This is a genomic window from Abiotrophia sp. (assembly GCF_057275535.1).
The window spans coordinates 1-57671 of record NZ_DBHIRJ010000010.1; the positions used below are offsets into that span (position 1 = coordinate 1).

Annotated in this window: 49 protein-coding genes and 1 tRNA gene (1 of these 50 running past the window's edge); 3 read left to right on the top strand and 47 right to left on the bottom strand. The window is 47.9% G+C overall.

Annotated features, from left to right (window positions below; all coding sequences use genetic code 11):
- The 12 genes from ACO53F_RS08120 to ACO53F_RS08175 form a co-directional block, all read right to left on the bottom strand.
- The coding region (locus ACO53F_RS08120; RefSeq protein ID WP_485138029.1) for a CshA/CshB family fibrillar adhesin-related protein at positions 1–8692 on the bottom strand (8692 nt) is incomplete at its 3' end.
- A 346-nt stretch (positions 8693–9038) separates the two neighbouring features.
- Positions 9039–11462: a glycogen/starch/alpha-glucan phosphorylase gene (locus ACO53F_RS08125; RefSeq protein ID WP_485138030.1), complete on the bottom strand. Its 2424-nt coding sequence runs from the start codon at positions 11460–11462 to the stop codon at positions 9039–9041.
- A gap of 79 nt (positions 11463–11541) precedes the next feature.
- Positions 11542–12975, bottom strand: a complete 1434-nt coding sequence (gene glgA, locus ACO53F_RS08130) for a glycogen synthase GlgA (protein ID WP_485138031.1) — start codon at positions 12973–12975, stop codon at positions 11542–11544.
- A gap of 10 nt (positions 12976–12985) precedes the next feature.
- Positions 12986–14137 (bottom strand): glucose-1-phosphate adenylyltransferase subunit GlgD, encoded by a 1152-nt coding sequence (gene glgD / locus ACO53F_RS08135; RefSeq protein ID WP_485138032.1) that lies wholly within the window; start codon positions 14135–14137, stop codon positions 12986–12988.
- Positions 14121–15272, bottom strand: a complete 1152-nt coding sequence (locus ACO53F_RS08140; RefSeq protein ID WP_485138033.1) for a glucose-1-phosphate adenylyltransferase — start codon at positions 15270–15272, stop codon at positions 14121–14123. The genes glgD and ACO53F_RS08140 overlap by 17 nt, the downstream gene beginning before the upstream one ends.
- A gap of 71 nt (positions 15273–15343) precedes the next feature.
- Entirely contained in the window at positions 15344–17245 is a 1902-nt protein-coding gene (gene glgB / locus ACO53F_RS08145; protein ID WP_485138034.1) for a 1,4-alpha-glucan branching protein GlgB, read from the bottom strand.
- 90 nt (positions 17246–17335) lie between these two features.
- Positions 17336–18625, bottom strand: a complete 1290-nt coding sequence (locus ACO53F_RS08150; RefSeq protein WP_485138035.1) for an alkaline phosphatase family protein — start codon at positions 18623–18625, stop codon at positions 17336–17338.
- 298 nt (positions 18626–18923) lie between these two features.
- The gene (locus ACO53F_RS08155) at positions 18924–19661 is read right to left on the bottom strand and encodes an SIS domain-containing protein (RefSeq protein WP_485138036.1); all 738 of its coding nucleotides are present in this window, start codon (positions 19659–19661) and stop codon (positions 18924–18926) included.
- 3 nt (positions 19662–19664) lie between these two features.
- Positions 19665–20915 carry a PTS ascorbate transporter subunit IIC gene (gene ulaA, locus ACO53F_RS08160; protein WP_298076824.1) on the bottom strand — a complete coding sequence of 417 codons (1251 nt, stop codon included), beginning with the start codon at positions 20913–20915 and terminating at the stop codon, positions 19665–19667.
- 2 nt (positions 20916–20917) lie between these two features.
- On the bottom strand, positions 20918–21199 hold the full coding sequence (locus ACO53F_RS08165; RefSeq protein ID WP_485138037.1) for a PTS sugar transporter subunit IIB: 282 nt from the start codon (positions 21197–21199) through the stop codon (positions 20918–20920).
- On the bottom strand, positions 21196–21633 hold the full coding sequence (locus ACO53F_RS08170; RefSeq protein WP_291431850.1) for a PTS sugar transporter subunit IIA: 438 nt from the start codon (positions 21631–21633) through the stop codon (positions 21196–21198). Before ACO53F_RS08170 ends, ACO53F_RS08165 begins: the two co-directional genes overlap by 4 nt.
- Positions 21617–23203 carry a BglG family transcription antiterminator gene (locus tag ACO53F_RS08175; RefSeq protein ID WP_485138038.1) on the bottom strand — a complete coding sequence of 529 codons (1587 nt, stop codon included), beginning with the start codon at positions 23201–23203 and terminating at the stop codon, positions 21617–21619. Before ACO53F_RS08175 ends, ACO53F_RS08170 begins: the two co-directional genes overlap by 17 nt.
- A 282-nt stretch (positions 23204–23485) precedes the next feature.
- Here ACO53F_RS08175 and ACO53F_RS08180 point away from each other — a divergent pair, with 282 nt between their 5' ends.
- Both ACO53F_RS08180 and gloA read left to right on the top strand, forming a co-directional pair.
- On the top strand, positions 23486–23893 hold the full coding sequence (locus ACO53F_RS08180) for a cytidine deaminase (protein ID WP_023391879.1): 408 nt from the start codon (positions 23486–23488) through the stop codon (positions 23891–23893).
- Positions 23894–23923: 30 nt separating this feature from the next.
- Complete coding sequence (gloA, locus tag ACO53F_RS08185) at positions 23924–24304, top strand: lactoylglutathione lyase (protein WP_023391878.1); 381 nt, start codon at positions 23924–23926, stop codon at positions 24302–24304.
- Between the two features lie 269 nt (positions 24305–24573).
- Here the strand turns inward: gloA and ACO53F_RS08190 are convergent, their stop codons facing one another.
- From ACO53F_RS08190 to ulaG, 22 genes are all read right to left on the bottom strand, one after another.
- Complete coding sequence (locus ACO53F_RS08190) at positions 24574–25356, bottom strand: hypothetical protein (protein WP_485138039.1); 783 nt, start codon at positions 25354–25356, stop codon at positions 24574–24576.
- Positions 25295–25741: a competence type IV pilus minor pilin ComGF gene (gene comGF, locus ACO53F_RS08195; RefSeq protein WP_485138040.1), complete on the bottom strand. Its 447-nt coding sequence runs from the start codon at positions 25739–25741 to the stop codon at positions 25295–25297. Before comGF ends, ACO53F_RS08190 begins: the two co-directional genes overlap by 62 nt.
- Positions 25722–26054, bottom strand: coding sequence for a hypothetical protein (locus tag ACO53F_RS08200; RefSeq protein WP_485138041.1), 333 nt, complete (start codon positions 26052–26054; stop codon positions 25722–25724). The genes comGF and ACO53F_RS08200 overlap by 20 nt, the downstream gene beginning before the upstream one ends.
- Complete coding sequence (comGD, locus tag ACO53F_RS08205) at positions 26041–26487, bottom strand: competence type IV pilus minor pilin ComGD (RefSeq protein WP_485138042.1); 447 nt, start codon at positions 26485–26487, stop codon at positions 26041–26043. Before comGD ends, ACO53F_RS08200 begins: the two co-directional genes overlap by 14 nt.
- Positions 26484–26822 (bottom strand): competence type IV pilus major pilin ComGC, encoded by a 339-nt coding sequence (gene comGC / locus ACO53F_RS08210; RefSeq protein WP_023391873.1) that lies wholly within the window; start codon positions 26820–26822, stop codon positions 26484–26486. Before comGC ends, comGD begins: the two co-directional genes overlap by 4 nt.
- Before the next feature lie 30 nt (positions 26823–26852).
- On the bottom strand, positions 26853–27899 hold the full coding sequence (comGB, locus tag ACO53F_RS08215) for a competence type IV pilus assembly protein ComGB (protein WP_485138043.1): 1047 nt from the start codon (positions 27897–27899) through the stop codon (positions 26853–26855).
- Positions 27886–28944 (bottom strand): competence type IV pilus ATPase ComGA, encoded by a 1059-nt coding sequence (gene comGA / locus ACO53F_RS08220; RefSeq protein WP_485138044.1) that lies wholly within the window; start codon positions 28942–28944, stop codon positions 27886–27888. The genes comGB and comGA overlap by 14 nt, the downstream gene beginning before the upstream one ends.
- Positions 28945–29491: 547 nt before the next feature.
- On the bottom strand, positions 29492–30037 hold the full coding sequence (locus ACO53F_RS08225; protein ID WP_485138045.1) for a Gx transporter family protein: 546 nt from the start codon (positions 30035–30037) through the stop codon (positions 29492–29494).
- Between the two features lie 82 nt (positions 30038–30119).
- A complete protein-coding gene (locus ACO53F_RS08230; protein WP_485138046.1) occupies positions 30120–31097 on the bottom strand; it encodes a peptidylprolyl isomerase in 978 nt (325 codons plus the stop codon).
- Positions 31098–31197: 100 nt separating this feature from the next.
- Complete coding sequence (locus tag ACO53F_RS08235; RefSeq protein ID WP_314050268.1) at positions 31198–31548, bottom strand: YtxH domain-containing protein; 351 nt, start codon at positions 31546–31548, stop codon at positions 31198–31200.
- On the bottom strand, positions 31548–31991 hold the full coding sequence (locus ACO53F_RS08240; protein WP_314330447.1) for an HIT family protein: 444 nt from the start codon (positions 31989–31991) through the stop codon (positions 31548–31550). Before ACO53F_RS08240 ends, ACO53F_RS08235 begins: the two co-directional genes overlap by 1 nt.
- Positions 31992–32139: 148 nt before the next feature.
- Positions 32140–33669 carry an ATP-binding cassette domain-containing protein gene (locus ACO53F_RS08245; RefSeq protein WP_485138047.1) on the bottom strand — a complete coding sequence of 510 codons (1530 nt, stop codon included), beginning with the start codon at positions 33667–33669 and terminating at the stop codon, positions 32140–32142.
- Between the two features lie 223 nt (positions 33670–33892).
- A tRNA-Arg gene (locus ACO53F_RS08250) sits at positions 33893–33964 on the bottom strand.
- 110 nt (positions 33965–34074) lie between these two features.
- The gene (locus ACO53F_RS08255; protein ID WP_485138048.1) at positions 34075–34737 is read right to left on the bottom strand and encodes a hypothetical protein; all 663 of its coding nucleotides are present in this window, start codon (positions 34735–34737) and stop codon (positions 34075–34077) included.
- A 126-nt stretch (positions 34738–34863) separates the two neighbouring features.
- Positions 34864–35523: a hypothetical protein gene (locus ACO53F_RS08260; protein ID WP_485138049.1), complete on the bottom strand. Its 660-nt coding sequence runs from the start codon at positions 35521–35523 to the stop codon at positions 34864–34866.
- Positions 35524–35632: 109 nt separating this feature from the next.
- The gene (locus ACO53F_RS08265; RefSeq protein ID WP_485138050.1) at positions 35633–36346 is read right to left on the bottom strand and encodes an L-ribulose-5-phosphate 4-epimerase; all 714 of its coding nucleotides are present in this window, start codon (positions 36344–36346) and stop codon (positions 35633–35635) included.
- Positions 36346–37197 (bottom strand): L-ribulose-5-phosphate 3-epimerase, encoded by an 852-nt coding sequence (locus tag ACO53F_RS08270; protein WP_485138051.1) that lies wholly within the window; start codon positions 37195–37197, stop codon positions 36346–36348. Before ACO53F_RS08270 ends, ACO53F_RS08265 begins: the two co-directional genes overlap by 1 nt.
- A gap of 3 nt (positions 37198–37200) precedes the next feature.
- Positions 37201–37839: a 3-keto-L-gulonate-6-phosphate decarboxylase UlaD gene (locus ACO53F_RS08275; RefSeq protein WP_485138052.1), complete on the bottom strand. Its 639-nt coding sequence runs from the start codon at positions 37837–37839 to the stop codon at positions 37201–37203.
- 11 nt (positions 37840–37850) lie between these two features.
- The gene (locus ACO53F_RS08280; RefSeq protein ID WP_023391861.1) at positions 37851–38138 is read right to left on the bottom strand and encodes a PTS sugar transporter subunit IIB; all 288 of its coding nucleotides are present in this window, start codon (positions 38136–38138) and stop codon (positions 37851–37853) included.
- A gap of 89 nt (positions 38139–38227) precedes the next feature.
- On the bottom strand, positions 38228–39712 hold the full coding sequence (gene ulaA / locus ACO53F_RS08285) for a PTS ascorbate transporter subunit IIC (RefSeq protein ID WP_298076803.1): 1485 nt from the start codon (positions 39710–39712) through the stop codon (positions 38228–38230).
- A 1-nt stretch (position 39713) separates the two neighbouring features.
- Positions 39714–40163 carry a PTS sugar transporter subunit IIA gene (locus ACO53F_RS08290; RefSeq protein ID WP_314943443.1) on the bottom strand — a complete coding sequence of 150 codons (450 nt, stop codon included), beginning with the start codon at positions 40161–40163 and terminating at the stop codon, positions 39714–39716.
- Positions 40164–40187: 24 nt separating this feature from the next.
- Complete coding sequence (gene ulaG / locus ACO53F_RS08295; RefSeq protein ID WP_485138053.1) at positions 40188–41255, bottom strand: L-ascorbate 6-phosphate lactonase; 1068 nt, start codon at positions 41253–41255, stop codon at positions 40188–40190.
- A 187-nt stretch (positions 41256–41442) separates the two neighbouring features.
- Between ulaG and ACO53F_RS08300 the strand changes: the two genes are divergently transcribed.
- Positions 41443–42228: a DeoR/GlpR family DNA-binding transcription regulator gene (locus ACO53F_RS08300; protein ID WP_485138054.1), complete on the top strand. Its 786-nt coding sequence runs from the start codon at positions 41443–41445 to the stop codon at positions 42226–42228.
- Between the two features lie 69 nt (positions 42229–42297).
- Here the strand turns inward: ACO53F_RS08300 and ACO53F_RS08305 are convergent, their stop codons facing one another.
- The 13 genes from ACO53F_RS08305 to ACO53F_RS08365 all read right to left on the bottom strand — a co-directional run.
- Positions 42298–42771 (bottom strand): YaiI/YqxD family protein, encoded by a 474-nt coding sequence (locus ACO53F_RS08305; protein ID WP_485138055.1) that lies wholly within the window; start codon positions 42769–42771, stop codon positions 42298–42300.
- Entirely contained in the window at positions 42772–43635 is an 864-nt protein-coding gene (locus ACO53F_RS08310) for a hypothetical protein (RefSeq protein WP_485138056.1), read from the bottom strand. It lies immediately after the preceding gene.
- A 146-nt stretch (positions 43636–43781) separates the two neighbouring features.
- Positions 43782–44633, bottom strand: coding sequence for a sugar ABC transporter permease (locus ACO53F_RS08315; protein WP_298076798.1), 852 nt, complete (start codon positions 44631–44633; stop codon positions 43782–43784).
- Positions 44634–44635: 2 nt separating this feature from the next.
- Positions 44636–45943 (bottom strand): sugar ABC transporter permease, encoded by a 1308-nt coding sequence (locus tag ACO53F_RS08320; protein WP_485138057.1) that lies wholly within the window; start codon positions 45941–45943, stop codon positions 44636–44638.
- A gap of 104 nt (positions 45944–46047) precedes the next feature.
- Positions 46048–47298, bottom strand: a complete 1251-nt coding sequence (locus tag ACO53F_RS08325) for an extracellular solute-binding protein (RefSeq protein WP_291429436.1) — start codon at positions 47296–47298, stop codon at positions 46048–46050.
- Between the two features lie 234 nt (positions 47299–47532).
- The gene (locus tag ACO53F_RS08330; RefSeq protein ID WP_485138058.1) at positions 47533–48828 is read right to left on the bottom strand and encodes an alpha-amylase family glycosyl hydrolase; all 1296 of its coding nucleotides are present in this window, start codon (positions 48826–48828) and stop codon (positions 47533–47535) included.
- Positions 48828–50564: a glycoside hydrolase family 13 protein gene (locus ACO53F_RS08335; RefSeq protein ID WP_485138059.1), complete on the bottom strand. Its 1737-nt coding sequence runs from the start codon at positions 50562–50564 to the stop codon at positions 48828–48830. The genes ACO53F_RS08330 and ACO53F_RS08335 overlap by 1 nt, the downstream gene beginning before the upstream one ends.
- A 211-nt stretch (positions 50565–50775) precedes the next feature.
- Positions 50776–51090, bottom strand: coding sequence for a type II toxin-antitoxin system RelE/ParE family toxin (locus tag ACO53F_RS08340; RefSeq protein WP_485138060.1), 315 nt, complete (start codon positions 51088–51090; stop codon positions 50776–50778).
- Positions 51080–51343, bottom strand: coding sequence for a type II toxin-antitoxin system Phd/YefM family antitoxin (locus ACO53F_RS08345; RefSeq protein ID WP_485138061.1), 264 nt, complete (start codon positions 51341–51343; stop codon positions 51080–51082). Before ACO53F_RS08345 ends, ACO53F_RS08340 begins: the two co-directional genes overlap by 11 nt.
- Positions 51344–51460: 117 nt before the next feature.
- Complete coding sequence (locus ACO53F_RS08350) at positions 51461–52096, bottom strand: PepSY domain-containing protein (RefSeq protein ID WP_485138062.1); 636 nt, start codon at positions 52094–52096, stop codon at positions 51461–51463.
- 71 nt (positions 52097–52167) lie between these two features.
- Entirely contained in the window at positions 52168–52833 is a 666-nt protein-coding gene (locus tag ACO53F_RS08355) for a CpXC domain-containing protein (RefSeq protein WP_485138063.1), read from the bottom strand.
- A gap of 76 nt (positions 52834–52909) precedes the next feature.
- Entirely contained in the window at positions 52910–53545 is a 636-nt protein-coding gene (locus ACO53F_RS08360) for a hypothetical protein (RefSeq protein ID WP_485138064.1), read from the bottom strand.
- A 194-nt stretch (positions 53546–53739) separates the two neighbouring features.
- On the bottom strand, positions 53740–57671 hold the final stretch of the coding sequence (locus ACO53F_RS08365; RefSeq protein ID WP_485138065.1) for a DUF1542 domain-containing protein. Its footprint extends 12229 nt past the window's final position; only the last 3932 of its 16161 coding nucleotides appear in the window; the start codon falls outside the window, past its right edge; the stop codon is at positions 53740–53742.

Consider the following 57671-nt stretch of genomic DNA (forward strand, 5'->3'; position numbering starts at 1 on the left):
GCACAAACTCGATGGAACCATCTGCTTGGATGGTGTAGACCCCTTCGCCGATGACGGTCTTAGTGGTGGTGCCGTCTTCGAAGGTCATTGGCACCGTATCATCCATTGGCACAGCAGAAGCACCTGGCGTGAAGACTGGCTTACCAGATTGTTTGTAACCTTGCGCACCAGTTGAAGTGGCTGGCGTGCTAGTTGGCGTTACCTTGGTCACAGTTGGGGTGTAAGTCGCGGTGACTGGCGTACCGTTCTTATCGACACGTTTAACTGTCACTGGATCTGGACTGCCCACGAATTGTTTGTCTGGCGTGAAGGTGATAGAGCCATCTGGGTTGATAGAGTAGTCACCTACACCTGGCACTGACTTAGTCGTAGAACCATCTTCGAAGGTCATTGGCACGGTGTCATCCATTGGCACTTCAGGGTTACCAGGCGTGAAGACTGGACTGCCTGATTGTGGTTGACCTTGCAGACCAGTTGAAGTCGCTGGCGTGCTGGTTGGCGTTACCTTGGTCACAGTTGGCGTGTAAGTTGCGGTGACTGGCGTACCGTTCTTGTCGACACGTTTCACTGTTACTGGGTCTGGCGTCCCAACGAATTGTTTTTCAGGAGTGAAGGTAATAGAACCATCTGGGTTGATAGAGTATTCACCTACGCCTGGGACTGATTTAGTGCTTGAGCCATCTTCAAAGGTCATTGGCACTGTGTCATCCATTGGAACTGCTGGATCACCTGGGGTGAAGACTGGGCTGCCTGATTGAGGTAAGCCTTGAGCGCCTGTTGAAGTCGCTGGCGTGCTGGTTGGGGTTACCTTAGTCACAGTTGGCGTGTAAGTTGCGGTGACTGGCGTACCATTCTTATCTACACGTTTCACTGTTACTGGGTCTGGTGTCCCTACGTATTGTTTGTCTGGCGTGAAGGTGATAGAGCCATCTGGGTTGATAGAGTAGTCACCCACACCTGGGACTGACTTAGTCGTAGAACCATCTTCGAAGGTCATTGGAACGGTGTCATCCATTGGGACTTCTGGCGCCCCTTCTTTGAAGACTGGACTGCCAGTTTGTGGTTGACCTTGTAGACCGGTCGAAGTAGCTGGCGTGCTGGTTGGGGTGACGCGCGTCACTTCTACTTGGTAGTCAGCGGTCACTGGGGTGCCGTTCTTATCAACACGTTTGACTCTTACAGGATCTGGTTTGCCTACAAATTGTTTGTCTGGTGTGAAAGTGATGGAACCATCTGGGTTGATGGTGTAAACACCCACACCCGAAACTGACTTAGTACTTGAACCATCTTCGAAGGTCATTGGCACCGTGTCATCCATTGGCACTTCAGGGTTACCTGGGGTGAAAGTTGGCGTACCGGTTTGTGGTTGACCTTGAAGGCCAGTTGAGCTGACATCCTCAGAAGTTGGCGTTACCTTGGTCACCGTCGGCGTATAAGTTGCGGTCACTTCCGTACCATTTTTATCGACACGTTTGACGACTACTGCCGCAGGAGTTCCGACATATTGTTTATCTGGCGTGAAGGTAATGGTGCCATCTGAGTTGATAGCATATTCACCTACGCCTGGGACGGACTTCGTGGTCTTACCATCTTCAAAAGTCATTGGACTATCCAGATCAATCGGCACAGCCGGATCCCCTGGGGTAAAGACTGGGTTGCCGGTTTGGGCCAGACCTTGCGGACCAGTTGAAGTAGCCGGGCTGCTGGTTGGCGTTACCTTAGTCACCGTCGGTGTGTATGTTGCGGTGACTTCCGTACCGTTCTTATCGACACGTTTAAGGGTGACTGGGGCTGGTGTCCCAACATACTGCTTGTCTGGGGTAAAGGTAATGGAACCATCTGGGTTGATGGTGTAGACACCAACGTTTGGTACAGTCTTGGTGCTTGAGCCATCCTCAAAGGTCATTGGCTTAGCATCATCAAGTGGTACTAATGGATCACCTTCGGTGAAAGTTGGTGTGCCCTTTTGTGGTTGGCCTTGAACGCCGTTCGATGTAGCGTCAGTACTTGTTGGCGTCACCTTGGTCACAGTTGGCGTATATTGAGCCGTCACTTCCGTTCCGTTCTTGTCAACACGCTTAACAGTGACTGGAGCTGGTGTCCCGACATATTGCTTGTCTGGGGTAAAGGTGACAGAGCCATCTGGGTTAATGGAGTATTCACCTACACCAGGTACAGTCTTAGTAGGTTGACCGTCTTCGAAGGTCATTGGGCTATCCAAGTCGATTGGTACTGCTGGATCGCCAGGTGTAAAGACTGGGGTACCGGTTTGAGGAATGCCCTGAACGCCGTTTGATGTAGCGTCAGTGCTTGTTGGCGTTACCTTGGTCACAGTTGGCGTATATTGAGCCGTCACTTCCGTACCGTTCTTGTCAACACGTTTAACAGTAACTGGGGCCGGTGTTCCGACATATTGCTTGTCTGGTGTGAAAGTAATCGAACCATCTGGGTTGATGGTATAGACACCAACACCTGGCACTGTCTTGGTTGGCTGACCATCGTCAAAAGTCATTGGGCTATCCAAGTCGATTGGCACGGCTGAGTCACCTGGCGTGAAGACTGGGGTCCCTGTTTGTGGAACACCCTGAACACCGTTCGATGTGGCGTCAGTGCTTGTTGGAGTCACTTTCGTTACCGTTGGCGTGTACTTAGCGGTCACTTCCGTCCCGTTCTTATCCACACGTTTTACGACTACAGGATCTGGTGTTCCCACATATTGTTTCTCTGGTGTGAAGGTAATAGAGCCATCTGACTCAATGACATAGGTCCCGACATTTGGCACTTTCTTGGTACTTGAGCCATCCTCAAAGGTCATTGGCTTGGTATCATCAAGCGGCACTAATGGATCACCCTCGGTGAAAGTTGGCGTGCCCTTTTGTGGTTGGCCTTGAACACCGTTCGATGTGGCGTCAGTGCTTGTTGGCGTCACTTTGGTCACAGTTGGCGTGTACTTCGCGGTCACTTCCGTACCGTTCTTGTCCACACGTTTTACGACTACAGGAGCTGGCGTCCCAACATATTGCTTGTCCGGTGTGAAAGTGATGGAACCATCTGGGTTGATGGAGTAAACACCGACACCTGGCACCGTCTTGGTTGGCTGTCCGTCTTCAAAGGTCATTGGGCTGTCCAAATCAATTGGCACGGCTGAGTCACCTGGCGTGAAGACTGGGGTCCCTGTTTGTGGAACACCCTGAACACCGTTCGATGTGGCATCAGTACTTGTTGGTGTGACCTTGGTCACAGTTGGCGTGTACTTCGCGGTCACTTCAGTACCGTTCTTGTCAACGCGTTTGACTACAACTGGGTCTGGTGTTCCAACATATTGTTTCTCTGGCGTGAAGGTAATCGTACCATCTGATTCAATGACATAGGTCCCAACATTTGGCACCTTCTTGGTGCTTGAGCCATCCTCGAAGGTCATTGGCTTAGCGTCATCAAGTGGTACCAACGGATCACCTTCGGTGAATGTTGGCTTGCCCTTTTGTGGCTGGCCTTGAACTCCAGTTGACTCTGCGTTGGTACTTGTTGGCGTCACTTTGGTCACAGTTGGCGTGTATTGAGCGGTCACTTCAGTCCCGTTCTTGTCCACACGTTTGACCACAACTGGATCTGGCGTCCCAACATATTGTTTCTCTGGTGTGAAGGTGATGGAACCATCTGGGTTGATGGAGTAAACACCGACACCCGGCACCGTCTTAGTTGCTTGGCCATCTTCAAAAGTCATTGGACTATCTAAATCGATTGGCACGGCTGAGTCACCTGGTGTGAAGACTGGGGTCCCTGTTTGTGGAACACCCTGAACGCCGTTTGATGTGGCATCAGTGCTGGTTGGCGTCACTTTTGTTACGGTTGGCGTGTACTTAGCGGTAACTTCAGTACCGTTCTTGTCCACACGTTTTACGACTACTGGATCTGGCGTCCCAACATATTGTTTCTCTGGTGTGAAGGTAATAGATCCATCAGACTCAATGACATAGGTCCCGACATTCGGTACCTTCTTAGTGCTTGAACCATCTTCGAAGGTCATTGGTTTGGTGTCATCAAGTGGCACCAATGGATCACCCTCGGTGAAAGTTGGTGTGCCCTTTTGTGGCTGACCTTGAACACCGTTCGAAGTGGCATCAGTGCTTGTTGGGGTTACTTTAGTTACAGTTGGCGTGTACTTCGCATTCACTTCAGTCCCATTCTTGTCAACACGTTTTACAACTACAGGATCTGGTGTTCCAACGTATTGCTTGTCTGGCGTGAAGGTAATCGTCCCATCTGATTCAATGACGTAGGTCCCAACATTTGGAACTTTCTTGGTGCTTGAACCGTCTTCGAAAGTCATCGGTTTAGTATCGTCCAGCGGCACCAACGGATCACCTTCGGTGAATGTTGGCTTGCCCTTTTGTGGCTGGCCTTGAACGCCAGTCGACTCTGCGTTGGTGCTTGTTGGAGTCACTTTCGTTACCGTTGGCGTGTATTGAGCGGTCACTTCCGTCCCATTCTTGTCCACACGTTTTACGACTACAGGAGCTGGGGTCCCAACATATTGCTTGTCCGGTGTGAAAGTGATGGTACCATCTGGGTTGATGGAGTAAACACCGACACCAGGCACAGTCTTAGTTGGCTGCCCATCTTCAAAGGTCATTGGACTATCCAAGTCGATTGGTACAGCATCGTCACCTGGTGTGAAGACTGGCGTCCCTGTTTGTGGTTGGCCTTGAACACCGTTCGATGTGGCATCAGTGCTAGTTGGCGTCACTTTCGTTACGGTTGGCGTGTACTTCGCAGTCACTTCAGTCCCATTCTTGTCAACACGTTTTACAACTACTGGATCTGGCGTCCCAACATATTGTTTCTCTGGTGTGAAGGTGATGGTACCATCTGGGTTAATGGTGTAGACACCAACACCTTGCACGGTCTTAGTTGGCTGTCCGTCTTCAAAGGTCATTGGGCTGTCCAAATCAATCGGCACTGCTGAGTCACCTGGCGTGAAAACAGGGGTCCCTGTTTGTGGAACGCCTTGAACACCGTTCGAAGTGGCATCAGTGCTTGTTGGGGTTACTTTAGTTACAGTTGGCGTGTACTTAGCAGTCACTTCCGTCCCGTTCTTATCGACGCGTTTAACAGTGACTGGCGCTGGTGTCCCAACATATTGTTTGTCTGGTGTAAAGGTGACAGAACCATCTGGGTTGATGGTATAGACCCCGACACCTGGCACCGTCTTAGTTGGCTGGCCATCTTCAAAAGTCATTGGACTATCCAAGTCGATTGGCACAGCATCATCACCTGGTGTGAAGACTGGTGTCCCTGTTTGTGGTTGGCCTTGAACACCGTTCGATGTGGCATCAGTACTAGTTGGCGTTACCTTAGTTACGGTTGGTGTGTACTTCGCAGTCACTTCAGTCCCATTCTTGTCAACACGTTTTACAACTACAGGATCTGGGGTCCCAACATACTGTTTCTCTGGTGTGAAGGTAATCGTCCCATCTGATTCAATGACGTAGGTCCCAACATTTGGAACTTTCTTAGTACTTGTGCCATCCTCGAAGGTCATTGGCTTGGCATCATCAAGCGGCACTAATGGATCACCCTCGGTGAATGTTGGCTTGCCCTTTTGCGGCTGACCTTGTAGGCCTTCCGAGGTCGCATTGGTGCTTGTTGGGGTTACTTTGGTCACCGTTGGCGTATAAGTAGCCGTCACTTCGGTCCCGTTCACATCCACACGTTTGACGGTTACTGGAGCTGGGGTCCCGACATATTGTTTCTCAGGCGTGAAAGTAATGGAGCCATCTGAGTTGATGGTGTAGACCCCGACACCTTGCACGGTCTTAGTTGGCTGACCGTCTTCGAAGGTCATTGGCTTGCTATCATCAAGCGGAACCGCAGGATCTCCCGCTGTAAAGGTTGGCTTGCCAGACTGTGCTTGACCTTGCAGACCAGTTGAGCTGTCGTTGGTGCTAGTTGGCGTTACCTTAGTCACCGTTGGCTGGTAACGTGCTCGGTGGGCTTTGCCATCCGCGTCCATGACTTGAACGACCACTGGATCAGGTGTCCCAAAAAAGCTCTTGTTAGGCTTGAAGGTCACTTGACCAGTGTTTGGATCCAATTCATAGGTCCCCACTTGCTGACCATTGGCCATGGCAGGCACCGAATTGCCTACTAGAGGCTGACCACTAGCATCTACAAAGCTAGCAGGACGAGTCGCATCTGGTGTGACGACTGCCGCATTCGCATCATCATCGTTAAAGACTAGGGTTTTATTTTGTTCCAAGCCTTGGAGGCCATTTGACTCATAGTTTGGAATTTTCCGAACGGTTGGCACATAACGGCCGTCCATATTGTTGAGAATGTCATTCTTATTTGGATCTGCTGCATCACTAGACTGCCAATTAGTCGAGCTACCGTTGCTATCCTTCCAACGAATATTAATACCATCGGCTGTTCCTGAAAAATCAGCAGTCGGCGTAAAGGTCACTTGGACATCACTGCCATTGTGGGTGACCACGTAAGTCCCTTCAGGTCGCACATAAGTATTGCCATTAGTTGGAGTCAGCACATTGCCTTGATTATCCAAGACTTGAGGTGCTTGCGTACTCATGACCGTCTTAATTGTGTCGTCTGAGCGGTCTGTCCCCTTAGGGGTAAAGTGGAGGCTGGCTGTCTGAGTTTGGCCGGTAAAACCATCCGAGCTTTGCTTTTCACCTTGAGGTGGATAGATACGGTGCAGGAGCATGTCTTCGACTTCCCCACTGAAGGCAAAGCCCGTTGGTTTATCAATATCACCTGCATTGGTTGCAATCCGAAGCCGCATCCCTAACTGGTTAACGGTCCCCCCTGATAAACCTGGGATAGCATTAAAGCTCAAGGTATGGTCGCCAGCTGCTGTAATGGTCTTGATGACACTACCTTCATTGTCTTCAAAAATCCCATTCTGGTTGAAGTCAATCCAGGCCTTAACATGTGCCTGTGGATTCCCATTAGGACTGGCCTTAATCTTGAGTTTGTAGGTCCCATTTTGAGCCTTGCTTAGATCAAGTAGGTCATTAGAGTTAGCCAATTGCTCATCCGTCAATAACTGGCTAGCCCCCTCGTCCGCTAATTCCTTACGATCGTCAAAGGTCCAATCATTGGCCGTATCAACGTCAATATCGGCAGGCGTTGTTCCCAAGTATGGTTGGTTAATGGTGGCATTGGTCAAAGAATCCCGTGATGAAACCGTATGGAAGGCTTCGCCATAACTGTCTGGAGCATCACTACCATCGACTACTAAGAAGCCCATCATCATGGCTTGTTGGCCGGAAGAGGCCACATAGAAACCAACTTCTGAAGCCCCACGCGTCATCACGACTGGTACCGTACGTTGGTTGGAGAGGTTAGGCCCAAAGACTTGGGTGCCTAAACCACCTGTCACTGTATCTGGACTTAGGTATTTATCCCAGTCTACGCTCTTATCGCGTAGAATTAAGAGGTTTCGGCGCTTATTATCATCCTCTACCATTTTCTTGGTGATGACAGTATAAGGCTCTTTGGCAGCTGTTCCATTTTTCCATTCACCTAGGTATTCCCAGCCAGCCCCGTTGGTCGTGAAGATCGCAAATTCACCAGGGTTAGCATCTTCCCCATCGGCCATAACAACCGATGGCTTAACCTGTTTGCCACGGTAGGTCGCTTCAATATTGAACTTTACTCCCCAGTTGGTGGAGTTTTCTGGTAAGACAATCTGAGTCTTGCGTCCCTGGGTATTAAAGCCTTGGCCCTGGATGGTTGTCCATTGGTTTTGAATAGCCCCCTTGACAGAAGGTGCTACGCGTCCATATTGTGGCGCTGATTTTAGGAAATCGTTCTTGGCATCTGGATTGTAGGTCCCGGCAGAGGCCGTCCCTTCCACCCGTTTCTTATAGATTTCGGTAGAGTTAAAGGGCTTTAGCTCGGTGACGGTCAAGGTCACTTCATAACCAGGTGAGATTTCTTTCTTATAGATGGTCCCTACTTGAAGGCCGCCACTAGCGTCCAAATTCTTCCAACTAGCATTGTCGGAGAAATCAAGCCAGGTAATTTGCTTGGCTAATTGAACGCTCTTCTTGCGCTCGGACTCTTCCCAGGTTGGTTTGGCTACGCGTGGCACAGAGGTCGCGTCATCCGCCCCTGCAGGACCAGTCCCAGGGGTAATACCCGTTGCCCCGCTATCACGGAAACCTGTCCCTTGAGGGATGGGTTGACCTTGGTTAGTAGCTCGTGGCATAGAAGCTGTACTTGGCTTAGGCACTGGCTTGACCGCATAACCCGGAGTCCGTCTGGCTGGTTTGTTAGCCTCAGCTGGACTTTCGGCATTTGCAGTTGGGTCAGCTACTTCTTCTGCCTTCTTATCTACTTCTTGACTAGCTTGGCTTTCTTTTTCTTCTTGGCTAGTTGCTGACTCAACTTCTGAGCTTTGACTAGCGCTCGACTCAGCTACCTGGCTTTCTGGCGCTAGCGTCTCAGCACTGGCTACTTCACTGGCTGATGTGGCTGGCACTTCTAGGCTAGCCTCGGTACTGGTGGCATTGGACACTTCTTGCGCCGTTACCACAGGACCGTTAGCAAAATAAATCCCGAAAGCTACCGCAACAGAAGCCGCACCAAAGCTATACTTCTTAATCCCGTAGCGGGTGATTTTTTCGCCTTTACGTTGTTCGTTCATCAGCTTATTACGTTTACTGAACATTCACATTCGTCCTTCCAATCTTTTGGTATCAAAACAGGTCTATTGTCATCAGTATGTTTTGCACTTTCTCTGGAGAAGAAAACTGATTTGGAAAAGTGTTTCCATTAGGGTTAGGGACCGATTTTGTCACGTAGATAATTATAATACAGCCGGAACTAAAATGCATCACTTTTTTTGTATTTACGCCCCAAGATTATAGATAATTTCTATAGCGAAGATTCAGTAAAAAATATCTAAATTTCACATATAATCCACGACAATTAGCCTCTTACTATCGCAAGCTTTGGCTTTTTCACTGGTCAAAAGACACAAAAAGACCGAGATCCAGTCTCGGTCTTTCGTCTTCTTAGTCTAGATTGCTGAAGCCTTCGCCAAGTAAATTGGTCTCAGGCGACACATTCCAGATGCTTTCGGCGTAACGCAAGATGGTGTAATCTGACGAGAATTTGCCGGAATAGGCAATGTTGGTCAGGGCACGTTTTGCCCATTCCTTAGGCTCTTGATAGAGCTTGTCAGCAGCTATTTGCGCTTCATAGAAGCTTGGGTAGTCTTGCAAGAGGAAGTATTCATCGTTGTAGAGGACCAAGGAATCGAAGATCTCGCGCCCTTCGGCTTCGATATTAGGGATAGTTCCGTCAATGAAGGCATTGAGCACACGCTTAATCTGTGGATTTTCCTCATAGATGCCCCGTGAGTAGTAGTTATTAGCCTCACGCAATTGTTGGACCTCGTCGGCCGTCATGCCAAAGAGGAAGATGTTATCGTCACCGACTAGGTCATAGATTTCAACGTTGGCACCGTCCAAGGTCGCCATGGTTAAGGCCCCGTTAGCCATTAACTTCATGTTAGAAGTCCCGGACGCTTCCTTACCCGCCAAGGAAATTTGTTCCGATAAGTTAGCAGCAGGAATAATCAATTCGGCTAGGGAAACCCCATAGTTTTCGACGAAGACAATCTTGATCTTATCCCCAATGGCTGGGTCATTGTTGACCAAATTAGCCAACTCATTAATAATCTTGATGACAGACTTGGCATAGTGGTAGCTTGGTGCCGCCTTGGCCCCGAAAATGAAGACCCGTTTAGCAAAGTCAGCCTTAGGATTCTCCTTGAGAGTCAAGTAGCGATCTACAATATGCATGACTTGCAGGAGTTGGCGCTTGTAGGCATGGAGTCGCTTGATTTGCACGTCGAATAAGGCAGTCGGATCAATGTCTAGCTTCATCTCTTCCTTAACGAAACGAGCAAAGCGTTCCTTGTTGGATAGCTTGACTTCTTGTAGTTTTTCTAATACCTCACCATTGTCACGGAAGGCTTGGAGAATGTTCATTTCCCGTGGCTTGAAGCGCCAGCGGTTGCCAATGTATTGGTCGAGGACCTTGCTGAGGCCTTCATTGGCTAGCTGGACCCAACGGCGGTGAGTCACCCCATTGGTCTTGTTGTTGAAGCGGAATGGATAGATTGTCTTGAAATCCCGCAAGGTGTAGTGTTCCAAAATCTCGGTATGAAGCTTGGCTACCCCGTTAACACTGTGGCTGGCAATAATGGCCAGGTTAGCCATGAGCACTTGGTCCCCGTCGATTGGTGCTGTACGGTGGGCTAGTTCCGCCCCGTAGAGGGCTGTCTTGTTAACCAAGTGACGGCGGTTGATTTCATAGATAATCTGCATAATCCGTGGCAAGAGGCCTTCAATCATGTAGATTGGCCAACGTTCCATGGCTTCCGCCAAGATAGTGTGGTTGGTGTAGGAAGTTGATTTCTTAACGATGTTCCAAGCTTGCCCCCAAGTCAGGCTCTCTTCATCGACCAGAATCCGCATCAATTCTGGAATACAGAGGGTTGGGTGGGTATCGTTAATGTGGATAGCCACCTTATCTGGGAAAACGCTCCAAGGCAAGCCGAGGGTCTTGAAGTAGCGGACAATACTTTGAATCCCGGCTGAGCACATGAAGTATTCTTGCTTAAGACGCAAGAGACGGCCTTCGTAGTTAGAGTCATCCGGATAGAGCACTTCCGTGATCTCTTGAATTTCCTTGCGTTGCTCAGGGGTCGTGAAATAAGACTCGTGGCCTGGCGGAATTTCGGCCGTGAAGAGACGTAGGTTATTGACCACATCGTTACGATAGCCGATTTGTGGTGTATCGTAAGGCACCGCCAAAACATCAAAAGTATTTTCATAGACTGGCTTCAAGTCCCCAAATTTATTAGGTTCCAACCAGACATTGCCGCCAAAGCGAACAATAACGGACTTGGATTCCTTGCGGACTTCCCAGGAGTTAGGGTTACGCAACCAGTTTTCTGGCAATTCAATTTGGTAACCATCGATGAATTTTTGCTTGAAGAGCCCATAACGGTAGCGAATACCGCAACCATTACCTGGCACGCCGGTGGCCGCCATGGAATCCATGAAGCAAGAAGCCAAACGACCCAAGCCTCCGTTCCCCAGGGCTGGATCGACTTCCGCAGCCGCTACGGCTTCAAAGTCTAGGCCCAATTCTTCTAGGGCCGTCCGAGCCGTGTCTAACAAGTCTAAATTAAGTAAATAGCGTTTGAGCTGACGACCTGGCAAGAACTCCATGGAGAAGTAGAAGACTTGCTTCTGCTTACTATCCAGTTTTCCTTGGTTGTAGTGGACCCATTTGTCAGTATAGATAGAGCGTAATAATTGGCCTAAGGCTTGGAATTGTTCGGTGGTGCTACCAGAGGTATAAGGCACGGCGAACATGTCTTCAAACTTCTTCTTATAGGCGTCTTTGAATGCATCGACCTTCATTGATTTCCTCCTTAATCAGTAGGGCATAAGCCCAAGAAAGAGACACAAGCATAAGGCTTGGTCTCTTCTGAGCTAACTATTATTGAACTAGCGAATGGTAGAGGGCTAGGTATTCTTGGGTTGGCCCGGTCCAAGAGAAGTCTCGGGTCATGGCCTGCTCTACCAATTGCTTGTGAGCGCCAGGCCGGTTATAGTAGACATCTAGCGCATAGTAGATGGTTTGGAGCATAGTCCAACCGTCGAAACGATTGAAGGAATAACCTGTCCCCTCCCCAGTGTATTGGTTATAAGGTTGAACGGTGTCACGCAAGCCCCCTGTCTCATGGACAATTGGCAAGGTCCCATAGCGCATGGCCATAAGTTGTGACAGACCGCAAGGCTCGAAGGCACTTGGCATCAAGAAGAAGTCACAGCTGGCATAGATTTGTTGGGCTAGCCCCAAGTCAAAGGTAATGAGACTCTTCATCTTGTCAGGATAACGTGACTCGAAGTAACGGAAGGAGTGCTCGAATTGCGGCTCCCCAGTCCCTAAGAGGACTACCTGAACTTCTGCCTGTAGTAATTCTTCCATGCGTTCTTCCACTAACTGGAAGCCCTTCTGGTCGGTCAAGCGAGAGACCATACCAATCATGGCCACATCTGGATTGACCGGCAAGCCTAAGCGTTCTTGTAAGGCCGCCTTGTTAGCTGCCTTACCACTTAAGTCAGAGACATTAAAGTGATGAGGAATGAGTGGATCTGTCTCAGGGTTATTGAGGTCATAGTCAATACCGTTAATAATCCCACTTAATTTCCATTCGTTGTACTTGAGGACCCCTTCTAGGTTCTCACCAAAGGCCTGGGTAGTAATCTCATGGGCATAAGTTGGACTAACCGTAGTAATCCGGTCAGAAAAGTTAATGCCGCCCTTGAGATAGTTGACCCGGTCATAGTACTTAACCCCATCTTCGGTATAGACATTATAGCCGGTCCCGAAGACTTGGCCCAGGATGACTGGATCATAGATCCCTTGGAAACGTAGGTTGTGAATGGTCAAGACCTTGCGGATATGACGCAAGCGGTCTTTCCAGTGATAACGGTCCACCAGGAGCACGGGCACCATCGCCGTATGCCAATCATTACAGTGAATAATGTCTGGAATCCAGTCAATGACTTCCAGCATCTCAATAATAGCCGTTGAGAAGTAGCCGAAACGTTCGCCATCATCCCATTGGCCATAGAGGGCTGGCCGGTCAAAGTAAGCCAAGTTGTCGATGAAGTAGTACTTAACCCCATCCATCTCCAAATACTTAATGCCACAGTAGACATTCCGACCGCCTAATTGGAAGCGAAAATGGGCAATTTCTTGGATTTGGTCCTTGTATTGCTGCGGTGTTTGGGTGTAGTAAGGCAAGACCACCCGAATATCCACGCCCTGTTTAGCTAATTCCTTAGGCAAGGCATAGGCAACGTCGCCTAGTCCACCCGTCTTGAAAAAAGGTGCCGCTTCTGCGGAAGCAAATAATACTTTCATAGTTGCTCCTTTATTCTGCTGGAATGACAGTGTTCTTACTAATCACGACCACATTGTCAGGTGTCCCAATGACGTGAGCGCCTGGTTCAACGATACAGCCCTTGTCCAGGATGGCGTATTCAACACGTGCCCCATCGCCAATCTTGGTTCCTTGTAGGATGATGGATTCCTTGACACGTGCCCCTTCCGATACATGTACCTTACGGGAAATGAGTGAGCGTTCCACCTTACCTGCTAGGTAAGAACCAGAGGCCACCACGGATGAACGCACATCAGAACTTGGCGCATAGTAGGACGGTACCCCATTCTTGGTCTTAGTCAAGATTGGTTGGCTTGAGTAGAACAAGGAAGTGAAGTTTTGACGGTCTAACATGTCCATATTAGCCTTGTAGTAACGTTGAATAGAGTCAATGTTGGCCATATAGCCTGTATACTTGTATGGGTTGACGGTGTAGTCTAAGAGATAGTGTTGAATCAATTCATCCACTTCCATGTAGATTTCTTCGTCAACCGCCCGGTCAATGATATCGTTGAGGGTCTTAACACTGAGGAAGTACATGCTGAGGGAAGCATCTACCTTCTCTTCCTCCCCTAAATCACCGTACTCAACCAATCCCTTGACTTGGCGGTTGGCATCGAATTTAAGGGCACGAGATTTAGGGTTTTGATCGCCTAATTTTTCTTTGTCTAATTGTTTGAAGATAAGGGTAATATCCTTACCTTCAGCCACATGGTGGCGGAAGACGCCGCGGATATCCACGTTAGCAATAATCTTAGATCCGGCTACAAAGACGTACTCAGCCTTAGCCCGAGACATGAAGACCCGATGGTTGTAGTAGTAATCTTCGTAGAGGTTTTCTTGGTGGTGGCGGAGCTTCCAGTTCTGTTGAGAGAAGGTGAAAATCCCACCTGATACTTGAGAATCCAAGTCCCAAGCTGCCCCAGAACGGATGTGGTCATAGATTGAACGACCAGATTCAGCGATGAAGAGGGCTACTGAATCAATTTCCGCATGGCAAATGCTGGACAAGGCGAAGTCAATCACCCGATAACGGTCAGCAAATGGTAAGGCGGCAATGGGCCGGTTTTGGGTCAATGGTTTTAATAATTGATCATCTTCGGTCAAATTGAGAATCGCACATAACTTATTCTTCACCATCATTTTTTGGTCCTCCTACTACTTCAGCATATCCTACAGTGGCAATTTGGTCTGGGGTCCCGATGACACTTGCCCCGTCCGCAATCACGGCTTGTTCACCGATAATAGCATATTCAACGCGACAGCCTTTACCGATGGTGGCACTGGACATGACCACAGAATGGTCAACCTGGCTATTAGGCCCTACCTTGACATCACGCGACAAGAGGGAGTTGTCCACTTGGCCGGCAATGTAACAGCCATCCACAACTAGCGAGTGCTTAATTTGCGCGTCCTCTGTTAAGAATTGTGGTGGGGTCACAGGGTTGGAGGTATAAATCCGCCAAGTATCCTCACTAATGTTGAGTGGATGTTCTGGGTCCAAGAATTCCATGTTAGCTTCCCAGAGAGATTCGATGGTACCCACGTCTTTCCAGTAGCCTTCAAATGAGTAAGCAAAGCAGTTTTCAGCATTGCTAAGGTAGGCTGGAATAACGTTCTTACCGAAGTCTTCCATCTCGCGATTCTTAGCTTGGTCTTCCACTAAGTAGCGACGCAAGGTTTCCCAATTGAAGATATAGATCCCCATGGATGCTAGGTTGCTCTTAGGTTGCGCTGGCTTTTCTTCGAACTCGATGATACGACCATTTTGGTCTGTGTTCATAATCCCGAAACGAGACGCTTCTTTCATCGGCACTGGGATAACCCCAACGGTCAAGCTTGCCTTGTTCTTAATGTGGTCTTCTAACATGGCTGCATAGTCCATCTTGTAGATGTGGTCACCTGATAGAATGAGGACATACTTAGGATCTAAGGAATCAATATAGCTGATGTTTTGGTAGATAGCGTTAGCTGTCCCCTTGAACCATTTTTCGCCATCTGAGCTAGAGTAAGGTTGGAGGATGGTAGCCCCACCTGAACGGCTAGTTAAGCCCCAGGCTGCCCCTTTTCCAATGTGTTCGTTAAGCTCTAAAGGTTGATACTGGGTTACAACCCCAATATTCTTAATCCCAGAGTTGGCGCAGTTACTTAAAGCAAAGTCAATAATGCGGTATTTCCCTCCAAAGGGAACGGCTGGCTTAGCCGTTTGTTTGGTTAAGACACCCAGACGGGTCCCTTGACCACCGGCTAAAATCATCGCGATCATATCTTGTTTCATATACACACATGCGAAACTAGCTGACTCACTCGGCGTAAGAAGTCAGTTAATTTCATCTCCTTTCTTAGCTTTTATTTAGCGCCGTAAATACGTTTGGGTTTGATATAGAGCACACCCAGACTAGGAACTATTGTGACAATGGAGTATGGTTGTCCATCATGAGGCACTTCTTCAGTTTTCATGACCGGTAGATTCTCGGTCCACCGTCCGCCAAACTCTTGCATTTGTGAGTTGAGCAGGACTTCGTACTCTCCTTTATAAGGCACCCCAATTCGGTATTCCTGACGTTCAACTGGGATAAAGTTCAAGGCGATGATCAAGAAATCACGCTTGGCCTTACCCTGTCGCATCATGGTCAGGACAGCCTGTTCCACATTGTCAGCATCTAGGACGGTCAGACCTGCTGGCTCAGTATCATAATAATGCAGGGCCTTGTAGTCCTTACCGATGTGATTGAGGGTCTTCATATAGTGTTGGTACTCACGGTTGAACTCGAAACTCAAGTCCTTCCATTCCAACTCGGAGTAGTAACGCCATTCTAAGTATTGGCCTAGCTCGTTGCCCATAAAGTGCAGCTTCTTACCAGGCTGGGCCATCATGTAACCATGCAGTAGACGCAAGGTCTCAAACTGGGTTTCGCGGCTGCCAGGAATCTTGTCTAAGAGCGACTTCTTACCATGAACCACTTCGTCATGAGAAAATGGCAGGACATAACGTTCATTGTATTGGTACATAAAGACGAAGGTAATTAAACGGAAATTATGTGGTCGGTAGTAAGGATCGGTCTCGAAGAAACGCAGGGTATCATTCATCCAGCCCATATTCCATTTGTAGTCAAAGCCCAAGCCCCCTTCTGAAACAGCATGGGTGATGCCCTTCCAGTCGGTACTTTCTTCCGCAATCATGAGGACATGCGGCAGGTGATCTTTAATTGTGGTATTGAGTTTTTGGAGGAAGGCCACCCCTTGGCGGTTGTGGTTGCTGCCGTCTTCGTTAGGCGTCCAAGGTCCTTGGTCAAAGTCCAAGTAAAGCATGTTGGACACGGCATCCACCCGCAAACCATCCAAGTGACATTCCTTAAGCCAGAACATGGCGTTAGAAATGAGGAAGCTTTGGACTTGGTTCTTACCCAAGTCGAAGTTGAGCGTCCCCCAGCCCACATTGTTAGCGCGGTTGACGTCTTGATATTCGAAGGTTGGCGTCCCGTCATAGTAAGCCAAGGCATTGGCATTACGACAGAAGTGACCAGGCACCCAGTCCATGATGACCCCGATGCCCGCTTGGTGGGCTTGGTTAACGAAGTCCTTGAACTCTTCCAAGGTCCCGTAGCGGCCACAAACCGCATAGTAACCGGTAATCTGATAACCCCAAGAAGCATCCAGCGGATGATCCATGAGTGGCATCATTTCAATATGGGTATAGCCCATTTCCTTAACATAAGGAATCAGGCTGTCTGCCAGTTCCGCAAAGGTATAGGTGCGGCCGTCAGGGTGGCGACGCCAAGAACTGGCGTGCACTTCATAAATGTTGAGAGGCGAATGAACGCTATTTTTACGCCATTGCTGGTTCATCCAGACCTGGTCAGACCATTCAAAGTCTTCCAAGCCCCAGACAACCGTGGCATCCTTAGGCGCAATCTCAAAGTTAAAACCAAAGGGATCAATCTTATATTCGATATGACCATTACCATGGTCAATCCCAACCTTGTAACACTGACTCCGTTCGGCTCCTTCAATAATGCCTGCCCAAACCCCAGCTTCAATATGGCTAAGAGGCTCATTCTGCCAGTGATTAAAATCACCTAGAATATAGACATTGGCGGCATGAGGGGCCCAAATTGCGAAGCGATAACCCGTCACTCCATCTTGGTCCACCTTGTGACAGCCCAAAAATTGGTAGGCTGCTTCATGGTTGCCATGGTTGAAATGATAGATGTGTTCCGAAAGTTGCTCTTGTAATGCTGCGACAGTCATGCTATCCCTCCCTTTGTTATTTCATACATTTATTATAGCACTGAAAGCGTTTCATGTAAACGCATACGACTAGACAATTTGATATTTTATTTACCTGAAAATATCGTACAAAACATTACCGTCGACATATTGATGGAAATTAAGCTTGAGCGCCGATAAAATGGTTGGCGCATGATCAATCAACCTGCCCGACTCTACTGCATGCCCAACCTTAACATCTGGCCCGTGGTAAAAGGCCGTTGTCGCATAGTGATTGCGCGCTGGATGATAGCCGTGGGTGGCATGTAGGAGCTTGGCATCCGAAGTTGGATTATCCACTGATTCTTGGAAATCACCCGCTAAATCATCTAAGAAATAGTAGCCTTTTTTGGCTTCAATCATGAAGAGGCAGTTAGGGTCTGCTCCGAAGTCAGCCGCTTCTTGAGCTGTGTAAACTGTCTCAATCATAGGCATCATGGGCCGTAAAGTGTCTAAAATTTCTTTGACCGTTATCTTAGCGCCCGGCTTGCGATAGATGTAGGCACAGCCATCTGCGCCCTTGCAATAAACTTGCCAAGACTTGATGGTGCCGTCACGCCCCAGCGTTTGCCAACCCGATTGGCGACTGAGTAGGTGGTTAGGTCGCACCAAGGTATGGGTGTTAAGTTGGTAGTGGTCCCCCACCAAGACGAAGAGGCAGTCTTCCCACTGACCCATGTCTTCTAAAAGTTGAATAATACGCCCCAAGCGACCATCGAAGTCGATAATAGCCTGCTTGGCTTGTTCCGAATTAACCCCGTAGTAGTGGCGCATGCTATCCAGCTGCAAGAAGTGCGCCGTCACGAAATCGGGATTGTAATCACGAATGGTATCTAGCAAGACTCCTTCTAGGAAATAATCCAGAGCTGGTTGCTGAATGCCGTCCCGTTTGTGACCATGGCGGGCTTCCATTTTGAGCAAGAAAGGAATGCTGGAAGCAGCTAGTGACACCATTGCCTGATTCTGCCAAGGACGGTTGGGAATAATTTCCGCTAAATTATAGTCGATGGACTTGTTGCGCCCCATGACCGGCCAGAGCAAGGAAGCCGTCTTATAGCCGGCCCGCTTGAAGACATCATAGAGGGTTTCGCCTTGGACTTCCTTGGCATACCAGTGCCAGTCAGGACTGTGGCGCTCTGGCTGAATCTTAGTATTGTTGACAATTTGGTGATGCAGAGGCAACAAGCCCGTCATAATACTGGTGTGAGCCACATAGGTCAGTGAAGGATAGGTCGATTGGACCTTCTTAACCCAAGTCCCCTTGTCTAAGAGACGCTTAAAGTTAGGTAATTTACTCGCAAAGGCAACATCCTCATAGCCAAATGCGTCAAAAGAGATTAAATATACTTTTCGTTTTTCCATATAACCAGCTCCAGTTCCTAGTCTTTCGATTATCCTGTGCCTAGTCTAAATTTTACTCAATTTTATCAGACTTACTCAGCTTTTTCCACAAAAAGCCATAAGTTACCCCATCATTTTTATGTAATCATTCGTCTTTTTTATGAAAAAGCTAAGCTGCACTCATTCTCATTATACACCCAAACAAGAAAAAATACTCTAGAGCATCTGATTTTAAGCAAGAAACTTTAGACCACTTTAGCAAGCAAAATACCCTGACTTCACTTAAGAGAAGTCAGGGTATTTTGCTTAAAATCTGGACCTACAAGTCATAGTGAATGGCCTCTCTGTAAGTCTCATAAATCTGACGGTTCTTGTCATCCCCGCCATCCAAATTTGCTGAGTAAAAGATAGGTAGAGGACTCAATCCTGATTGGGCTAAGTTCCGACTCACTTCTACTACTAGATGGTTAAGAATACAGGCGCCAATCACCGTTGAACTAGGTCCTACCGGCTGCTCGATACCCGGAAGCTGGCAAGCCCCATCGCCAATATGGCCGTGATTATCTAGCACTAGGTCTGCCACATCACACAAGCGTTGGCCACTGGGATGGCGACTCTTAGTTGCTAGGGAATAGGTGAGATTGGTCAAAGCTATGACATAGACACCCTTTTCTTTGGCTGCTAGGGCTAAGTCCACAGCAACCGGATTTCGCCCCGAGACCGAATGGACGATTAGAAGATCACCCGCCTTAAAGGGTGTTTTCTTGGCCAATAGCTGGCCATAGCCCGCTAGACGCTCCATTCGGCTAGTGGCACTAATCGGCCGCGTATCTAGCATTAGCTCCCTCCCAAAGATGGGGTTGATCGATACTAAGCCACCTGCTCGGTAGAACATTTCTTCAGCCAAGATCCCGGCATGGCTAGCACCAAAGACGAAAATCGCTTGTTTCTTCTTAATTGCCTCTGACAAAATCTCTACCGCCTGGGCCAGACTCTTAGCCTCCTGCTCCTCGACCTTGCTTAGAATCTCCCTAATTCTTTGGAAATAGGCAAACACTTTCTAAGCACCTCCAAATAGCATCCCCAGTAACTTACCAATAATAGACATAACGGATAGGTCGTTCCCACCAAAGACGAACAACCAGTTTTGAATGGTGGTAGACATCATGGTACCAGAAATGGCCACCAAGATAACCATGACCGCGGCAGCGACGGCAGTCCCAATGATGGCCCCGCGCAGACCACCCTGCCCTTCAGCAATGACGGCCGCCCCACCACATTCAAAGAAACTGGTGATGACTAGCGGTACTAACAAGACCCCGAAGACATTGGTCGCGTTCACAATCAGAATCATAGCAGTAGAACTAATCATGGCGATAATAAAACCGATTAAGACAGCATTTGGCCGGTAGTTGAATAAGATTGGTACGTCAAAAGCCATTTTGGCACCAGGTACCACTTTTTCAGCAATCCCTTGGAAGGCTGGCATGATTTGGTTAATCAATAAGCGAACCCCATAGAGTAAGACCAAAAGCCCACCGGCAAACTCTAAGGAAGATTGAATGGAGTAGCTAATCAGGTTGTTCTTAGCTGGCACTAAACTTGGGATAAAGCAACCCACGATTAGGTTCATGACTAACATGACCAAGCCACCGGTGATGGAAATTTCGCGGAAGAAGGAGAGACCAGCAGGGAGATCAAGATCTTCCGTTGATTTCTTCTTGTCCCCTACCACACGGGCTACACTCCCTGCAATGATACAGAGGATACCCGTTGGGTGCCCGATTAAGAAGGAATCATCCCCTGTGGCATCCCAGACAAAGCGACGTATAATCCACGGGCCCAATGACCAGTAGAGTGCGGATAAGACGGCCCCCACAATGATTAACATAGTACCTGACACCTTGGCTTCCACCAGACCGGCCACAATAACGAATGGGAACCACCAGAGCATGTTACCTGTTAAGAAAATGGTCTTAATCGGTGTAAATCTGGCAATAGCAAGGTGCAGGGCAAGCGCTACGAACATAGTGACACCCACTGTCCCACCATATTCAGCTGTAAAAGTAGCATCAGACAAGCCTTCTGACACACTGACCCCTAGGCTGGTTTGAACAGCCGTATTGATTGGCGCAATAGAACCCAACAACATGTTGACCCCTGTCGACAAGATAACCATCCCGAAGGCAGCTGTCAAACTCCCCTTGATAACATCAGAGATAGGCTTGTGTTGAACCAAAAGCCCGAACATGGCGATTAAGCCAAGTAATACAGGGGGATTTCGTAATATGTTATCCGTAATAATATCCATGGTTATTCTCCTTTAGATGCTAGGTAGCGTTTAAATTGTTCCCTTACTTCATTGACATCCATGTATTTCTTAATTGGATAGATAGGAGCTTTAATGGTTTTTTCTAATTCTTGTTGTAATTCAAAACTGGTGAAGTAGACATCCGCTGACGTCGCTTTGGCCGTTGATAAGTCAGTATTTTCGACCTCCGCATCAATTCCCAGTTCTTTGACTACTTTTTCGACGGTCATTCTTAAGACCAAGGAGCTCCCGACACCAAATCCACATACTGCTAGAATTTTCATTTGACTTCCTCCTTTAATCTGTCTTTGATTTGTGCTAATTGCCCTGACTTAATTAATTGGAATTTGTCCTCATCCATGAACACGGTCATTAGTTCCTGCAAGAGAGCCAGATGACTGGTGTTATCGACGGCCGCTAGAACTAAGAAGACCTTAGCTGGCTTGCCACAGACGTCGACCGCTTGCTTAACGATTAATAAGGACACTCCGATTTGCTTCACCCCTTCCCCTGGTCTTGCATGCATTAAGGCAAATTCGTCTCCAATCACCATATAAGGACCGTTTTGAATGACCGAATCCATCATGGCGGTCACATAGTCCTCGCTAATATTGCCCTTTAGCAGGAGGGGCTGTGCCGCCAACCTAAGGGCTGACTGCCAATCCTCTACCCGCTCTACCACTTGGGCATTCTCTAGTAGTTCATTCACACATTCCATAGTCGTTCTCCAATTGTTTTAGTAACCAAGGTTTATTGCGGACACCTTCCACAATAAAGTACATGACATCCCCTACTTTTGAGGTTTCTTCTTTTGCTACCAAAAGCAAGACGATCACATCCACCTTGTCATAACCCCAGGCAATAGGCTTATCTAAGAGTAAGACCGAAATATTGCTAGTCTCGACTAATTGGGGATTAGCGTGAGGGATCGCAATCCCCTTATCCAAATAGGTGGATTGTTGAGCTTCTCTTTCTAGTATGGAGGCTAGTACTTGCGTCTTCTTGGCCTCCTTCAAGTCCTTCTGCTGATCTAACAAGAAGCTGAGCGCCTCTTCTTGCGTCTTGAAATTCCCCTTATAGATGCCATTAATCAGCCCCCTACCATGATTCATCATTTGGTACTGGTTGAGCGCGGACTGACGGGCCACTACCTCGGCATAGGCCGTCATAATTTGCCGCATGTCTTCTTCCGTACATAAGGGGCTAATGGTAATCACGGGGCGCTTAAGGCCTTCAATAGGAACCGTCGAGATAATGAAGGAAATATCTTCTACCTCTAATTTCTCCAATTGCTTCAAGGATACAATCTGTATGTCGTGCAAGTTTGGCAAAAGCCTTTGAATCTTGGCATTAATATAGGTGCTTACACCAATTCCATTAGGAGAGACAATCACCACCTTTTTCTGGATAAATTTGCGCTCAATGGCTGCCTGGATATGCAAGACTAGAAAGCCAATCTCGTCATCAGATATAAGTGGACATGTGGCTGGTAAGCCATAGCGACTTCCCTCGTTGGTTAGGAGGTACTTGACATCTTGGAAGAGAGCATGATAGTTACTTTTAATATCGGCTAGCAGCGGATTGACCAAGCTAATCTTAGCTTGAAGACGAGTGAAGAGCTGATTCATATGAATCGCGATATCTTCCAGCAACTTATGGTCATCCAGCAAATCCAAATTAATAATGAGCGACACATCTTGAATGAGCGCACGAATTTGATTTTTTAAGCCTTCTTGAATCTGACCCTCGCCCTGAGAAAAGCCACTCCCTAATAAAATGGTCACTAGATAAACTAATTCGCTGGCACTAAAAGCCAGGTTGCAGACTGCTTCTAGCCGGCTAATCAGATCCCACAAACGAGGGTAATAACGTGTAGGCTCCAAGTAATTAGTATCCAACAATTGAATGTGATGACCTGCCTTGGCCCGACCGATTAGGAGACAAATGGTCGTGCTGATTTGGGCCATATTGTCGCCTGGAATAGGCTGCTGTAAAGAGTCGCTATATTCCTGTAGTAACAAGATAATCCGATTATATAAAGCGCTGTCAAAACCATCTAAATAAAATGGCGGATGCTGACTAATCATGAGACGCTTCAAAATCTGCTGAGCCTGAATCTCGCTGCCACTAAAGAAGGTACCTGAATTATTAAAGGACAAACTGGCGCCATCCTTTTGGAAAAAATGTTTAATGAGGTTGAAGTCATTGGACAAGCTGCTACGCGAGACAAAATATTGATCCGAAAGTTTTTGGTAACTTAAGGTCTCATAATCTAGTAAACGTAACATAATCTCCTGGCGCCGCAACCTATTATCATTAGCTATCATGTTCATTTATCTCACCCTCACACTTATAGCGTATCAGAAATTCTATCGACTAGGTATACCAAAAAAGCGAAGTCATTTGTAAGTAAAAAGCTGAACACCTCTAAATATAATATAACATAGTAAGAGACCAAACCCAAGCTAGCCATAGGCTTTGAAAAACACCTATTATCTTGTCTAAAAACGTTTCCTTTTCTGTCCTTTTAGTGTAAAATAGAAAGACACAAGAAAAGTAGGTGACTTTACATGGCAACATATAGCAAAGAAAGCTTGATTGAACGGGCTCGCCAACTCCTGCCCAAGGCTTATGCGCCCTATTCTCATTTTCCGGTTGGGGCGGTCCTTTTAATGGATGATGGCCAAATTATTGAAGGGGTCAATGTCGAGAATGTTTCCTTCGGTGCTACCAACTGCGCGGAGCGGACTGCCATCTTCACGGCTGTCACCCAAGGTTATGGTCCTAAATCCATCCAGGCCATCGCCGTTGCCGGAGATACAGAGGATTTCTTACCGCCTTGCTGCATTTGCCGCCAGGTCCTAGTGGAATTCTGCCGGCCTGATGTACCCGTCTATCTGACCCGTCGTGACGGCCAAATTTACGAGACCACGGTCAGCCAAATCGTTCCACTCGCTTTTGAGTCCTTAAAAATGTAAACTATAACTATCATACTTAGGAGGTATCCCATGGCACAAACTTTACTCCATGCTTGCATCCGCGTCCAAGACTTGGAAGCAACCCTTAAATTCTATACTCAACTCTTCGACTTCACCCTTAGTCGCGAGAGCCGCTATCCTGATCACGGCTTCGACTTGGTTTACTTAACGGTTCCAGGCAGTGACTTCGAATTGGAATTGACCTATAACTACGACCACGGTCCATATACAGTCGGCGATGGCTTCAGCCACTTGGCCTTGGGCGTTGATGACTTGGAAGCTGTTCATGAACGTTGCTTGGCTTCAGGCTATGCTACTACTGAAATGAAGGGCTTGCCTGGCAAACCACCACGCTACTTCTTCGTGACAGACCCAGATGGCTACCGTTTGGAAGTTATGCGTAACAACTAATAGAGTGAGTAAGGCTAGGACTTGTCCTGGCCTTTTTCTTTGGGACTTGGCCTTGCGCTAGCCTCTCCCCTATGTTATACTTAGAGCTCGATGAGCCGATGCGCAACCTGGTAGGTTGCCATCGTCAGCCTATCATAGGTCTCCTTAAGAGGCCGCACCCGGATGGTGGATAGGAAGGTCCCTGCTGTGAACAGTGACCTTGGCTAGCTAAGCTAGTTCTGACACCCAAAAGACCGCAGCCTAGGCCTAGCCTAAACTGCGGTCTTTTTTTATTTTAACTCATAGTGAAGGAACTCATACAGCAACACATAGTTTCCTTGACAGGAGTCAAAGGTCTCCTGCCGAACATAATCATCACCCACACGATTGAGGTAGGTCTTGCCGTCTGGCCCAAGCTCAATTTGACCATCCGTAAACTGCCACTCTTGGCCGCCCATCTCCTGCGGCGCCCAGTGGCCCTGCCTCTTTTGCTGGTCTGCCTTGATAAAATTGTCCTGACTTAAGCTGGGGTCTGCCTGAGTCGCCACTTCTTTTAAGGCTGCTAGGTCACTTTGCCAGTCCCTCTCCATAGGACCTGGCTCATAGACCGCCAAGGCTTGCCAGGCTTTTTTATCTAAGCCGGCCGCTAACTGGGGTGATAGATCCAGTCGTACCCGGACCAAGATTCTTTCCCCTTTGTGGGGGCCTTGCGTCAAATCAACCAGGTAATGCGCTCCATCAATTTGACGCATAGCACTCGGCTCACTTAGACCCAAGACCTGACCCAGGAGGAAGGGCACCTGGTCTTGGATTTGCACCAGCAAAGCCATGGCTTGCTGTTCTCTGTCACGTCTAAGTTGGGATTTGACCATGGACCATTGAATATTGGCCTGATAGTAACGACTGACTTCATGTAAATGGGCAGCGTGGCCAGCTAAAAGCCACAGGACGCCCATTAAGGTCAGCTGACTAATCAGCATGAAGGCTAGCACCAAGGGAAAGGTAAAGCCCCTAGGGCCCACTTTCATCTTGCCTTGGCCTGAGCCAAAAGTAAGTTTGGTAGACTTGTCCATTGGTGAAGCTCACCTCCACTCGCAAACTCTCTCCAGTTTGTGCCAGCCGCCACTCCGCTACTTGATAGAGATAGGGCTGGTAGCCAGCTTGCTTATAGAGACGTTGCTTATTCAAAACAATGCGATAAGTCTTCTTGTCATCTTGCCTGTCCACCAGGTCTAAATAGTCCAGACCTACTTGCTGGACTTGAAAGTGATTGAGCTCGGCCTCGAAGACCATGACGAAGTTTTGCCACTCTAGGCCATGGTCGGTCTCGGCAGCCTTAATCCAACGCTGGTAGGACTGCAGGGTTAGGACGGCCGCCTCAAAGAGCAAGGCCAAAATTAAGAGGCTAAAGAGACATTCCACTAAGGTAAAGCCTTGCCTAGTCCGTCGCTTGAACATGGTAATGACTCCCCCGCTCAAACTCAATCCAACAGTCTTTGTCCTGACAAGCAAAATCAACCATTTGGGGATGGGCTTGTCTGGCCTGGATCAGCCAGTCTTGGTCTTGTCTCATCCAACCTTCCACCATCAAGGCAAAGAGCCGCCACTCCTGACTAGCCACTTGACTCTCCTCAAGTCGCTGGTAAGCCTGATGCAGGGCTGGAAGGTAGAGGGCCATCATGGCCCCCAAGAGGAGGAAGCCCACCAAAGCTTCCAGGGCAACTTGTCCCCTAGTCCCCTTAGAATTGCGGCGACCACTAATCCATTTCAAAGCGTCCACTCCCCAACTGAAAACGAATATGGTGCCTTTGGCCTGTCACCCGATTGACCAAGGTCACGGTCTTGAATTTCTCGGTGCGTCCATCACCAAAATAATGAAATTGCAAGAAAGTAAGCAACTGCCAATCTTGGGGTAAGGCATAGACTTGTCGCGCCTGGGTCTGACCCAAGGGCTCAATCAGCACTTGATTGCCACCCGTCTCAAAGACCACCCGATAGGTCTGGTGGCGACTAATGGCCTGAGTCTGGCTGACCAGTAAGGCCTGGGCTAATTGGTCGCAGAATAGACGGCAGCGCCATTCTGCCAGAAAATTGCCCATGGGCAGACTGGAAAAGCACCACAAGACTAGGCTGAGAATAACCATGACCAAGAGCGACTCCCAGAGGCTAAAGCCAGCCTGGCGATCTGGTCGACTTGCTATCATGGTTGAGGAATATTAATTGGCAGGGTAATAGTCGTATTCTCATCCAACTGCAAGAGCTTCTTGGCTTCCTCTACCTGCTTATCAGTCAAGTAGCCAGCAGTCTTCAGTTCTTTGACGGTTACCTCGCTATCATTTTCTGCCAATTTATAGGTATTGACCTGGGTTTCGATGATTTGCGCCATATTCTGACGCGCTTGCTTTTCAATTCTTTCCTTCTGACCGGCCACGTTTGGAATAATAATGGCCATGAGAAGGGCTACGATAATAAGGACGATCAACATTTCGATCAACGTGAAGGCATTCTTCCGCCGACCCTTCAGCACCCTTGCTTTCATGTTATGACCTCCTTTTGTCCTTGCGCAAAACTACAAGCCCTGAATAGTCAACATAGGCAGCATCATGACCAAGTACATAGCCACCACCAGCAAGCCGATAAAGATAAAGAGAATAGGCTGGATAAAGTGGATTTTCTTGGTCATGTCTTCCTGCAAATCCCGACCTAGCTTGGCCGCATAGACTAGGCATTTGGCTGATAGCTGGCTGGTCAATTCACCCTGCTCAATAATGAGAGGGAATTGGCGGGTGAAGAGACCTAGCTGGCTTATCTGCTGGGTTAGGGGCTTCCCCTCCAGACAGCCGGCCATCAGATAATGGGCTAGTTCAGCCAGGAAAGGATCGACTGGATAGTCCATCCAGACCTGCAACATTTGTTGAAGGGATAGGCCTCCTGCCAGAAAGTATCCCAACTCGTAAGCTACCTGCTGGGTCAGCTGCCAGGATAACCACTTACCTAGAAGCGGCAAGGGCCTCAGCAAGGCATAGCGCTTGAGGTAAGAGGCTTTTTGCAGGAGTAGTCCCCCTACTCCCAGACCTAGCAAGCTCACTGCCAGTAAGACCAAGGACAGTTGGGGCAAATAGGTGAAAAAGCCAATTAAGAAGCGGACTAGCCATACCTGCTCATATACCTCCTGGCTAATAAAGCTGGTGACCTGGGGCAAGATAAAGGTTCTCATGCCGAATAGCATGCCAACTAGACAGAGTCCCATCATACCCGGATAGGCCAATTGCTTGGCCATTTCCTTACGGAAGAGTCGGGCCTGATGCAGGCGCTGAGCTGCTTGAACTAAGGCCTCCTGCAGGCGATTCTGGCGACTGGCATAGAAGAGTTGAGCCACGATTTTGGTCCCAAATCCTAATTGGGCCAGGGATTTTTCTAGGCTCTGCCCTTCTACTAAGGCCGCATCAACCTTCAGAAGCAAGGCCTGATACTTAGGCATTAAGAGGGCCAGAAATTGTAGGGCTGTGCTTAAGGCAAAGCCCTGGCCCAACAAATCCGCTAGGACCGACAAGACATAGGCTTGTTGGACTAGGGGCAGCTTCTTGGGTTGATTGAGCCGCTCAAACCACTTCAAATTGTAGGTAGGCCTTCCCATCGATGAAGCCATAGGACCACGCCTTTCTCAGCTTGTCGTTCAGAGTCTGATAGGCAGGCTCTGCCAGCTCCTGGGTCAGATATTGGCGCAAGGCCTGTCCTGACAGAATCTCTAGCAAGGCCAAGCGCTTAGCCCCAACCGGGTGATGTTGACAAGCTAGCTGGCAACTGGCTTGGCAGAGACTACAGTAGCGCGGAATCAGCCGTTGACTGACAATGCCAATCAAGGTCTGGGTTAGCTGAGCCTGACTAATACTAAGCTCAGCCAAACGCGCCATGACGCCCAAGCTATCCTTGGCATGGACGGTCGCAATCATCAAGTGCCCGGTCAAGGCACCCCGGATGACCATGCGAGCCGTCTCTTCGTCCCGGATTTCGCCAATCATTAAGACATCCGGATGATGACGCAGGCTAGCCTTAATCATGACATCATAAGAGATACCAGCCGCTTCATTTATCTGGGTCTGTAGGAAACGGGGCTCGAAGATTTCCACCGGATCTTCCATGGTAATCACCTGGATGAACTCCTCTTGCAGTCGCTCTCTAAGCAGGTGATAGATGGTGGTAGTCTTGCCCGAACCGACTGGCCCCGAGAAGAGGATGAGGCCCGACTTGCGTCGGATTAAGCGCCGCAGAATGTCCAGGTCCTTGGGAAAATAAGTCAGCAAGGGCCCGCCTTGACGCTCTTGCGACTGGATGACCCGAATGACCAAAGACTCTCGCAGGTGGACATCCCCAATGGTCGAAAAACGCAATTCCACAGCCTGTCCATCTAGTTCTAGATGGCTTGCGCCCGACTGGGGCTTACGCTTCTCCCCCACATCCATATCCGCCCGATACTTGAAGTAATTGATGAGCCGCTTGCCCCAGTCCAGGTCCTGATGGCCCTCTTCATGCAAGAGGCCATTGAGACGAAAGTAAAGGACATAGTGGTCAGGCTTGGGCATCAGGTGGATGTCGGATACACCTTGGGAGACGGCTTTAACAATGAGATCATGGGCTTGTTCTTCAATTGCTAAGGACATAGAATTTCCCCCTCACTTATAAATACCCAAAAGGGGGCACTTTTATCCGAAAGAATTTAGAGACTTAGATATGTTGTTTCTCAATATTTTGGTAGGATAGCTGATTTTTAGCGAAATTCCTTAATTCTAAAATCAAAGAAGACTTTATTTTTCTTATTTTATTAATATACAAATATTATATAAACAACAAAAAAAGCGCCCCAAAGGACGCTTCACTCAGTGTTGGTGGGACGGTATTCCCCACACCTCCCGATATTGGTCGTTAGCCACCGTGATAGAACTTTCTACCTCAACACTTCAGGATTTAATTATACTTGCTGTATCACCCTTTTGCAAGTCGCTTGTTAAACCCTCTCTCGCTTAATGCGTGCATTGTTCTAACAGTCAACTTGATCTGACTGATACGGTCGTCAAGCAAAGTATTTTCTTCTAGTTTCTTAGCGAACTCAATGAATCTAAAATCAGAGAATACTTTATTTTTCTTATTTAGCTAATATACAAATATTATATAAGTATAAAAAAAGGACGGGACCTAAGTCCCATCCTGCTAAAACCAGGTCTCCTTCTGGCTGACCTGCTGGTAGTATTGTAAGGTGTGGTTGTTTTCCAAGAGATAGTAGCCCAAGACCCCGACAGCTAGCCCGGCCAGACAGCCCCCTAGACTGAGCCAGGGCAGATAGTTGAAGAGGGTCCAAGAGCGGGCGAACCAGGCGGCTACTGACAACTGGCCCACATTGAAGACCATGCCTCCCAGTATGGAGAGTCCAATGACCGAAACCCGCTTAGGCCCCAGCTGCTTGACCAAGAGCATAGCCCCGAAAGACAGGTAGGACCCCGCCAAGGAATAGAAGAACATGGAGAAGGTCCCCCCTACCAGGAGGGTGACTAGTAAACGCAGGCTGACTACCTGGAAACTCTGGCGCGGCGTCAAGGTGAAAAGGGCCAAGAGCGTGACAATATTGGCCAAACCTAGTTTGGCCCCCGGCGCAAAGACAAAAGGCGACGGCAACATACGTTCAAATATGCTAATGACCACCCCTTGGGCGACCAAAAGCGAGAGATAGACCAAGATCCGATGGCCGTGGCGCTGCATGGGCACCCTCCTTTCTAAGCCGAGATTAAATAGAAAAATTGCGCCCTAGTCAGCCTAAGGCGCAAAAGTCAATTAAAGCCAATTAGTTGCTTGAAGACTCGCTTGAAGCATCTGGAGTGGTTGATGGCGCATCTTGGCTGCTTACGTCATCTGGTTGGTTAGCTAAGTCTACTAACTCTTTGACTGCATCCTTCAAGTCAGCGTCGTCGATTTGAACCTTAGCTGCTTCGATTAATTTCCCAATAATCTTGTAAGAGAATTTTTGGTCTTTAAGCTTGCTGTCAAGGTATTCTTTCTTCACATCTTCTTTGATGTCAGCAAATGGTTTCTTCTCCCCATTGTTGATGGTCTTGATGATGTGGTAACCGAACTTACTTTTAACCGGTGTCTTAGTGTACTCGCCATTAGCTTGACCCTTAACCCCATCTTCAAATTCCTTAACCATTTGACCTGAAGTAAAAGGTGATAAGAGACCCCCTTGTTGGGCAGACCCGTCTTTAGAGTAGGTCTTAGCTAACTCGTCGAAGTTTTCGCCAGCATCTAACTTAGAGATGATGTCTTTTGCTTCTTCTTCAGTGTCAACCAAGATGTGTTGAGCTTCCATCTTAGGTTGGTAAGTGTTGTTGTAGTAGTCTTCGATGGCTGCATCAGATTGGTCGATTTGCTTAGAAACCACTTCGTTGAAGAGGTTGCGGATGTAGATTTGGTTCTTGAAGTCTTCAACTGAACCTAATTTTTGGTAGGTTAAGAGTTCTTGGAACTTCTCTTCGCCACCTACTTTTTCAATTTGCTTAGCGACTTCATCTTCGGCTTGCTTCTTGAGGTCAGCAGCGTTAGATGCATTCATTTCCAATACCTTTTGTAAAATCATTGAACGCAAGGTCACTAAACCTGCGTCTTTTTTCATTTGGTTGTAGAGATCTTCCTTGGTAATGGTTTGGTCACCCACAGTAGCAATGTTGTCTTGCGCGTAAGCGATAGTCGATGTATTAGCAAGAGCACCTGATAAAACCAATACTGAGGCAAAAGCCATCATGCGGTTAAGAGTTATTTTTTTCATTTAATCAATCCCCTATATAACTTTAAATTTTTGATTACTGTACTACTATACCACATTTACCATGAAATGAGTATGAAGAAGTCGAAAATCCATGAAAAGATTATGAATTTTTCACATTTTCCTGGGCTTCTTCTAAATCCGAGTTAAGTTTTTCAACTTTTTCCTGGGTGCGACGGATGCGTGGCCCATTGGATTCCTGAAAACGACGGAAGAGCGTCTGTACTTCCCCTACCGTTGACTGTAAGAGCGGCAAGCCCTTGTCAGTTACCTCGTGCAATGCCTGGCGAATACGGCAAGTATCTTGCCCCAGTTGTTGGCTATCCTGACAGAAATCATTGACATAAGACTTAAGCTGGCGGCGAGTAGTCGCCCCATCTTGTTTGACATTAAATAGCGTCCAAGCCCCAGCCGCCAAAGCGCCTAAGACGAACCCGCGTGTAAATTTACCCATTATGCTTCCTCCTCTTGTGCTAAGGCGCTGGCAATGGCAGCCGCCCGAGCGCTAAATTCTTCTGATGTGTAAGACTTGCTGTTGTCGGCGAAGGACCAACCAAAGCCATCGCTGTCCCCTTGATAGCGGGGAATTAAGTGAATATGGGAGTGGAAAACCGTCTGGCCGGCCGCCTGACCATTGTTATTGAGGATATTAAGCCCCAACATATCAGGAAAGGCACGGCGGACTGCCCGGCTAATCTTAGGCAACTTGGTCATGACCTTAGCCGCCAAGTCCTCATCATATTCAAAAATATTAGCCACATGGGTCTTAGGAATCACCAGGGTATGGCCCGGCGTCACCTGGGTAATATCTAAAAAGGCGTAGACATCCTCATCTTCATAGACCTTGGCACTGGGAATCTGGCCTTCAATTATCTTGCAAAAAATACAATCTGTCATGGCAGTCGCCTCCTCACATTCTATGATGCTAGTCTACCATAAATGTGGGTGAAAGTGTATGGAAAAGGATTGAGTTGCTGATTGCTAGAGCAGTATGTGGACTTTCTATCCTGGATATTAAAAACCGTCCTAATAAGGGCGGTTTACTCTATCTTAGTTTACTTAACTTATTTCTTTCAGCTAACAACTTTTGATATTCTTCTTCTAACTCTGCATTTGGATTGACTGACAACTGACTCAATAGCGAACTAATTCTGAATTCTAGTATTGTCAGCTCATCTTTACGACCACTTCTCTTATTTCTTGTATCTTGTTCACAACTATCAGTCCGACTACTTGATAATATCTGATGATCTAAACTTAGCTCAGAAGTCGCAAGGGATGAGACAAAAGTAGTATCATGACTTACAAAGAGTAGGATGCCTGGAAACTTCTTAAGTATGTGTTCTAATGCTTCAAGCGCCTTTATATCTAAAAAGTTTGTTGCTTCATCGACAAGTAGAACATCTAAATCTTGAATCAGTAAGCAGAGTAACTGACACTTAGCTCTCTCTCCACTACTAAGCTGATTCACCCTAGTCTCAATATTATATGTTTTAAAATTTAACACTGCCATCATAGTTCGCAATTCATGCTGGCTTAATGAGGACACATCACGAACCATTTGGTAGAGGGTACGATCATCATCTTGACTATCTGAGTTCTGCTGTTGAAAGTAGCCCTTTCGATAGTGGCTAGGGATAATTGAATTAACATAATTAAGATAGCTAGTCTTCCCAGTTCCATTATTCCCTGTAATAGCAAGTTTTTGCCCACTCATCAAGGTAAGCGCAGGTAAATCCCAAAGTACTTTTCCTTGAACGGTAGATCTTTTGGGCGGGATATAAAGCGTTTGATTGATATTCTTTTGCGAATAAGTTAAGAAAGAGACATCATACTGCTCGGTAACAGGCTCTGGCTTATCCATTGCTTGCAATCTATCTACTAATTGTAAACGTGCCTTATGACTTTTCTTATTTTTTACTGCAAGTTTTGTTTTCATACCTGTGATTCGATATTCTGATGGACTAAGCTTTCTAGGCTTCTTACTTTTGCGTTCTTGCTCTTCATACTGGGCTTGAATGGTCTGTTTTAGACGTTTTGTCTCTTGATGATATTTCTTAAGGTCGGCCTGATATTCTTGTTGCCTAATCAGGAGCTGATCTTGATATTGATCGTAATTACCTTCATATTCAGTAAGCTGCCCTTTCTCAATCGCCCATATCTTATTACAGATACGACGTAACAAATCACGGTCATGACTTACAATGCAAAAAGTTCCATGGTTTCTTTCTATCAGGGCAATCAAATTAGCTATATTGTTTACGTCAAGAAAGGTAGTAGGCTCATCCAATAGATAAAGGCAATTCGTTTCTTTCAAAGTAGACACCATTTTATCCATGACGGTCTCACCACCACTTTTACCTATATCGGCCAAATTGGAGAAAGTAGAAAGAACACTTGTTAGACCTTGTTTTTCGCATATTTTAGCTATAGAGGCTAATAAAGTGGATTTCCCACTACCATTTTTACCAATGATGCCTATAACATCTCCTTCATTTATTACTAAAGGTGGCGACTTAAATAAGACACGATCTTTAATTTCAATATTTTGTGCAGGTAGATGGTACTGTCTCATAAATGTCTCCTCCTAGCCAAAATACGGACCCTATAGCCTTGTTAGCTATAATTAGATAACACCTTATTTTATCATCTTTTTTTAATCTTATACTTACTAATATTGTACCCTTGTTAAGGTAAATGTCAACTCTTGTCGCATAGTTCAAGTTTCAATTTGTTCTTTGTCTTCATCTGATTATTTTAAGTACAAAAAAGCCCCTCACGAAGAGGGGCTTTCCATACATCGCCGGAGGGAATCGAACCCCCATTACAAGAACCGGAATCTTGTGTGATATCCTTTACACTACGGCGACAGTACTTGATTATCTTACCACAGAAGGTGGTTTTTGGCAAGGTCTTTCCCCTGGAATTTTGGCATAAGAAGAGCCCGGACGAGGCTTGGCCCCATCCGGACTGAATCATCTTATTCCTTAGTTGTGCTGAAGAAAACAGGGTCGCTAAGGTTGAAGGAGATCGTATAATCACTGTCTTTTGGGACCATAATCGCAATATAGCCTTCATGTTCAGTACCTGGAAAGAGACTATAGTCTAAAAACATGCGCTCTTTTGGAATGCTTGGAAAGACCTCTTGCTCAATTTGCTTACCCTTAAGATCCAAAACTCTTGGAAACATTTCGATAGTGTCTAAAGGATAATCTTCGTCGCCTTTTTTATAGACTAATTTGACCTTAATTAGATGATATTCATACTTACTATCCAACTGGTCAATGTCACCTTGATTTGAATCACTAAATTCTAGTAATTTATCTTGAGCTTCTTTGCCCTTAAGAACTTCTAGAACTGAAAGCTTAATGGTGGTCATCACCTTTTGATCGCCAAAATATTCCTTATAGGTAATTTCCTTTTCTTGTCCCAAAGGCACGGGACTATCAGGCTTGCCCCACTTGTCTTTATCAGCTTCTGAATGAGCTTTCTTCTTGCTAGAAGATTCTGTTGAGCTAGAGGAAGCAGCTTCGCTAGAAATGCTAGAAGAACTTGAAGAGCTTTCAGCTGCCACCGAGAAGGTTGGGGCCACAGCACCTACTAGGCTTAGGACTAAAACTGCTGATAGGAGTCTTTTTTTCATTCCATAACCGCCTTTACATCTTAATAAATAGATTATAGCTTATTACCAATTACCTGACAATAAAGACTTGACTGTCAATTATAAAGCCCGGCTCAGGCTCTCGGCCCTAGCCGGACTTGTCTGCGTCTATTCCTTAGTCGTACTGAAGAAAACAGGCTTGCCAAAGTCATAGGAAATTGAATAGTCGCCACCTTTAGGAACAGCTACTATCACATAACCTTCATGGTCACTACCTGGATAGAGTTCAATAGAGGAGAACTTCTTCTCGTTTGGCACATCCGCATAGAAATCCACCTTAACTTCCTTACCTTTGGCATCAAATACTTTTGGTCGGTAAGGCGTTTTTAAAGGCTCATCTTCGTCGCCCTTTTCATAAACAAATTTGAGTTTAATCAAGTTTAACTCATATTTACTATCCAACATTTTGATAGCTTCTTTGTTATAGCTTTCAAACTCTATTAGTTTAGCTTCAGCTTCTTTGCCCTTGAGAACTTCTAAGACGGTAAGCTTAGCCGTTACATCAACCTTTTTACCTCCAATATAGTCTTTATATTGAACTTCCTTTTCTTGGCCTAAAGGAACTGGTGTGCTGCGTTTACCCCAGTTAGCCTTGTCCGCTTCTGAATGAGATTTTTTCTTGCTTGAAGATTCTGCTGAGCTAGAAGAAGCAGCCTCGCTAGAAGCGCTGGAGGAACTTGATGAACTTTCTGCCGCTACCAAGACGGTTGGAGCTAGGGCGCCAACTAAGCTTAAGGCAACAGCTGCAGATAGGAGAACTTTTTTCATTCAATGACCACCTTTACATGTTGATAATTTAATTATATCTTATTGAGAATCATAATACAAGTTGAGATTCATACAAAAGGCTAGGGCCCCCGCCCTAGCCTTGTTTTGCTTATTTTTGTCCGTAGTAGGCATTGGCCCCGTGTTTACGGAAATAGTGTTTGTCCAGCACATATTGTGGTAGAGGTTGAATATCTGGGTTAATGGCTTCTGTTTCCAGGGCCATATGGCAGACCTCATCCAATACCAAGCTGTTCTCGATGGCCTTTTGAATACTTGGCCCCCAAGTGAAAGGTCCATGTCCTTGAACCAAGACGCCTGGTACTGCCAATGGATCCAAGTTGCGTTCCTTGAAGGTGTCCGCGATGACCACCCCCGTATTGACTTCGTAGGCTTCCGCCACTTCTGTCTCAGTCAAATGCCGGGTTAATGGCACTGGCCCATAGAAGGTATCGGCATGTGTCGTCCCGTAGCAAGGTAAATCACGCCCAGCTTGAGCCCAACAAACCGCATACTTACTGTGGGTGTGGACCACGGCATTGACGCCAGGAAAGGCCCTATACAGCACCACATGGGTTGGCAGGTCAGATGATGGGCGATAGCCGTCAGCCTCCAGTGGCTTGCCGTCTAAGTCGGTCACCACCATTTGGTCAGGTGTCATCTGCTTGTAGTCAACGCCACTTGGCTTGATGACAATAACGCCTAAGTCGCGGTTAACTTCAGAGGCATTACCCCAAGTTAATTGAACCAAGCCCCATTCAGGTAATTGCAAGTTAGCATTGAAGACGCGTTCTTTCATTTTGGCAATGATTTCTTCACGATTCATTAGTATCCTGCCTCCTCAAAGATTGGTTTTAGGAAGGCTTGTGCTTCCTTGATACGTTCAGCGGGCTGGTCGTCGGTCTCACTCCACATCTCGAAGAGGAAGGTCCCTTCATAACCTAAGCGCTTAAGGGTCTTAAGGCAGCCTAAGAAGTCGACATCGCCCTCGCCCCATGGCACACACTTGAATTGGCCTGGGAAGTCTGGGGTCACATTCTTGGTGTCCTTGACATGGACAGCCACAATGTGGTCAATCCCCTTCTCTAGTTCGTAACCTGGATTGTTTTCTGGCCAAGCTGACAAGTTACCCAAGTCAGGATAGGCTTGTAGCCATGGCGACTTGATTTGTTGCTTGATTTCCATGAATTTAGACAGGGAGTTAATGAAAGGATCATCCATAATCTCGATGGACAGCATGACTTGTTTGGCAGCCGCCATCTTAACCGCCTTGTCTAGGTTCTGGATAAAGAGCTCACGCGACAGCACAGTCTTGTCTTCATAGTAGACATCATAGCCAGCCAATTGGATGTTGCGGACGCCTAACTTAACCGCTAAGTCCACACATTCCTGCATCATTTCCAAGGCCTTTTGGCGCTTAGCAGGATCAGCCGACCCAAATGGATAGCGGCGATGACCGGATAAGCAGATGGAATAGATGCGAACACCGGTTGAGCCTTGGGCTTGGTTGACGGCTTCAATCTCTTGATCGGTCCATTGCAGGCGGGCCAGACGCTCATCGGTCTCGTCAATGGACATTTCAACGAAGTCGAAGCCCAAGGAGGCCGCTAACTCTAGCCGCTCCTGCCAGGAAATGCCCTTAGGTAGGGCCTTCTCATAAATACCAAATGTTGTCATAGCCTAACCCCAGATCTCGCGGATCTTGTCCTTGAACTCGCGGGCTGCGGCAGCAGGATCTGCTGCTTCCGTAATGCCACGACCGGCAATGAAGGTGTAGACATCGACGCCACGGAAGAGTTCCAAGGTGTCCACGTTGAGGCCACCTGTTACAGAGACACGGAAGCCCATTTCGATTAATTTCTTAACCTTGCTCAGGTCGCGCTCACCCCAGGTTTCACCTGCTAGGAGGGCGTCACGACTTTGGTGGTAGATGGCTTGGCTGATACCAGCGTCTAACCATTGTTGAGCATGCTCATAAGTCCAGTCACCGTAAAGTTCGACTTGGATTTCCTTAACTTCTTTGGCTGCGGCCTTCATGGTTGGAATGGTGGCGCTACAGATACAGGTCATCCAGTCAGCCCCGTACTTGGCCACGTTCTTAGCCACAGTCCCACCTGCATCGGCACACTTGGTGTCGGCGACGATGATTTTGTCTGGGAAGATTTTACGCAGGGTTTGAACCACTTCGCCCCCTACTTCCAGTAAGAGCACGGTCCCTGCTTCGATAATGTCGACTTCATGGCCGACTGATACGGCAGCCGCTACGGCATCAGGACGATTAGAATGGTCTAAGGCAACTTGTAAATTAGGAATTCCCATGGTTAACCCCCTTAGGCACCAATGCCGTTTTCAGCTAATTTCTCAGTGATTTCTTTTTCAGATAAGAGGTTTTGTAAGCCAATGACTTTAGTGTTTGGTAAGTCTAAGCCATCGAAGACATCAATTAAAGCTTTGGAGCAGATCACTACATCATAGCCCTTAGCCAAGGATTTTGCTTCGGCGATTGCACAGTGGTGGATCTCCAAAGGTACACCGATTTTGCGGAAGACATTGGTAATCTTCATCTTAATAATTTGGCTTGAACCCATCCCTGAACCACATGCTGCTAATACTTTCATTTTTTATTCGCTCCTTTTTCATTCTTAAATTGGTATGGCTTGACCGGTGTAAGCGCAGTCAAGCCATCCACGTTTTTATTATACTACGATTAAGCTTCTTTTGCTTCTAAATAGGCTTCGTAATCTTCTGCAATAGTGAAGTAGTGTTCCTTGTTCTTGAGGTATTGCAATTGAGGAATTGCCAAGAGGATTACTAATACGACAGCCAAACCTACATAGTGTAAGTTTTGCATCAAGAAACCGAACCCAACCCAGACAGTGTCCCAGTCGAAGTTACCGTGCCAACCGCCGTATTTAGCTAAGCCGAAGGCACCTGCTGCCAAGGCCCCACCTAATACTTGGATGACCCCTGACGCGAAGGTTAAGATAGAGGCTGCACGCAAGCCACCCTTGTGGTTAGCATAGACAGCGAAGGTCGCGTTGTCGAAGAAAACAGGCACGAACCCAGTGATGATGAAGACAGGGCTCTTGAAGACAATCAAACCGATGATAGCCACTAATTGACCTAATACCCCGAAGAGGAAGCCGACAGTCACAGCGTTTGGTGAACCAAAACCGTAGACAGCCGCACAGTCAACCGCTGGCATAGAACCTGGCAAGAGTTTGTTAGAGATCCCTTGGAAGGCTTCAGATAATTCCGCGACGAACATCCGCACCCCAAGTTGCAATACTTGGATGTAGACAGTGAAGGTTAAGGCAACCTTCATAATGTAGAAGAAGAAGTCGTCTGTTTCCTTGAGGGTCGTCATCTTGAGCTTGAGAATTTCTTGCCCATTGACGCTGACTAAGTAGTCTTTTCCTAAGATTAAGAGGATGGCTCCGAAGAAGACAATCATCAAGATAGAAGTTGCCACGATGGATTCCTTGAAGATAGACAAGAAACCAGGCAATTCCAAATCTTCAATCTTACGGTCATTCTTACCAGAGAGTTTTGGTGCTAACTTGTCAGTTAACCAAATACCAAACATTTGTTGGTGACCGATAGCGAAGCCGCCACCTTCAGTGAGTTCTTGAGTAGGTTCCACGGTAAGGTTAGATGCCACTGCCCAGTAAACCCCAAGGACAATCCCTAAGACAAGCACGAATTGTAATTGGTTGACGTCATTGCCCAAAGCCAAGGCTAAGAGCCAGGTAGCTGTTGCAGATTGTTGAACCATGATGTGACCGGTAATGAAGACGGTACGCACCTTGGTAAAACGACGGAAGATGACTAAGGCTAAGTTAGCCAAGAAGGCCACTAAGAGCACTTGAACGGTCAAACCAGTGGCGTGACCTGCTTCTTTCAAAGCTGCTTCAGCCGCAGCTTGCCCGAAGTATGGGTCGATAACCGCTGCTTGTAATTGGAAACGGTCAGCCAAAGCGACCAAGATTGGACGGAAGTTAGACACCAAACCGCCGGCTGCCACGTTCAAAATCATATAACCGACCACGGCTTTGATGAAACCAGCTAGGGCATCATACCATTTGCGGCCTAAGAGTAAATAACCAACTAAGACAATCAGCCCGACAAAGTATTCAGGCTTGGTAAAGATGTTGGCATAGAAAAACTGCCAGAAACCGAATAAAAATTCCATATTATTCACCTAATCCCTCTAAAATAGATTGTAAGTCTTCCTTGCTGCGGGCCTTAACAAAGGCCTCAACTACTTCTTCTGAATCGAGCAAGGTCACGAGTTCAGAGAGGTTTTCCAAGTGCTTCTCATTGTCTGTAGATGCCAAGACGAAGAAAAGGCGAGGTTGGAAATCAGCGCCAGGACCGAAGTCAACTGGCTTGTCTGTATTCATAAAGGCAACGGCGGTTTCATTCACCCCTCTTCCCTCTTGGGCATGGGGAATGCAGATGTCCGGCGCAATCACGATGTAAGGTCCGAATTCATGGACATTAGCAATGATGTAGCCTGGATATTCTGGCTCAATCACGCCCTGAGCCACTAAGGGCTCACAGGCAGCGCGAATGGCATCTTCCCAGGAATCGTAGCCAGCCTGGAAGCTGAAACGATTGCCGTCAATAATTTCTCTTAACATAAGTCAATCTCCTCTAGCTCAGTCTTATAAGAAGGATGGGAATGGCACGTCGTTTTCCTTGCTGAAGGCATCGTCGAAGCCACGGTAGAAGTTAAATTCTAACTTGTTCAAGTCTTGTGGGTAGTTGTATTGACCCCCTACTTGCCAGATAAATGGTTGGAAGCCATATTGTAGGCGATCTTTCTTCATGTTCCAGAGGGCTAAGATTTCATCGGTGTCAGCCATGAAGTTAGTCCAGATATCGTGGTGAACTGGGATGACTACGCGGGCATTCAAGCACTCAGCCATACGCAAGATATCAACAGAGGTCATCTTGTCGGTAATCCCACGAGGGTTTTCACCAAATGCACCTAAGCAGACATCAATCTTGTGTTCGTTACCGTGTTTGGCGAACATGTTAGAGAAGTGAGAGTCGCCGGCATGGTAGATGTTACCACCTGAAGTTTTGAAGAGGTAGTTGACGGCGATTAGGTCCATGTCTTGTGGCATTTTACCCTTAAGTTCATATTCAGGGTCACCATCCCAAGTCACTAAGGCTGTCCGGTCGAAGGCTTCTAAGGCCACGACTTCGATGTCCTTAATCTTAACGGATTCGTTAGGACGCACTACCACGGTACGTTCTGCTGGGACACCCCATTTGAGCCAGGTATCAACCACGGCTTTAGGACCTACGAATTTAGCCTCTGGGCAGTTCTTAGCCACAGCCGCTGCCGTGTTAATGTCTAAGTGGTCGGAGTGAATGTGCGTTACCACCAAAGCGTCCACGCCTTCGATTTCGAATGGATCCAGGACGAATGGTTGGTTACGTAAGTTTGGTTGGAGTTTTTCTACCCCAGACATACGCATCATTTGGTGGCCTTTCTTCATGTTGCCGGCCCCGTGACTGCGTTTACCTGTACCGGTCCAGAGATCGCAAAGGATGTTAGTGCCTTGATCGGATTTGATCCAAATCCCTGTACAGCCTAACCACCACATAGCGAAAGAATTTGGCTCTACTTGTTTGTCACGAATTTCTTCGTTGAGCCAAGTTCCCCACTCTGGGAAGGTCTCGCGCAACCAGGTATCCTTTGTTACATCTTGGATTGTTCTCATCATTATTACCCCCATTAACTTGTGTCTAGTGATGTTTACATGTCTATGATAACGCAATCAGGCACCGCTTACAAGTTAATTTTATGTTCGTTTTAACATTTAATGTGCTTTTAGCGTGTTCGATGTTTGTTTTATGCTTGTTTTGTGGTAAAATGTCATTATAGATTACCAGAAAGAAGTGTCCACCATGAAACGTTCCGTCCAAGATGTTCGTCAACGGCGTGATTTGATGATTCAGGCCCTCAACCAATCACCTAGCAAGAGTCTAACCGTCGAAAGCCTAGCCCAACTGGCCAAGGTGTCTACTATGACGGTGCGGCGCGACTTGAACCTGCTGGCTAAGATGGGTATCATCGAACGCCACCATGGTTATGCCATCCTCAATGAGGTGCCCTTTTTCGAGGGCGATACCCAAAACCCCCATATCGAACAAATCAAACAGGCCATCGCTGAAAAAGCCGCTACTTATATAGAAGAAAAGATGACCATCTATATGAACACCTCCACCACCGCCATGCACGTCATGGACTATGTCAAGGAGACGCCAGTCACGGTGGTCACCAACAACCTGCGCATGAGCGAACAGGAAATGCACCCAAGTTCGACCATTATCCTGTCAGGGGGGGAGATTCATTTTCCTAAGGCGGCCCTGGTCGGCGAACTGGCGGCTGATTCCCTGCGCCATATCAATGCCAATATCTGCATTATGGGCTGCTCCGGCATAAACGCCCAAGTCGGCATTACCACCGGCGACTTCCGCGAGTCCAAGGTCAACCAACTCATGGTCCAGAACTCTCACGGCTTGGTCATCGTGGTAGCCGATTACCGCAAGATTGGTGTCACCTCCAACTTCCAGGTAGCTGGCATTCAAAAGATCGACATCCTCATTACCGACACCTATGGCGACCCTGCCCGCCTCAAGGAAATCGAAGAGGCCGGCGTGACCGTCATTCAAATTGATGAAGCTATCTGAAGCACAAGCCCCACTTGCTAGTCTTATGCAAGTGGGGCTTGACTTTTTATATAGCAAAAGGGAGCAAGCTCACTGGCCGGCTCCCTTTTCTTGATGCTTTTCTTGTCTAATGATGGCTTCTAGCGAGGCCCAGAAACGCTCCCGGTCCTGGCGACTAAAGGGCTTGGGCCCCTTGCCTCCGTAGCGTCCCGTCTTGCGCCGGCTGACCTGGCCCATATAACGTTGAGTCAGGAGCTGGTCCATGGCTTCTGGCCGGTAGCACCAGCCCATGTGATGCAAGACAATGGCCTTGTTAAGGAGAATGGTTGCCAGACCATAGTCCTGGGTGACCACAATATCGCCCGCCTTAACCAAGGCGACAATCTTATAGTCAGCCTGGTCGGCACCCCGCTCCACATAAACGGTCTCAACATGGGCCGGATAATCGGTCTTGCTGACATGGTTATAGGAGGCCACGATGATGACGGGCAAGTCCCATTTGGCGGCTAGGCTAATGGCCTCGGCCTTAACAGGACAGGCATCCCCATCCAGCAGAATCCGCATCTACTTATCCTCCTGGGCCGCCAACTTGGCTTCTACATAGGCATCTTGGAAATGCGTCGCCCAGTAAACCCACATAATCATAGCCATAAAGGCAATGCCCAATCCCGTTAGGACATGGGCTGGGTTGCCCGTCACAAAGCCTACCAGGACGGCCACCAAGGTTGGCCAACCAAAGCAGTTGAGGCAGACCCGGAAGGCCTGGCCATAAGACTTAATGGAGAAGATATCCGTGAATTTCATAAAGGACAGGAAGCCCGCCACACCAAAGAGCATGATCAGGAAGCTGACCGCTAGCAAGAGCCAGGAATTAATCAAGATGGTCAGAATAATGGCTAGGCGATTATTTTGGAACCACTGGCCAGATAGGAGCCGGTTGAGACTGTCGGCGCTAGTAGCCGGTCTAAAGTCAGCTTCTGGGTCATAAGGCTGGGACAAGAAGCGATTGCCTGCCGCCGTCACCACGAAACGTTCAGGTGTGAAGGCTACCCCCGGCTTGCCTGACAGGCTGGCTTCTAGCTGCTGGCTATCATCTTGAGCCAGCAGCAAGACACGGCCTTGGTCATCGTCACGCAGACTGATGTCTTGGCTAGGCATGACCAGCTGACCTTGGGGGCCTGTCGCATAATGAGCCAGTTGCTCCGCTACTTGGTCGTCTAGCAGGGCCATAGACTGAGAAGCAAATTGCTCCAAACTGACGATCTTGAGCTGGCCAATTTTAACCGCAATGGGCAGAATCATGACGCTAATAATCAAGAGAATAACAGCTAGGGTCTGTCTGAGTTTGAGAGGTTGCCGCTCCTTGAAGGCCGACACTGGTCCTGCCATGGCAGCAAAGTAATTAAGGGGAAATGCTTTTGTGGACATGCGGGTTCCTACTTTCATTGAATTCTACCTCTCTAGTATACCATAAAGGCACCGGCTGGAAAACCAGGCCGAGAGGATATGAGGGAAGACTTCCCCCTCTAAACAAAAAGGACAGGAAAAGCTTCCTGCCCCATAAAGTGCTAATGTTAGCCCTTGGTCCCCCCGTTGACCAAACCGGTCACGAAGTTCTTCTGTAACATGAAGAAGAGGGCTGAGATTGGCACGGCGATTAAGATCGCACCGGCCGCGAAGAGCGCAACCCGTTGGTTACGTTGGTCCGCAATCAGAGTTTGCAGACCGGCTGCGACAGTATAAGACTCTTCCTTACGCAGCAAGAACTTAGCCAAGAGGTAGTCCCCGAATGGTCCCATGAAGGCCCAGAGGGCTTGAACCGCGATCATTGGACGTACCAATGGCAAGACGATTTGCCAGAAGATCCGGAAGTGGCCTGCCCCGTCAAGGTTAGCAGATTCATCCAAGTCGTAAGGCACGGTATCGAAGTAACCCTTCATCAACCAGGTGTTCATTGGAATCCCACCGCCGATGTAGATCAGAGAGAGGAACCAGAATTGGTTGAGGGCGTTGAGCAAGACAGCCATAACGTAGAAGGCGGTCAAGGCAGCCATGGTTGGCACCATTTGCACGATTAAGAAGAAGAGCAAGGATTTCTTACGGCCCATGAAGTTGTAACGGCTGTAAGCATAACCTGCCAAGGTCACAACGAAGACTTGCACTACCATGGTAGTCGTCGCAACGAATAAGGTGTTACGGTACCAAGAGAGGTACTTGGTCTCGTTGAAGAGACGGGTAAAGTTGTCCAAGGACCATTGCATCCCTAAGTCTAGGGAGAAGGCGGTCACGTTCCCCGCCTTAAAGGCCGAACTCACGGTGATTAAGAGCGGGTAAATAATGACGATGGAGAGGACAACCATGTAGAAGTAGGTCAGAAATTGGCCTACATAACGGGAAAATTTCGCTGATTTAGTCAAATTTTTCATGATTAGGCCTCCTCAATGTTAAAGGCGTTGGTTTTCTTGAAGACGAATAAGGATACCGAGATAATAATCAAGGAGATAATCAAGGTCAAGGCCGCCGCAATGGAGAACTGTGGTGATTGACCGGTGGTAATCTTATAGATCCAAGAAATCAAGATGTCGGTTGACCCGGCACCGCCCCCAACAGAACCTGGACCCCCATCGTTGAAGAGGTAGATCATGGAGAAGTTGTTGAAGTTGAAGGTGTATTGGGTCATGAAGATTGGTGCTGCCACCGACAAGATAACCGGTAAGGTAATGGCGGTGAAGCGTTTGACAGCCCCTGCCCCATCAATTTTCGCTGCCTCATAGAGGGTTTCAGGAATGGATTGTAGGATAGAAGTGGTCATAACATAGACATAAGGGAAACCTAACCAAGCTTGAATCATGATAATGGCTGCCTTGGTCCAGTTTGGATCGGTCTTCCAAGCCACGGTTGGTAGATCCACAAATGGAATCAAGTGGTTCAAGAATGGAATAACCTGCGTGTTAATGGCCCCGATAGAGTCATTGAACATGTTAGAGAAGGTCATAATTGTGATGAAGGCTGGTACCGCCCAAGGCAAGAGGAAGATAACCCCGAAGATACGTTTACCCTTGATAAATGGTTGGTGAGCCACAATGGCAGTGAAGACCCCAATCACGATTTGTAATGTGGTCGCACAGATGGTCCATACCAAGGTCCAAGTGAAGACCGCCATGAAGGCATCACGGAAGGTTGAGAGGTTGAAGATGTTCCAGAAGTTCTCAATCCCTACCCAGTCTAAGAGTTTAGCAGGTGGCGTGTGTTTGAAGTCATAGTTAATGAAGGCTGTACATACCGTCACCAATACTGGGAAGACAATGGCAAAGGCCATAAAGATATAAGATGGAATAATTAAGAGATAAGGGAAACCATCCGCATAGATGTTGTGGAGCATTTCCTTCAAGGTCTTAGAGATTTTCTCGCCCTTGTTGATCTTGCGAGCGATGGAACGTGCGTCTAAGATGTTAGCCCCATAGAAGGCCAAGAAGATAATGGTAATGATGATTTGCAAGCTCCCACGAATTAAGAGGAAGAGGGAGTGGTCTTGCTTAGGAACGGAACCCAAGGTCACAAAGCCCACGAGGGCGCCATAACCGAAGGTAAACATTTCAAAGATAAAGAGTGCAGTCAAAGCCAGGAAGATAATCCCTTTGAGGGTTTGGCCATTATAGAATTGTCCCAGACCTGGAATCAGAGACAGGCTCATGGCTTTACGCTCATCTTGACGCGGTGCAACCGTGTCTGCCATAATAATACCTCCATTTCAATATACTAATAGTTGCGCTTCTCTTGCAAAAAGACCTGGTAGCCGATGGCTACCAGGTCATTCAGCTTGAGTGAATAGTTATCAGCTTATTCGCCGTGTTTTTGTTCGATCGCTTGTTTGATCAATTCTACCGCTGCGTCAGCTGCTTCTTTAGCAGACTTGTTACCTGAAGCTGCGTCGAAGATTAAGTTTTCAGCACCTGGCCATACTTCAGCCATTTGTGGGATGTTTGGCATTGGAACTGCGTTAGCGAAGGTGTCGATTACCGCTTTAGTGATTTCGTTATTGTCTTTAGCTGCTGCTTCACGTGCTACGTGGTTAGCAGGAACTTCGCCGAAGCCTTTGTACAATTTGTTTTGTTGTTCTTCAGAAGATGCCCAGTCTAAGAATTTTTGAGCCAATTCTTTGTTTTCTGAGTATTCTGAGATAACCCATGCTTTACCGCCGGCAAATGGTTTGTACTCGTTACCGCCAGGTAATGAAGGTAATTTAGCAGCACCTAAGTTAACTTTAGCATCTTTCAAAGCTTTAGCTTCCCAAGGACCAGTGATGATAGCAGCAGTCTTACCTTCGATGAAGGATTGTTTCATGAAGTCGTAAGAAGACTTAACGTCTAACATCCCTTTTGGCCATACATTCTTGTACCAGTCGCTGATGTAGTTGATGGCTTCAACAGACTTGTCGTTGTTCAAACCGATGTCTTTAGGATCTGTACCGTTTTGGCCGAATACATAACCGCCGTAACCAGCTAAGATACCGTAGCTGAAGTAGAAGTTAGTCAATTGACCGAGGAAGGCAACGTTCTTACCTTCTTCACCTGCGAACTTGTACTTGTCGTCTTTAGATAAAGCCATTAAGTCATCGAAAGATTTTGGCGCTTCTTTCAATAAGTCTTTGTTGTAGTACATGATGATGGTTTCGATAACAGATGGCGCACCGTATACTTTACCGTCGATGGATACACCTTGTTTGTCTTTGTCATCGTACTTAGCGTCGTCTAATAATTTCACTTCTGATAAGTGACCAGCTTTTGCTAAAGCACCTACACGGTCGTTAGGTGCGATATAAACGTCTGCACCGTTCCCAGCAGGGCCGTCTAAAGCTAAAGCATCTAACATACCGAACATGTCAGTGTTGTCAGAGATTTCAACCTTCACGTTGTTTTTCTCTTCGAAGTCTTTGATGTTTGCTTTGAGGTAGTCAGTTAAGCCCCCACCAGAGATCACCAATTTAGCTTCTTGGGCAGTTGCAACTTTCACTGCGCCGAATGGGAATGCTGCTAAAGCCATAGCTGCAGACATAGTCCCGATTGCAAGTTTTTTCCAGTTAAATTTCATTACGAAATCCTCCTTAAAGATAGTATGTTGACGCTTTCGTCAAACGTTACAAGTTTATTATGCAATAAAACGAAACGGCTTTCAAGTTAAATTTTGGTGTTACCGATAACATCTTATATCCTAAACATATGACCAGTCTTAGCTTGTAAAGGCTCCTAGTTTATGGCTAATTTGATGCCTTAATTCTACTAAATAAAGAGCCAAGCGAGGCCATTCTCACTTGACTCTTTCCTATTATAAGATAATCACAATCGGGTCCTCTGCCACGGTCAACTTGCCCTCCTTGACGGTCACAGATTTTGCAGTCAAGGCATTGACATAGTCCCCGTCTGGTAGGTCCACGGCTAGGTCGCCTGACTTGCCCTTGAGAGAGACTAGCGCCAACAAGGCTAGGTCTTGGTAGCCCGCCTGCTTGTAGGAGATTTTCACCAGGTCTAAGTCGCTGTCCCCCACCAAGTCATAAGCCCCTTGGACTGGCATGGCCGACTTCTTAATCTCAATCAGACGGCTTAGGCAGTCGCTTAAGTCTTCCTGCCCTCCTTGCCAGTCAATAGGATCCCGGTCGAAGAGATTAGGCAGATGGCTGGCGCCAATTTCTTGTCCGTTATGGATCAGACTGGTCCCCCGCTGCATCAAGCTAAAGGTCAACCAGTGGCGCAGCGAAGCCCCTTGTGGCATGACGCTAGCAAAGCGTGGCTGGTCATGGTTCTCTAGGTTGCGTAACTTGACATAGTTGTCAGGATAAATCATATCCTGTAGGGACAGGCGCTCCAGATACCAGTCCAGAGGGATTTCCCCGCGGACATAGCGTTCATAGGCTGTCCAAATGTCATAATCATAGGTCAGGTCAAAGGCCTCATAGAGTTGGCTGTCGCTAGCCGCCTCGACCCCTTCTTGGCGTAATGACTTAACGAATTCCGCATGGACAGACTCAGCCAACCAAAGGAAATCGTCCTTGACTTGAGCCACGGCCTTACGGGCTTCCCGCCAAAAGTCAACGGGCACCATAGAAGCTACATCGCAACGGTAGCCGTCCACGTAATGAGCCCAGTATTGGAGACTTTCAATTTGGTAGTCCCAGAGGCCTCGGTCTTGGTAGTCCAAGTCCACAATGTCCGTCCACTCCCCTACCCGGTTACCACGTTTGCCATCAGGCTTATAGTAGAACCATTGAGGATGAGTCTTGACCAAGACAGAGTCAGGTGACGTGTGGTTATAGACCACGTCAATCATGACCTTCATGCCCCGCTCATGGATGGCATGGCAGAGGGCCTCGAAGTCAGTCAGCGTCCCGTACTCGGGGTTGACCGCCCGATAGTCTTGAATGGCATAAGGCGAACCCAGACGGCCCTTGCGTTTTTCCACCCCTAGCGGATGAATGGGCATTAGCCAAATATAGTCCACGCCCAATGCCTTCAGCCGGTCTAGCTGAGGAATAACCCCTGCAAAGGTCCCTTCCTGGCTGAAGTTGCGAACATAGACGCAGTAAATGACGCTGCGACGTAAATCATAAGCTGTATCGTGTGCCATTATACTTCCTCCTCATAGATGATGAGTCCATCAGGTCCCAAACACTTGTCTTGGTAACCATTAGCCAGACAGAGCTTGGCCGGCTGGTCGAATTTTACACTTCCCTCATGGTTGAAGTAGGCCAGCAAACGTGAGCCCTGGTGGGTCAGGCTAATCTTGACCCCATTGTCCAGGGCCTCATAGTCAATTTGCCCTTGAATAATCCAGTCATTGTAGCGGTGACGTAAGGCAATCAGAGCCTTAACAAAAGCATGCATGTCTTGGTCCTGCTGAGCCGGATCCCATGGCATGACCTTGCGGCAGCCAGGATCGTGGTCGCCATCTAAGCCATATTCGGTGCCATAGTAGAGGCAGGGACTGCCCAACTGCAAGAAGTTGAAGGCCAGGGCCGCCTTGACCCGGTCCTTATTGCCCTTGGCTAGACTGAGAATCCGCCAGGTATCATGGGAATCCAAGAGGTTGAACATGACTTCATTGTGTTGACGACGGTAGAGCATTTGCTGGCTCAAGACCGCGTCTACTAATTTCTGGGCAGAACCGCGATGTTCTAAGAAATAACGGGTGGTTTGAGTGGTGCCCAAGTAGTTCATGACCGCATCAAATTGGTCGCCCTCCAACCAAGGTTGGGAGTTGTGCCAGATTTCGCCCAGAATATAGAGATCCGGCTTGATGCTCCGAACTTGCTGGGCAAAGGCCCGCCAGAAGTCATGGTCAATTTCATTGGCTACATCTAGACGCCAACCGTCAATGTCGAACTCGCGAATCCAGTAGCTGGCAATGTCTAAGAGGTAACGCTGAACTTCTGGGTTCTGGGTGTTGAGCTTAGGCATGCGGCCTTCAAAGGCAAACATCTCATAGGTCAAGCCCTGTTCCCGGTGGACCTCCCCTGGCGTCAGTGGGTCCACAACTGGATACTTGTGGATGTGGAACCAGTCTGTGTAAGGAGAATCCGCCCCTCGCTCTCTGACATCCTGCCATTGCTTGGAATGGGCCCCGATGTGGTTGAAGACGGCGTCTAACATGACCCGAATGCCACGGGCATGGCAGCCTTCCACCAGGCGTTTGAAGGTTTCCTTATCGCCAAAATGCGGGTCCACGCTGAGATAGTCGATGGTGTCATACTTGTGGTTGGTTGGCGCCTCGAAAATAGGACAGAGATAGAGGCCCGTGATGCCCAAGTCTGCCAGATAATCCAGCTCCTGAATAATCCCCTCTAAGTCACCGCCGAAGAAATCCTCAGAGGTCGGCCTAATCTTAGCATCCCAAGGCTGGGTCTGCTCAGGACTGAGTTCAGGTTGGCCATTCTTGAAGCGTTCCGGGAAGATTTGATACCAGACAGTAGACTTGACCCATTCCGGCACCTTGGCCCGCTCGCTCTCATGCAGATAAGCCAAGCGGAAGAAAGAATCAAAGTTGATATCCTGATCAGACTCCGATTCATGGAAGCCATCATCGCCGTAGACCATGGTCTGACCCTGACTGTCCTCCAAGACAAAGTAATACATGATACGGCGATATGGCACCGTCACTTGGACCTGCCAGAAATCGAAGATCGAAGTCTGAGCCACGCGAGTCATTTGGGACTCTTCCTGATCGGTCATGAAGGGATCCTGAAAGACCACTCGCACCTTGCTTAGGTCGCCTCTTTTACTGCGCAAACGTAGGTGAATGTTTTCCTGGTCGTAGAGATAGGCAAACTCCGACTCAGGACGATGATAAATACTGCTTAATTCCATAAAGTCACTCCTTGTCACTCTCATGCTAGCAGAATTGCGGTTTGATTACAAGAACAAAGAAAGCGGTTACCGGTATCAAGTCGAGATGGCCCTAAGGAGGGGATTTTAGAAGGTAGGATTGACTACTGAGGCATACTTAATTTTTTATTCACTATTAGTAAATATGCAAAGACCCGCCTCTCCTTCGAGGCGGGTTAATTAACTAGTCTATTTATAGCAAATTCTTGATATCTCGTTTATTGTAGATAATTCTCCGGACTTCCATCGTCTTATCTTTCACAACATAGAAAATACTATAATTACGGACCTGGATTCGATAATAGGGATGAGGCCTCTTAGTCTTCGTAGGATAAGGGACATGTCCAAGAGGTGCCTTAAGCCGCTTATAGATAGCAGCTTCTACTTCATTCACTAGGCGTTCAGCAGCCTGCGGATTATGAAGCACCTGTGTTATATAGTCAACAATGCCAGACAGGTCTTCCTTAAATAAAGGGAGATATTGTATGCGATAAGTCTTATTTTCCATCGATACGCTTTCTTATGTCTGAAAAGACTTCCTCATGTTCTAGTCGGGTATCCGTTTGGGCAGCCATTTGATCGGCCATATCAAGAGCTGATTCTACTGACTCAGTTAAACTAGCATAGTGTTCGATGCTCATGACGACCATAGAACCATATCCATTCTTAGTTAAGTAGACTGGAGCCTGAGATTCTTGTACAATAGCTTCGATTTCAGGATACTTATTACGCAAATCAGATACTGGTCGAATGTTAATCATATCTATCACTCCTTTATCCTAATTCTATCATAATAAGCGCATCACTGCAATATTATTTCTCCCTCTTTTGAAAAGAAAAAGCAGGGACCCAGTCCCTGCTTGCTCATTCAGTTAAATTTAGTCGTCTTTGCGATCGTCTTCTACGCCAACTACTTGGCCAGATTGAGCGTCTACCTTGACTTCAACATCAATGTCACCTTTCTTGTAGGTCAGGGTCCATACAGTCGCAGTCCCATCACGGTCTAAGTCCCAATGATCTAACTTCAAGTCCTTAAGATCGGCCCCTGCTTCGGCAGCAGCTTTGATGTCCTTGAATTCCTTCATCTTCTCTAAGTTAAGACCTTCCTCGCGACGTTCTACGCCCCCTTGTTTAGCCTTTACCAAGCTTTGTTCAGACTTAGCAACTTCTGCGCCTGTGCCAGCGTTAATCTTGAGTTCGTATTCATTTTCGTCATCGACTGCTTCGAATTCTACCACATAGAACTTCAAGTCATCATCATACTTCAATTCAACATTGGTTAAATCTTGCTTAGGATGTGCCTCACGGTAGAATTTGATGAATTCTTCTGCGGTCTTAGTGACTTGGTCATAAGTCGTCGCATTTTGCTTAGTGGTCTCATTGCTACTAGCATTGGCTGCTGTTGAGCTAGAATCTGAGCTAGAGCTTGAGGATTGAGCCAAAACGCTCGGAGCTAGGCTAGCAGTTAGGGAGAGGGCCACCAAGGCTGTTGTCAATTTTTTCTTCAGTGTCATAGTAAAGACCTCCTATACTTTTAACTTGCCTTTATGATAACACGACAATTGTAGAATGTCAACCTATAACCCTATCCTTCCGAAACTAGCTTCTCAACCCACTCGGCATTGACCATGAGTTGGAGGTTGGACTCGTGCTGGGTCATGCGGTCGCCCCAACGCTCTAAGATCAAATCATAGTGATCTGGGTCGAAGGCAATGAAGGCTACAATGTCATCCTCATGCATGAGAATGAATTGCTTCTGCCCTGTCTCCCCATCCACGTAGAACTGGACCCGCTCCACCTGGGCAGTCGGATACTGCTCCAGGAAGGTGGCCTGAAGGTAGTATTTCAAGAGCTCGATTACCCGGTCATCCAGGCCCGCCTCGAAAATAAAAATCTTCTCCCACAAATCACGCAATTCCGGCACAATTCGGAAACGGTAGCCTGCCTTGCGTTGGACATAGCCTTCCTCACGGAAATAAATGGTCCGTAAGTCGTGGGCAATCTGGACATGCTTTTCAGGTTGAGGTTCATAGTAGACCATGAAGACATGCTTAGGGTCATGGTAGAGATAGCCATAGTTGACGAAGGTGTCGTAGCCACAGTTGTCACAGTGGAAAGCCAAGAGGTCGGTCGACATGACCAGGGGCTTGAGTTCAGGGTTGGCACTAATATTGATGCTGTCATAAGCTAGGAAATCTTGCGTATGATTACAGTTAGGACAAATCATGGGATAGGTATGGTGTCGAGTCATAAGGTCACTCCTTTAATTTTTACTTCCTATATATACCAAAAGATTCAGTTGCGAGCAACTGAATCTTGAAGTTGACTTAACGGGTGTTGGCGACATTGCCGTAGGTTTCAGTCAGAACAAACTCAGGGTTGCCTGCCTGATCTTCGACTGCAATGAGGCCTGCTTTTGGTGCATAGTAGAGATAGATAGTGCCATTTGGCAATTCACGCGACACCTTAATGGTGTTCTCGTAACGCTTGCCATTGATGACATAGGTCATAGGATTGGCCACCACCGTGTTCTTAACCGCCTTATCATAGCCGGTATAGTAGACCTTGCCCACTGTCAAATCGGCCGGCAGAATTAAGGCCCACTTATCGTCTTTGGCAGCGTCTGTGGTCCGCTTGTCTTCCACATCGCTATAGGTGTCAAAGTGCGCGAGTTCGTAGAGACCGTCCTGTCTAATTTGGTAGACATAACAGTTAGAGTTGGTCCCTTCCAGGACAGAGATTTGGAAAATCCCGTTGGCATCTGGCGAATATTCCATAATGACATCCCGGGCGCCACCCTCTACCCCATTGCCCACATAGTGGTAATTGACGAAATGGATATAGGGAGCACTCTCGGACCAGTCTGGTTTGGCATAGACTGGCTGCCCCATTCCCAATAGGAATACGGCTAGCAGGCCTAACATGGCCCAGCCACGACGCGCTATTGATTGCTTCTTCCGCATCGTACTTCCCCCTTTTCGACAATGCTACTACTTTACTCTCTTATTCTATCATAAAATCCGCCAAACGGAAGGAGTTTAGCAAGAATAAACTATGAATTTTTAATGAATGACAAAAACAAGAGCTTGGGATTAAATCCCAAGCTCTTGTTAGGCTGTCACCAGGACAGTTTTTAGGTTTCTTAGCCTTGATGAGATTAGCTCAAAGGCTCTTCTTCATCCTTGCGTTTGCCGCTTGCGACTAGACCTAGACCTGCCAATACAGCAAGTGCTGCTGCAGAGAAGAGGGATTGGTTGCTAGTCTCCCCGGTTGCTGGCAAGAGGCCTTGTTTCATAGCATCACAATCTGGGCATGGCACATAGCTTGGCGCAGGGTTAACTGCTGCGATATCAGCTAGGGCTTGGTCCAGCAGAGCCTGAACTTGAGCCTGGCTAGTGGGTTGGTCGATGGCATCCTTGGCTTTCTGAGCCAGTTCCTCGACCTCTGCGATAGCCTTGGCCTTGTCAGCGTCATTCAAATCGGTGCGAGCCTTGAGGGCGTCAATCTTAGCCTTAGCGGCTGCATCGATTGCTGCCTTGGCATCGGACTTGGTGTCAGAACTTGGGTTAAAGTCATTCATCCCGTCTAAACCAAGTTTGGTTGCGGCATCGACTTCTGGATTGGTGGTTGCAGCATCGATGGCATCCTTGGCCTTGCTTGCAGCTTCTGCCAACTTAGCCTTAGCCGCATCCTTCTCTTCTTGCGTCAAGTCAGTGCGAGCATCAATGGCATCAGACTTAGCCTTGAGAGCTGCGTCAATGGTTGCCTTGGCGCTTGTCTTCTTGTCGGCTCTTGGGTTGAAGCCATCAATGGTGTCAATGCCAAGCTTGCTTGCGGCATCGACTTCCGCGTTGGTGGTCGCGGCATCGACGGCGTCCTTAGCCTTGCTTGCGTCTTCCGCTAACTTAGCCTTGGCCGCATCCTTCTCTTCTTGCGTCAAGTCGGTGCGGGCATCAATGGCATCAGACTTAGCCTTAAGGGCTGCGTCAATGGTTGCCTTGGCTGTCGTCTTCTTGTCGGCACTTGGGTTGATCGCTGCGATGGCTGTTTCGCCCTTGCCTTGCTCGGTCGCTACATCTGCGTTAGTTGTTGCGGCGTCAATGGCATCTTTGGCGGCTTGGGCAGCATCGTCCACTTGCTTGATGGCTGCATCCTTCTCTTCGCGAGTGAGGGTGTTGTCTGCCTCGATTGCCGCTTTCTTAGCATCTGCGGCTTTATCAACTTCGGCCTTAGCTTTTGGTTTAGCGTCGGCTACTGGGTTGACGGCGTTGATGGCAGTTTCGCCCTTGCCTTGCTCGGTTGCTACATCTGCGTTAGTCATTGCGGCATCAATTGCGTCCTTAGCTGCTTGTGCAGCATCGTTAACTTCCTTAATAGCTGCATCCTTCTCTTCGCGAGTTAAGGTGTTGTCAGCTTCGATGGCTACCTTCTTAGCGTCTGCCGCCTTATCAACTTCGGCCTTAGCTTTAGGTTTCGCATCCGCTACTGGAGTGACTGCGTTAATAGCTGTTTCGCCCTTGCCTTGCTCTGTAGCTACATCTGCGTTAGTCGTTGCGGCGTCGATGGCGTCTTTGGCTGCTTGAGCGGCATCATCCACTTGCTTGATGGCTGCATCCTTCTCTTCACGTGTGAGAGTATTGTCAGCTTCGATCGCTGCTTTCTTGGCGTCGGCGGCTTTGTCGACTTCGGCCTTGGCTTTTGGCTTAGCGTCCGCTACTGGGTTGATAGCTGCAATTGCTGTTTCGCCCTTGCCTTGTTCAGTTGACACATCAGCGTTAGTCGTTGCAGCATCAATTGCGTCTTTAGCTGCTTGTGCAGCATCGTTAACTTCCTTAATAGCTGCATTCTTCTCTTCACGAGTTAAGGTGTTATCAGCTTCAATTGCTGCTTTCTTGGCGTCAGCGGCCTTGTCTACTTCGGCCTTAGCTTTTGGCTTAGCGTCCGCTACTGGGTTGATAGCTGCAATTGCTGTTTCTCCCTTGCCTTGTTCAGTTGACACATCAGCGTTAGTCGTTGCAGCATCAATTGCGTCTTTAGCTGCTTGTGCAGCATCGTTAACTTCCTTAATAGCTGCATTCTTCTCTTCACGAGTTAAGGTGTTATCAGCTTCGATTGCGGCCTTCTTAGCGTCAGCGGCCTTGTCTACTTCGGCCTTAGCCTTAGGTTTCGCGTCCGCTACTGGGTTGACGGCGTTGATAGCTGTCTCGCCCTTACCTTGTTCAGTTGACACATCGGTATTGTTGGTTGCAGCATCGATGGCGTCTTTAGCTGCTTGCGCGGCGTCATCCACTTGCTTAATGGCTGCATCCTTCTCTTCACGAGTTAGAGTGTTATCAGATTCGATTGCTGCTTTCTTAGCGTCAGCGGCCTTGTCAACTTCAGCTTTGGCCTTAGGTTTCGCATCCGCTACTGGGTTGACGGCATTGATTGCTGTTTCGCCCTTGCCTTGTTCGGTCGCTACATCCGCGTTAGTCGTTGCGGCGTCGATGGCATCCTTAGCGGCTTGGGCTGCATCATCTACCTGCTTGATGGCTGCATCCTTCTCTTCGCGAGTCAAGGTGTTGTCTGCTTCGATGGCTGCCTTCTTAGCGTCGGCGGCTTTGTCAACTTCAGCTTTGGCCTTTGGCTTAGCGTCCGCTACTGGGTTGATTGCGTTAATAGCTGTCACGCCCTTGCCTTGTTCAGTTGACACATCCGCATTGTTAGTTGCGGCGTCAATCGCATCTTTGGCTGCTTGGGCTGCATCGTTAACTTCTTTAATCGCTGCATCCTTCTCTTCGCGAGTGAGGGTGTTGTCAGCTTCGATTGCAGCTTTCTTAACGTCAGCTGCTTTGTCAACTTCTGCTTTTGCCTTTGGCTTGGCGTCCGCTACTGGGTTGACGGCATTGATTGCTGTTTCACCCTTGCCTTGCTCGGTTGCTACATCCGCGTTAGTGGTTGCGGCGTCAATGGCATTTTTAGCTGCTTGCGCGGCATCATCCACTTGCTTGATGGCTGCATCCTTCTCTTCACGAGTGAGGGTGTTGTCTGCTTCGATTGCTGCTTTCTTAGCGTCGGCTGCATCTTGCACTGCTTGCTTAGCTGCTGGCTTAGCAGTTGGGGTAGGGTTGACGTCTGTGATAGCCTTGACGCCAGCGTCTTTCTCAGTGCCAACTTGGGCAGAAGTCGTCGCGGCATCAATGGCGTCCTTGGCCGCCTTAGCGGCATCATCCACTTGCTTAATGGCTGCATCTTTTTCTTCCTGGGTTAAATCAGGACGATTTTGGATAGCATCCTTCTTAAGCGCAGCGGCTGCATCGACAGCGGCCTTAGCATCTGTCTTAGTGACTGAAGCAGGGGTCACTGCGGCAATGGCTGCGAGGCCGTTACCTTTGGCGTTGGTCACGTCGCCGTTACTGCTTGCAGCATCAATGGCATCCTTAGCGGCTTGGGCTGCGTCATCCACTTGCTTGATAGCTGCGTCCTTCTCTTCACGAGTCAAATCAGGACGATCTTCAATGGCTTGTTTCTTAGCGTCAGCGGCTGCTTGAATTTCATCTTTGGCTGTTGGCTTAGCCATTGGACTTGGGTTGACGGAATTGATTGCGTCCACGCCCTTACCTTGCTCGGCCGTCACATCAGTGTTATTGCTTGCGGCATCAACGGCATTCTTAGCGGTATCTGCTGCTGCTTGAACTTGCGCCTTGGCTGCATCCTTCTCTTCTTGAGTCAAACGATCATCAGCCTGGATGGCTGCCTTCTTAGCGTCGGCAGCATCTTGAATGGCTTGCTTAGCTGCTGGCTTAGCCACAGCTGTTGGATTGACCGCATTGATGGCGTCCACGCCGCTGTCCTTTTGAGCTTTAACTGCATCATTATCAGCTGCTTGGTCGACGGCGTCTTTGGCTGCTTGCGCAGCTGCGTCCACTTGAGCGATGGCATTCGCCTTCTCTTCGTCGGTCAAAGCGTCATTGGACTGGATGGCATTTTTCTTAGCAGTCGCTGCATCTTCGATGGCTTGTTTAGCTGCTGGCTTAGCCGTTGGCGTTTGTGGCACATCCTTGATGGCTTGCGTGCCTTCGGTTTGCTTAGCGGTGACATCTTCGTTGG

Bases quoted from the DNA above. Each gene is read 5' to 3' on its own strand.
- ACO53F_RS08290 (WP_314943443.1), bottom strand. From the start codon at position 40,163: ATGTTAAGAGAAATTATTGACGGCAATCGTTTCAGCTTCCAGGCTGGC.
- ACO53F_RS08335 (WP_485138059.1), bottom strand. From the start codon at position 50,564: ATGGAATTAAGCAGTATTTATCATCGTCCTGAGTCGGAGTTTGCCTAT.
- ACO53F_RS08245 (WP_485138047.1), bottom strand. From the start codon at position 33,669: ATGAGACAGTACCATCTACCTGCACAAAATATTGAAATTAAAGATCGT.
- ulaG (WP_485138053.1), bottom strand. From the start codon at position 41,255: ATGAGAACAATCCAAGATGTAACAAAGGATACCTGGTTGCGCGAGACC.
- ACO53F_RS08165 (WP_485138037.1), bottom strand. From the start codon at position 21,199: ATGAAAATTCTAGCAGTATGTGGATTTGGTGTCGGGAGCTCCTTGGTC.
- ACO53F_RS08255 (WP_485138048.1), bottom strand. From the start codon at position 34,737: ATGAAAAAAAGACTCCTATCAGCAGTTTTAGTCCTAAGCCTAGTAGGT.
- ACO53F_RS08280 (WP_023391861.1), bottom strand. From the start codon at position 38,138: ATGAAAGTATTAGCAGCATGTGGTTCAGGGATGGGTTCAAGCCAAATT.
- glgB (WP_485138034.1), bottom strand. From the start codon at position 17,245: ATGACTGTCGCAGCATTACAAGAGCAACTTTCGGAACACATCTATCAT.
- ACO53F_RS08150 (WP_485138035.1), bottom strand. From the start codon at position 18,625: ATGGAAAAACGAAAAGTATATTTAATCTCTTTTGACGCATTTGGCTAT.
- comGA (WP_485138044.1), bottom strand. From the start codon at position 28,944: ATGTCCTTAGCAATTGAAGAACAAGCCCATGATCTCATTGTTAAAGCC.
- glgD (WP_485138032.1), bottom strand. From the start codon at position 14,137: ATGATGGTGAAGAATAAGTTATGTGCGATTCTCAATTTGACCGAAGAT.
- comGC (WP_023391873.1), bottom strand. From the start codon at position 26,822: ATGAAAGCAAGGGTGCTGAAGGGTCGGCGGAAGAATGCCTTCACGTTG.
- ACO53F_RS08175 (WP_485138038.1), bottom strand. From the start codon at position 23,203: ATGTTACGTTTACTAGATTATGAGACCTTAAGTTACCAAAAACTTTCG.
- gloA (WP_023391878.1), top strand. From the start codon at position 23,924: ATGGCACAAACTTTACTCCATGCTTGCATCCGCGTCCAAGACTTGGAA.
- ACO53F_RS08330 (WP_485138058.1), bottom strand. From the start codon at position 48,828: ATGGCACACGATACAGCTTATGATTTACGTCGCAGCGTCATTTACTGC.
- ACO53F_RS08325 (WP_291429436.1), bottom strand. From the start codon at position 47,298: ATGAAATTTAACTGGAAAAAACTTGCAATCGGGACTATGTCTGCAGCT.
- ACO53F_RS08300 (WP_485138054.1), top strand. From the start codon at position 41,443: ATGAAACGTTCCGTCCAAGATGTTCGTCAACGGCGTGATTTGATGATT.
- ACO53F_RS08315 (WP_298076798.1), bottom strand. From the start codon at position 44,633: ATGAAAAATTTGACTAAATCAGCGAAATTTTCCCGTTATGTAGGCCAA.
- ACO53F_RS08270 (WP_485138051.1), bottom strand. From the start codon at position 37,197: ATGACAACATTTGGTATTTATGAGAAGGCCCTACCTAAGGGCATTTCC.
- ACO53F_RS08275 (WP_485138052.1), bottom strand. From the start codon at position 37,839: ATGGGAATTCCTAATTTACAAGTTGCCTTAGACCATTCTAATCGTCCT.
- comGF (WP_485138040.1), bottom strand. From the start codon at position 25,741: ATGTTCAAGCGACGGACTAGGCAAGGCTTTACCTTAGTGGAATGTCTC.
- ACO53F_RS08260 (WP_485138049.1), bottom strand. From the start codon at position 35,523: ATGAAAAAAGTTCTCCTATCTGCAGCTGTTGCCTTAAGCTTAGTTGGC.
- ulaA (WP_298076803.1), bottom strand. From the start codon at position 39,712: ATGGAATTTTTATTCGGTTTCTGGCAGTTTTTCTATGCCAACATCTTT.
- ACO53F_RS08340 (WP_485138060.1), bottom strand. From the start codon at position 51,090: ATGGAAAATAAGACTTATCGCATACAATATCTCCCTTTATTTAAGGAA.
- ACO53F_RS08225 (WP_485138045.1), bottom strand. From the start codon at position 30,037: ATGCAGCGCCACGGCCATCGGATCTTGGTCTATCTCTCGCTTTTGGTC.
- comGD (WP_485138042.1), bottom strand. From the start codon at position 26,487: ATGATAGCAAGTCGACCAGATCGCCAGGCTGGCTTTAGCCTCTGGGAG.
- ACO53F_RS08350 (WP_485138062.1), bottom strand. From the start codon at position 52,096: ATGACACTGAAGAAAAAATTGACAACAGCCTTGGTGGCCCTCTCCCTA.
- ACO53F_RS08265 (WP_485138050.1), bottom strand. From the start codon at position 36,346: ATGAATCGTGAAGAAATCATTGCCAAAATGAAAGAACGCGTCTTCAAT.
- ACO53F_RS08305 (WP_485138055.1), bottom strand. From the start codon at position 42,771: ATGCGGATTCTGCTGGATGGGGATGCCTGTCCTGTTAAGGCCGAGGCC.
- ulaA (WP_298076824.1), bottom strand. From the start codon at position 20,915: ATGGATATTATTACGGATAACATATTACGAAATCCCCCTGTATTACTT.
- ACO53F_RS08310 (WP_485138056.1), bottom strand. From the start codon at position 43,635: ATGTCCACAAAAGCATTTCCCCTTAATTACTTTGCTGCCATGGCAGGA.
- ACO53F_RS08360 (WP_485138064.1), bottom strand. From the start codon at position 53,545: ATGCGGAAGAAGCAATCAATAGCGCGTCGTGGCTGGGCCATGTTAGGC.
- ACO53F_RS08140 (WP_485138033.1), bottom strand. From the start codon at position 15,272: ATGAAACAAGATATGATCGCGATGATTTTAGCCGGTGGTCAAGGGACC.
- ACO53F_RS08230 (WP_485138046.1), bottom strand. From the start codon at position 31,097: ATGAAAAAAATAACTCTTAACCGCATGATGGCTTTTGCCTCAGTATTG.
- ACO53F_RS08320 (WP_485138057.1), bottom strand. From the start codon at position 45,943: ATGGCAGACACGGTTGCACCGCGTCAAGATGAGCGTAAAGCCATGAGC.
- ACO53F_RS08240 (WP_314330447.1), bottom strand. From the start codon at position 31,991: ATGACAGATTGTATTTTTTGCAAGATAATTGAAGGCCAGATTCCCAGT.
- ACO53F_RS08125 (WP_485138030.1), bottom strand. From the start codon at position 11,462: ATGAAGGTCGATGCATTCAAAGACGCCTATAAGAAGAAGTTTGAAGAC.
- ACO53F_RS08345 (WP_485138061.1), bottom strand. From the start codon at position 51,343: ATGATTAACATTCGACCAGTATCTGATTTGCGTAATAAGTATCCTGAA.
- ACO53F_RS08190 (WP_485138039.1), bottom strand. From the start codon at position 25,356: ATGGACAAGTCTACCAAACTTACTTTTGGCTCAGGCCAAGGCAAGATG.
- ACO53F_RS08235 (WP_314050268.1), bottom strand. From the start codon at position 31,548: ATGGGTAAATTTACACGCGGGTTCGTCTTAGGCGCTTTGGCGGCTGGG.
- ACO53F_RS08355 (WP_485138063.1), bottom strand. From the start codon at position 52,833: ATGACTCGACACCATACCTATCCCATGATTTGTCCTAACTGTAATCAT.
- ACO53F_RS08170 (WP_291431850.1), bottom strand. From the start codon at position 21,633: ATGGAATGTGTGAATGAACTACTAGAGAATGCCCAAGTGGTAGAGCGG.
- ACO53F_RS08180 (WP_023391879.1), top strand. From the start codon at position 23,486: ATGGCAACATATAGCAAAGAAAGCTTGATTGAACGGGCTCGCCAACTC.
- glgA (WP_485138031.1), bottom strand. From the start codon at position 12,975: ATGAAAGTATTATTTGCTTCCGCAGAAGCGGCACCTTTTTTCAAGACG.